The 55312-nt window shown below is 75.7% G+C and carries 51 protein-coding genes (2 of these 51 only partly in view); 23 read left to right on the forward strand and 28 right to left on the reverse strand.

All coding sequences use genetic code 11. The features are described 5' to 3' along the window. The 5 genes from hypB to hypE form a co-directional block, all read left to right on the forward strand. A protein-coding gene (gene hypB / locus BM242_RS16910; RefSeq protein WP_093839698.1) for a hydrogenase nickel incorporation protein HypB crosses the window boundary here: on the forward strand, window positions 1-643 show its 3' portion. Its footprint begins 191 nt before the window's first position; 643 of the gene's 834 nt are visible here — the last part of the coding sequence; the start codon falls outside the window, past its left edge; it ends in the stop codon at window positions 641-643. Continuing rightward, the gene (gene hypF, locus BM242_RS16915; RefSeq protein WP_093839699.1) at window positions 640-3084 is read left to right on the forward strand and encodes a carbamoyltransferase HypF; all 2445 of its coding nucleotides are present in this window, start codon (window positions 640-642) and stop codon (window positions 3082-3084) included. The genes hypB and hypF overlap by 4 nt, the downstream gene beginning before the upstream one ends. An 80-nt stretch (window positions 3085-3164) precedes the next feature. Next, on the forward strand, window positions 3165-3458 hold the full coding sequence (locus BM242_RS16920) for a HypC/HybG/HupF family hydrogenase formation chaperone (protein WP_093839700.1): 294 nt from the start codon (window positions 3165-3167) through the stop codon (window positions 3456-3458). After that, window positions 3455-4585, forward strand: a complete 1131-nt coding sequence (hypD, locus tag BM242_RS16925; RefSeq protein WP_093839701.1) for a hydrogenase formation protein HypD — start codon at window positions 3455-3457, stop codon at window positions 4583-4585. Before BM242_RS16920 ends, hypD begins: the two co-directional genes overlap by 4 nt. A gap of 85 nt (window positions 4586-4670) precedes the next feature. After that, window positions 4671-5723 carry a hydrogenase expression/formation protein HypE gene (hypE, locus tag BM242_RS16930; protein WP_093839827.1) on the forward strand — a complete coding sequence of 351 codons (1053 nt, stop codon included), beginning with the start codon at window positions 4671-4673 and terminating at the stop codon, window positions 5721-5723. A gap of 40 nt (window positions 5724-5763) precedes the next feature. Here the strand turns inward: hypE and BM242_RS16935 are convergent, their stop codons facing one another. Continuing rightward, a complete protein-coding gene (locus tag BM242_RS16935) occupies window positions 5764-6306 on the reverse strand; it encodes a retropepsin-like aspartic protease (protein WP_107365139.1) in 543 nt (180 codons plus the stop codon). A gap of 140 nt (window positions 6307-6446) precedes the next feature. Here BM242_RS16935 and BM242_RS16940 point away from each other — a divergent pair, with 140 nt between their 5' ends. Then, window positions 6447-7586, forward strand: coding sequence for a site-2 protease family protein (locus BM242_RS16940; RefSeq protein ID WP_093839829.1), 1140 nt, complete (start codon window positions 6447-6449; stop codon window positions 7584-7586). A gap of 118 nt (window positions 7587-7704) precedes the next feature. Continuing rightward, the gene (locus tag BM242_RS16945; RefSeq protein ID WP_093839702.1) at window positions 7705-8712 is read left to right on the forward strand and encodes an aldo/keto reductase; all 1008 of its coding nucleotides are present in this window, start codon (window positions 7705-7707) and stop codon (window positions 8710-8712) included. Between the two features lie 49 nt (window positions 8713-8761). On the opposite strand, the gene BM242_RS16950 is transcribed toward BM242_RS16945, so the two are convergent. The 7 genes from BM242_RS16950 to rhaI all read right to left on the reverse strand — a co-directional run bounded on the left by BM242_RS16950 (window position 8762) and on the right by rhaI (window position 17247). Then, a complete protein-coding gene (locus BM242_RS16950; RefSeq protein ID WP_093839703.1) occupies window positions 8762-9325 on the reverse strand; it encodes a TIGR03086 family metal-binding protein in 564 nt (187 codons plus the stop codon). A gap of 44 nt (window positions 9326-9369) precedes the next feature. After that, a complete protein-coding gene (locus tag BM242_RS16955) occupies window positions 9370-10047 on the reverse strand; it encodes a LutC/YkgG family protein (protein ID WP_093839704.1) in 678 nt (225 codons plus the stop codon). After that, on the reverse strand, window positions 10044-11591 hold the full coding sequence (locus tag BM242_RS16960) for a lactate utilization protein B (RefSeq protein ID WP_093839705.1): 1548 nt from the start codon (window positions 11589-11591) through the stop codon (window positions 10044-10046). The genes BM242_RS16955 and BM242_RS16960 overlap by 4 nt, the downstream gene beginning before the upstream one ends. After that, window positions 11588-12322, reverse strand: coding sequence for a (Fe-S)-binding protein (locus BM242_RS16965; protein WP_093839830.1), 735 nt, complete (start codon window positions 12320-12322; stop codon window positions 11588-11590). The genes BM242_RS16960 and BM242_RS16965 overlap by 4 nt, the downstream gene beginning before the upstream one ends. Before the next feature lie 40 nt (window positions 12323-12362). Then, complete coding sequence (locus tag BM242_RS16970; protein ID WP_093839706.1) at window positions 12363-13868, reverse strand: rhamnulokinase; 1506 nt, start codon at window positions 13866-13868, stop codon at window positions 12363-12365. After that, complete coding sequence (locus tag BM242_RS16975) at window positions 13865-15934, reverse strand: bifunctional aldolase/short-chain dehydrogenase (RefSeq protein ID WP_093839707.1); 2070 nt, start codon at window positions 15932-15934, stop codon at window positions 13865-13867. Before BM242_RS16975 ends, BM242_RS16970 begins: the two co-directional genes overlap by 4 nt. A 152-nt stretch (window positions 15935-16086) precedes the next feature. Further along, the gene (rhaI, locus tag BM242_RS16980; protein ID WP_093839708.1) at window positions 16087-17247 is read right to left on the reverse strand and encodes an L-rhamnose isomerase; all 1161 of its coding nucleotides are present in this window, start codon (window positions 17245-17247) and stop codon (window positions 16087-16089) included. Between the two features lie 234 nt (window positions 17248-17481). Here rhaI and BM242_RS16985 point away from each other — a divergent pair, with 234 nt between their 5' ends. From BM242_RS16985 to BM242_RS16995, 3 genes are all read left to right on the forward strand, one after another. Beyond that, complete coding sequence (locus tag BM242_RS16985) at window positions 17482-17802, forward strand: L-rhamnose mutarotase (protein WP_093839709.1); 321 nt, start codon at window positions 17482-17484, stop codon at window positions 17800-17802. A gap of 111 nt (window positions 17803-17913) precedes the next feature. After that, on the forward strand, window positions 17914-18936 hold the full coding sequence (locus BM242_RS16990; RefSeq protein ID WP_093839710.1) for a LacI family DNA-binding transcriptional regulator: 1023 nt from the start codon (window positions 17914-17916) through the stop codon (window positions 18934-18936). A 139-nt stretch (window positions 18937-19075) separates the two neighbouring features. Continuing rightward, complete coding sequence (locus BM242_RS16995) at window positions 19076-20326, forward strand: VanZ family protein (RefSeq protein ID WP_093839711.1); 1251 nt, start codon at window positions 19076-19078, stop codon at window positions 20324-20326. Between the two features lie 93 nt (window positions 20327-20419). On the opposite strand, the gene BM242_RS17000 is transcribed toward BM242_RS16995, so the two are convergent. From BM242_RS17000 to BM242_RS17010, 3 genes are read right to left on the reverse strand one after another with little or no spacing between them, the layout of a single operon-like run. Continuing rightward, the gene (locus tag BM242_RS17000) at window positions 20420-21154 is read right to left on the reverse strand and encodes a leucine-rich repeat domain-containing protein (protein WP_425443871.1); all 735 of its coding nucleotides are present in this window, start codon (window positions 21152-21154) and stop codon (window positions 20420-20422) included. Window positions 21155-21205: 51 nt separating this feature from the next. Then, complete coding sequence (locus BM242_RS17005) at window positions 21206-21592, reverse strand: putative quinol monooxygenase (RefSeq protein WP_093839712.1); 387 nt, start codon at window positions 21590-21592, stop codon at window positions 21206-21208. Next, window positions 21589-21927 carry a putative quinol monooxygenase gene (locus BM242_RS17010; RefSeq protein ID WP_217652516.1) on the reverse strand — a complete coding sequence of 113 codons (339 nt, stop codon included), beginning with the start codon at window positions 21925-21927 and terminating at the stop codon, window positions 21589-21591. The genes BM242_RS17005 and BM242_RS17010 overlap by 4 nt, the downstream gene beginning before the upstream one ends. A gap of 150 nt (window positions 21928-22077) precedes the next feature. On the opposite strand from BM242_RS17010, the gene BM242_RS17015 reads away from it, so the two are divergent. After that, window positions 22078-22935, forward strand: a complete 858-nt coding sequence (locus BM242_RS17015) for a helix-turn-helix transcriptional regulator (protein ID WP_093839714.1) — start codon at window positions 22078-22080, stop codon at window positions 22933-22935. A gap of 136 nt (window positions 22936-23071) precedes the next feature. Here BM242_RS17015 and BM242_RS17020 read toward each other — a convergent pair whose 3' ends face one another. After that, entirely contained in the window at window positions 23072-24130 is a 1059-nt protein-coding gene (locus BM242_RS17020) for an ADP-ribosylglycohydrolase family protein (RefSeq protein ID WP_093839715.1), read from the reverse strand. A gap of 184 nt (window positions 24131-24314) precedes the next feature. Here BM242_RS17020 and BM242_RS17025 point away from each other — a divergent pair, with 184 nt between their 5' ends. After that, the gene (locus BM242_RS17025; RefSeq protein ID WP_425443872.1) at window positions 24315-25511 is read left to right on the forward strand and encodes a PP2C family protein-serine/threonine phosphatase; all 1197 of its coding nucleotides are present in this window, start codon (window positions 24315-24317) and stop codon (window positions 25509-25511) included. Between the two features lie 294 nt (window positions 25512-25805). Here BM242_RS17025 and BM242_RS17030 read toward each other — a convergent pair whose 3' ends face one another. Next, window positions 25806-27149: an NsdA family TPR-like regulatory protein gene (locus BM242_RS17030; RefSeq protein ID WP_093839717.1), complete on the reverse strand. Its 1344-nt coding sequence runs from the start codon at window positions 27147-27149 to the stop codon at window positions 25806-25808. Between the two features lie 127 nt (window positions 27150-27276). Here BM242_RS17030 and BM242_RS17035 point away from each other — a divergent pair, with 127 nt between their 5' ends. Continuing rightward, window positions 27277-27504 (forward strand): hypothetical protein, encoded by a 228-nt coding sequence (locus BM242_RS17035; protein ID WP_139238349.1) that lies wholly within the window; start codon window positions 27277-27279, stop codon window positions 27502-27504. A gap of 18 nt (window positions 27505-27522) precedes the next feature. Here BM242_RS17035 and BM242_RS17040 read toward each other — a convergent pair whose 3' ends face one another. Beyond that, window positions 27523-28428: a sigma-70 family RNA polymerase sigma factor gene (locus BM242_RS17040; protein ID WP_093839832.1), complete on the reverse strand. Its 906-nt coding sequence runs from the start codon at window positions 28426-28428 to the stop codon at window positions 27523-27525. 174 nt (window positions 28429-28602) lie between these two features. Between BM242_RS17040 and BM242_RS17045 the strand changes: the two genes are divergently transcribed. The 3 genes from BM242_RS17045 to BM242_RS17055 all read left to right on the forward strand — a co-directional run bounded on the left by BM242_RS17045 (window position 28603) and on the right by BM242_RS17055 (window position 31259). Then, window positions 28603-29058, forward strand: coding sequence for a carboxymuconolactone decarboxylase family protein (locus BM242_RS17045; RefSeq protein ID WP_093839719.1), 456 nt, complete (start codon window positions 28603-28605; stop codon window positions 29056-29058). 79 nt (window positions 29059-29137) lie between these two features. Then, window positions 29138-29569, forward strand: a complete 432-nt coding sequence (locus tag BM242_RS17050; RefSeq protein ID WP_093839720.1) for a secondary thiamine-phosphate synthase enzyme YjbQ — start codon at window positions 29138-29140, stop codon at window positions 29567-29569. Between the two features lie 199 nt (window positions 29570-29768). Beyond that, entirely contained in the window at window positions 29769-31259 is a 1491-nt protein-coding gene (locus BM242_RS17055; RefSeq protein WP_093839833.1) for an FUSC family protein, read from the forward strand. Between the two features lie 169 nt (window positions 31260-31428). Here BM242_RS17055 and BM242_RS17060 read toward each other — a convergent pair whose 3' ends face one another. The 7 genes from BM242_RS17060 to wecB all read right to left on the reverse strand — a co-directional run bounded on the left by BM242_RS17060 (window position 31429) and on the right by wecB (window position 40338). Beyond that, entirely contained in the window at window positions 31429-32310 is an 882-nt protein-coding gene (locus tag BM242_RS17060) for a sirohydrochlorin chelatase (protein ID WP_175541458.1), read from the reverse strand. Between the two features lie 178 nt (window positions 32311-32488). Next, window positions 32489-33574 carry an N-acetylglucosamine kinase gene (locus tag BM242_RS17065; protein ID WP_093839721.1) on the reverse strand — a complete coding sequence of 362 codons (1086 nt, stop codon included), beginning with the start codon at window positions 33572-33574 and terminating at the stop codon, window positions 32489-32491. Between the two features lie 101 nt (window positions 33575-33675). Next, a complete protein-coding gene (locus BM242_RS17070) occupies window positions 33676-34353 on the reverse strand; it encodes a uracil-DNA glycosylase (protein ID WP_093839722.1) in 678 nt (225 codons plus the stop codon). A 112-nt stretch (window positions 34354-34465) separates the two neighbouring features. Beyond that, window positions 34466-36754, reverse strand: a complete 2289-nt coding sequence (locus tag BM242_RS17075; protein ID WP_245834205.1) for a glycosyltransferase family protein — start codon at window positions 36752-36754, stop codon at window positions 34466-34468. Then, the gene (locus tag BM242_RS17080) at window positions 36751-38646 is read right to left on the reverse strand and encodes a hypothetical protein (protein WP_093839723.1); all 1896 of its coding nucleotides are present in this window, start codon (window positions 38644-38646) and stop codon (window positions 36751-36753) included. The genes BM242_RS17075 and BM242_RS17080 overlap by 4 nt, the downstream gene beginning before the upstream one ends. Continuing rightward, window positions 38646-39221: a hypothetical protein gene (locus BM242_RS17085; protein WP_093839724.1), complete on the reverse strand. Its 576-nt coding sequence runs from the start codon at window positions 39219-39221 to the stop codon at window positions 38646-38648. The genes BM242_RS17080 and BM242_RS17085 overlap by 1 nt, the downstream gene beginning before the upstream one ends. After that, a complete protein-coding gene (gene wecB, locus BM242_RS17090) occupies window positions 39214-40338 on the reverse strand; it encodes a non-hydrolyzing UDP-N-acetylglucosamine 2-epimerase (protein ID WP_245834207.1) in 1125 nt (374 codons plus the stop codon). Before wecB ends, BM242_RS17085 begins: the two co-directional genes overlap by 8 nt. Before the next feature lie 166 nt (window positions 40339-40504). Between wecB and BM242_RS17095 the strand changes: the two genes are divergently transcribed. The 3 genes from BM242_RS17095 to BM242_RS17105 all read left to right on the forward strand — a co-directional run bounded on the left by BM242_RS17095 (window position 40505) and on the right by BM242_RS17105 (window position 44666). After that, window positions 40505-42187 carry a glycosyltransferase family 4 protein gene (locus BM242_RS17095; protein WP_245834208.1) on the forward strand — a complete coding sequence of 561 codons (1683 nt, stop codon included), beginning with the start codon at window positions 40505-40507 and terminating at the stop codon, window positions 42185-42187. An 86-nt stretch (window positions 42188-42273) separates the two neighbouring features. Further along, window positions 42274-43530: a nucleotide sugar dehydrogenase gene (locus BM242_RS17100; protein ID WP_093839725.1), complete on the forward strand. Its 1257-nt coding sequence runs from the start codon at window positions 42274-42276 to the stop codon at window positions 43528-43530. After that, a complete protein-coding gene (locus BM242_RS17105) occupies window positions 43530-44666 on the forward strand; it encodes a glycosyltransferase (RefSeq protein ID WP_093839726.1) in 1137 nt (378 codons plus the stop codon). The genes BM242_RS17100 and BM242_RS17105 overlap by 1 nt, the downstream gene beginning before the upstream one ends. Before the next feature lie 82 nt (window positions 44667-44748). On the opposite strand, the gene BM242_RS17110 is transcribed toward BM242_RS17105, so the two are convergent. Then, window positions 44749-45855, reverse strand: a complete 1107-nt coding sequence (locus tag BM242_RS17110; RefSeq protein ID WP_093839727.1) for a WD40/YVTN/BNR-like repeat-containing protein — start codon at window positions 45853-45855, stop codon at window positions 44749-44751. A gap of 185 nt (window positions 45856-46040) precedes the next feature. Beyond that, the gene (locus BM242_RS17115; RefSeq protein ID WP_093839728.1) at window positions 46041-47126 is read right to left on the reverse strand and encodes an NADH:flavin oxidoreductase/NADH oxidase; all 1086 of its coding nucleotides are present in this window, start codon (window positions 47124-47126) and stop codon (window positions 46041-46043) included. A gap of 123 nt (window positions 47127-47249) precedes the next feature. Here BM242_RS17115 and BM242_RS17120 point away from each other — a divergent pair, with 123 nt between their 5' ends. Continuing rightward, window positions 47250-47609, forward strand: a complete 360-nt coding sequence (locus BM242_RS17120; protein ID WP_093839729.1) for a helix-turn-helix domain-containing protein — start codon at window positions 47250-47252, stop codon at window positions 47607-47609. A 26-nt stretch (window positions 47610-47635) separates the two neighbouring features. On the opposite strand, the gene BM242_RS17125 is transcribed toward BM242_RS17120, so the two are convergent. From BM242_RS17125 to BM242_RS17140, 4 genes are all read right to left on the reverse strand, one after another. Then, a complete protein-coding gene (locus tag BM242_RS17125; protein ID WP_093839730.1) occupies window positions 47636-48292 on the reverse strand; it encodes a TetR/AcrR family transcriptional regulator in 657 nt (218 codons plus the stop codon). Between the two features lie 267 nt (window positions 48293-48559). After that, entirely contained in the window at window positions 48560-49519 is a 960-nt protein-coding gene (locus tag BM242_RS17130; RefSeq protein WP_093839731.1) for a M56 family metallopeptidase, read from the reverse strand. Window positions 49520-49585: 66 nt separating this feature from the next. Then, window positions 49586-50119 (reverse strand): DUF5134 domain-containing protein, encoded by a 534-nt coding sequence (locus BM242_RS17135; RefSeq protein ID WP_093839732.1) that lies wholly within the window; start codon window positions 50117-50119, stop codon window positions 49586-49588. A gap of 132 nt (window positions 50120-50251) precedes the next feature. Then, window positions 50252-50980, reverse strand: coding sequence for a glycerophosphodiester phosphodiesterase (locus BM242_RS17140; protein ID WP_093839838.1), 729 nt, complete (start codon window positions 50978-50980; stop codon window positions 50252-50254). 288 nt (window positions 50981-51268) lie between these two features. Between BM242_RS17140 and BM242_RS17145 the strand changes: the two genes are divergently transcribed. The 3 genes from BM242_RS17145 to BM242_RS17155 all read left to right on the forward strand — a co-directional run bounded on the left by BM242_RS17145 (window position 51269) and on the right by BM242_RS17155 (window position 54670). Continuing rightward, window positions 51269-52663, forward strand: coding sequence for a DUF6421 family protein (locus BM242_RS17145; protein WP_093839733.1), 1395 nt, complete (start codon window positions 51269-51271; stop codon window positions 52661-52663). Window positions 52664-52799: 136 nt separating this feature from the next. Continuing rightward, window positions 52800-53567 carry an SDR family NAD(P)-dependent oxidoreductase gene (locus BM242_RS17150; protein ID WP_093839734.1) on the forward strand — a complete coding sequence of 256 codons (768 nt, stop codon included), beginning with the start codon at window positions 52800-52802 and terminating at the stop codon, window positions 53565-53567. After that, window positions 53564-54670 (forward strand): threonine aldolase family protein, encoded by a 1107-nt coding sequence (locus tag BM242_RS17155; RefSeq protein ID WP_093839735.1) that lies wholly within the window; start codon window positions 53564-53566, stop codon window positions 54668-54670. Before BM242_RS17150 ends, BM242_RS17155 begins: the two co-directional genes overlap by 4 nt. A gap of 43 nt (window positions 54671-54713) precedes the next feature. On the opposite strand, the gene BM242_RS17160 is transcribed toward BM242_RS17155, so the two are convergent. Continuing rightward, window positions 54714-55312, reverse strand: the 3' portion of a protein-coding gene (locus BM242_RS17160) for a lysophospholipid acyltransferase family protein (protein WP_093839736.1). The gene runs 121 nt beyond the window's last position; only the last 599 of its 720 coding nucleotides appear in the window; the start codon falls outside the window, past its right edge — the gene reads right to left on this strand; the stop codon is at window positions 54714-54716.

Here is a 55312-nt window from a genome sequence, read left to right on the forward strand (position 1 = left end):
GCTCACCGCGGACCTGGCCACCGACCACGACGCGGAACGGCTGGCCCGCTCCGGGGCGCCGGTGCGGCAGGTGCACACCGGCGGCCTGTGCCATCTGGAGGCCGCCCAGCTGCGCGGGCTGCTGGCGGACTGGCTGCCCGCCGGGACCCGGCTGCTGTTCGTGGAGAACGTCGGCAACCTGGTCTGCCCGGCCGCCTACGACCTCGGCGAGACCTTCCGGATCGTGCTGATGTCGGTGACCGAGGGCGAGGACAAGCCGCTGAAGTACCCGACCGCGTTCGGCACCGCCCATCTTGTGGTGCTCACCAAGACCGATCTGGCCGGGCCCGCGGGGTTCGACGAGGCCGCGTTCACCGCCGGTGTGCAGCGGGTCAACCCGGGCGTGCGGATCCTGCGCACCTGTGCCCGGGACGGCACGGGGGTGGCCGGGCTGCTGGACCGGGCGCTGGCCGTGGCGGACGGCGCCGAGCCGCACCGGCCGCTGCTCGCCGCCGCCCACCGCGACCGCCACACCCACACCCACACCCACACCCACACCCACACCCACACCCACACCCACGGCCACGGCCACGGCCACGGCCACGGCCACGGCCACGGCCACGGCGGTGCCGCGGCGCTCCCGGCACCGTCCGGCGTCGCATGACCGGGCTGTCCGCCGGCCCGGCGCCCGCTCCCGCGCCGCCCGGCGGCCGGGCGGCGGCCGGGCAGCCGCTGCACCGCCGGGTCACCGTGCGCGGCACCGTGCAGGGCGTCGGCTTCCGGCCCTTTGTGCACCGGCTGGCCCATGCGCTGGGCCTGGCCGGATCGGTGCACAACGCGGGCGGCGCGGTGGTGGCCGAGGTGACCGGCCCGCCCGGCGCCGTGGCGGAGTTCTGCCGCCGGCTGCGCACCGGCGCGCCGCCGCCCGCCGCGGTCCGGTCCCTGACCGTCGAATCCCTGCCCGGGCCGCCGGCGGCCCGGGACGGCGGCTTTGTCATCCTGCCCTCCCGGGCGGGCGCCGACGGCGCAGCCGCCGAGGCCGCGGCCATCCCGCCGGACACCGCGCCGTGCGCCGACTGCCTGCGCGACCTCACCGATCCCCGCGACCGCCGCTACCGCCACCCCTTCGTCACCTGCACCCACTGCGGCCCCCGGCTCACCCTGGCCACCGGCCTGCCCTACGACCGGGCGGCCACCACCATGGCCGCCTTTCCGCTCTGCCCGGACTGCGCCCGCGAGTACGCCGACCCCGCCGACCGGCGGTTCCACGCCCAGCCGGTGGCCTGCCCGGCCTGCGGGCCCCGGCTGCGGTTCACCCCGGGGCCGGGCGGCGGCGAGTCCGCCGCCGAGGGGGAGGACGCCCTGGCCGCCGCCCGCCGGCTGCTGGCCCGGGGCGCGATCGTGGCCGTCAAGGGCATCGGCGGCTACCACCTGGCCTGCGACGCCGGTGACGCCCGCGCCGTGCGGGAGCTGCGCCGCCGCAAGCGGCGCGGGGCCCGGCCGTTCGCCGTGATGTGCGCCGACGCCGCCACCGCCGGCCGGCTCGGCCGGCTGACGGACGCCGGGCGGCGGGTGCTGACCGGCCCGCGCCGCCCCGTCGTGCTGCTCCGCCGCCGCGCCCCGGGCGCCCTGCCGGGCCTGGCCGGCGAGGTCTGCCCGGGCAGCCCGGACGTGGGCGTGCTGCTGCCCTACGCCCCGCTGCACCATCTGCTGTTCGGTCTGGACGGCGACCCGCCCGGCCCTCGCGTCCTCGTCATGACCAGCGGCAACCGCTCGGGCGAACCCCTGGTCACGGACGACGCCGAGGCGCGGGAGCGGCTGGCGGGACTGGCCGACGCCTGGCTGTGGCACGACCGGGAGATCGCGGTGCCCTGCGACGACTCCGTGGTACGGGTCCGCGACGACGGCACCGAGCTGGTGCTGCGCCGCTCCCGCGGCTATGCGCCGGAGCCGCTGGAGCTGCCCGTCGCGGTGCGGCCCGCGCTGGCCGTGGGCGGCGATCTGAAGAACGCCCTGTGCGCCGGGCGGGACCGCACGGCCTGGTTCTCCCCGCACATCGGCGATCTGGGCGGCCTGGCCGCGCTGCGCGCCCTGGCGGCCGGCGAGCGGCGGCTGCGCGCCCTGACCGGCACCGATCCGGAACTCCTCGCCGCCGACCGGCACCCCGGCTACCACTCCGCCCGGTTCGCCCGCGAGCGGGCCGCCGGACGGCCGCTGCACCGGGTGCAGCACCACCACGCCCATATCGCCTCCGCCATGGCCGAGCACGGCCTGGACGGCACCGCGCCGGTCATCGGGGTGGCCTTCGACGGCACCGGATACGGCGAGGACGGCGCCGTCTGGGGCGGCGAGGTGCTGCTCGCCGACTACGCGGGCCACCGCCGGCTGGCCCATCTGGCCTACGCCCCGCTGCCCGGCGGGGACGCCGCCGTCGCCAACCCCTGCCGCACCGCCCTGGCCCGGCTGCGCGCCGCCCGGCTGCCCTGGGACCCGGACCTGCCCTGCGTGGCGGCCTGCGAGCCGGCCGAACTGGCCGTGCTGGACCGCCAGCTCGGCCGCGGATTCGGCTGCGTGCCCGGCTCCGGCATGGGCCGGCTGTTCGACGCGGTGTCCTCGCTCACCGGGCTGTGCCACCGTGCCGGGTACGAGGCCCAGGCCGCCCTGGAACTGGAGGCCGCGGCCGTTGCCGCCTGGCCGGAGGGCGGCGACGGCTATGCCTTCGCGCTCCGCCCGGCCCCGGGCACGGACGCCGCCCCGCCGCTGCTGCTGGACCCGGCGCCGGTGCTCCGGGCGATCGTCGCCGACCTGCGCGGCGGGGTGCCCGCGGCGCTGATCGCGGCCCGCTTCCACCGCGGGCTGGCCGCCGCGGTGGTGGCCCTGTGCGGGCGGGCCCGCCGCCGCACCGGGGTGGGCACGGTCGTCCTCACCGGCGGGGTGTTCGCCAATGCCCTGCTCGACCAGGAGTGCGCCGTCCGGCTCACCGCGGCGGGCTTCACGGTGCTGCGGCACGGGCGGGTGCCGCCCGGGGACGGCGGCCTCGCCCTCGGGCAGCTGCTGGTCGCCGCCCGCGCCCCGGCCGGGGGCGGCCCGCCGCCCGGCCCCTGACCCGCGGCACCCGGTACCGACCGCACCGATTCATCTGCATGCCGATACATCCGCATACCGCTACGACGAGAGGAACGCCCATGTGCCTGGCCGTGCCCGGCAAGGTGGTGGAGACCGTGGAACGGGACGGCGACGCGCCCATGGCGCGCGTCGATTTCGGCGGCGTGGTCAAGGACGTCTGTCTGGCCTATGTGCCGGACGCCGTGCCCGGTGACTACGTCATCGTGCACGTGGGGTTCGCCATCCAGCAGCTGGACCAGGAGTCGGCCCGGGCCTCGCTCCGGCTGTTCGCCGAACTCGGGCTGCTCGAAGAGGAGTTCGGCGACGCCTGGGAGCGGGCCGCGGCCGAGTCCGGGGAGGCGGCGGTCCGGTGAAGTACATCGAGGAGTTCCACGACCCCGCGCTGGCCCGGAAGCTGCTGGACGACATCCGTGCCACCGTCACCCGCCCCTGGGCCCTGATGGAGGTGTGCGGGGGGCAGACCCACTCCATCATCCGGCACGGCATCGACCAGCTTCTCCCGGACGGGCTGGAACTGATCCACGGTCCGGGCTGCCCGGTCTGCGTCACCCCCCTGGAAATGATCGACAAGGCGCTGGAGATCGCCTCCCGGCCCGGGGTGATCTTCTGTTCCTTCGGCGACATGCTGCGCGTCCCCGGCACCGGCCGGGACCTGTTCCGGGTGCGCGGCCAGGGCGGGGACGTGCGGGTCGTCTACTCCCCGCTGGACGCGCTCGACCTGGCCCACCGCAATCCGGACCGGGAGGTGGTGTTCTTCGGCATCGGCTTCGAGACCACCGCCCCGGCCAACGCCATGGCGGTCCGCGAGGCCCGGCGCCGCGGCCTGGCCAACTTCTCCATGCTGGTCTCCCACGTCCGGGTGCCCCCGGCCATCGAGGCGATCATGGAATCCCCGAAGTGCCGGGTGCAGGGCTTCCTGGCCGCCGGGCACGTGTGCAGCGTGATGGGCACCGGCGAATACCCGGAACTGGCCGCGCGGTACCGGGTGCCGGTGGTGGTCACCGGCTTCGAGCCGCTGGACATCCTGGAGGGCGTGCGCCGCGCCGTGCGGCAGCTGGAGCGCGGCGAGCACCAGGTGGAGAACGCCTACCCGCGGGCCGTGCGGGACGACGGGAACCCGGCCGCGCTGCGGGTGATCGAGGAGGTCTTCGAGGTCACCGACCGGTCCTGGCGCGGCATCGGCACCATCCCCGGCAGCGGCTGGCGGCTCGCCCCCGGCTACCGGGACCTGGACGCCGAGCACCGGTTCGCCGTGACCGGCCTGCACACCCGCGAGCCCGCCCGCTGCCGCAGCGGCGAGGTGCTCCAGGGGCTGCTGAAACCGCACGAGTGCGAGGCGTTCGGCACCGACTGCACGCCCCGCAGCCCGCTGGGCGCCACCATGGTCTCCAGCGAGGGGGCGTGCGCGGCGTACTACCTGTACCGGCGACTGGGCGGGCCGGTCCGGGCCGCCCGTGAGGAGGCGACCCGCCGTGGCTGACACCTCTCCCGCACCCCTGCCCCCGTCCGCACCCCCGTCCGCGTCCCCGCCCGGCCCGGGGCCCGGTGCGGTCCCCCGCCCGGGACTGCCCGAGGCGGAGGGCTGGAGCTGCCCCGCGCCGCTGCGCGACCACCCGGTGGTGGTCACCGGGCACGGCGGCGGCGGTGCGCTCTCGGCCGAGCTGATGACCCACCTCTTCGCCCCCGCCTACGGCGAGGCGCTGCTCCCCGGGCTGGCCGACTCGGCGGTGCTGACCGTGCCCGGCGGGCCGCGGCTGGCGTTCTCCACCGACTCCTATGTGGTGCGCCCGCTGTTCTTCCCCGGCGGCTCCATCGGCGATCTGGCGGTCAACGGCACCGTCAACGACCTGGCCATGAGCGGTGCCCGGCCGCTCGCGCTGTCCTGCGGCTTCATCCTGGAGGAGGGCACCGCGCTGCGGACCGTGGACCGGGTGGCCCGGGCGGTGGGCGCCGCCGCCTCGGCGGCCGGCGTCACCATCGCCACCGGTGACACCAAGGTGGTGGAGGCCGGGCACGGCGACGGGGTCTATCTCAGCACCGCCGGCATCGGCCTGGTCCCCGAGGGGGTGGACATCCGCCCGGAGCGGGCCGCGCCCGGCGATGTGGTCCTGGTCTCCGGACCGGTCGGGGCGCACGGGGTGGCGATCCTCAGCGTCCGCGAGGGTCTGGAGTTCGGGGCCGAGGTGCGCAGCGACACCGCGCCGCTGGCCGGGCTGGTGCGGGCCATGCTGGACGTCACCCCGGAGCTGCACGCGCTGCGCGACCCCACCCGCGGCGGGCTGGCCGCCTCGCTCAACGAGATCGCCGCCGCCTCCGGCACCGGGGTGGTGCTGGCGGAGCGGGCCGTGCCGGTGCCGGACGCGGTCACGGCCGCCTGCGGCTTCCTGGGCCTCGACCCGCTCTATGTGGCCAACGAGGGCCGTCTGGTGGCCTTTGTGCCCCGGCGGCACGCCGAGGCCGTACTGGCCGCCATGCGAGCCCATCCGCAGGGCGCCGGGGCGGCGGTGATCGGCGAGTGCACCGAGGAGCATCCCGGCATGGTCGTCGCCCGCACCGGCCTCGGCGGCACCCGGGTGGTCGACCTGCCGATCGGCGAACAGCTTCCCCGCATCTGCTGAACCCGGCCGTGCGGCACGGACAGGGCACGGCGGGGCACGGTCAGGGGGCGGGCAGGGTGAGGACTCCCTCGTCGTAGTCGACGGTGATGGTGCCGAAGTCGCTGAGCACATCGGAACCGAGGAGACCCTGGATGCCGCCCCCGCCCCGGGGCGGCCCCAGATCCACCACGGTCACCTCCCCGGGATCGAGCGCCACCCCGCCCACCTCCCACCGCTCCACCTCGGCCACCGGCACCTCCCCGGTGCCGAGGATGCCGCTGACCGAGCGCTCCTCACCGGTGCGGGGCAGCCCCACCCCCTCGGCCACGTCCGTGTCCACCACGCTGGTCGAGGCACCGGTGTCCAGGGCGAACAGGAACGGCCCCTCGCCGGCGATGCTGACCGGCACAAAGGCCAGGATCCGGCCGTCCTGCTCCACGATCCGCATCGGCACCTCGCGCCCGTCGCCCGGCGCGTCCCCGGCGTCCCCCCGGCCGTCGCGGTCGGTCCACCCCGTGCACCCGGCCAGGGACCCGGCGAGCAGCAGCGCCGCCGCCGCCCGCGCGGCCCGCCCGGCGGCGGCCGTCCCGCTCCGGAGCTCCATGGCGCCCAGGTGCCCGCCCCCCGCCCGGGCAAACAGCGGCCGGCCGCCGATTGGCCGGGCCCGGGCGGGCAACCCGGCAGGGCGGAACAGAACCGACGGACGACGGACGACGGGCGGCGAGGGAGCGGAGGTGCGTGGCGGTGCGGCCGACACTGACCCTGGGACGGCTGGCGGGCATCCGGGTGGGAGTGCACTGGAGCGTGCTGGTCATCGTCGTGCTGCTGGCGGCCGGCCTGGCCGGGCGCTTCCCCGAGGCCTACCCCGACCGGCCGGCCTGGGAGTACTGGGCCGTCGGGGTGGCGGCGGCCCTCACCTTCATGCTCTCGCTGCTGGCGCACGAGATCAGCCATGCGCTGGTGGCCCGCCGCAACGGCGTCCAGGCGGACGAGATCACCCTGTGGCTGCTCGGCGGCGTGGCACGGCTGCGCAGCGAGGCCCCCACCCCGGGTGCGGAGCTGCGCATCGCCGGTGTAGGACCGCTGGTCAGCCTGGCCGCCGCGGTGGTCTTCGGGCTGGCGGCCGGCGCGGCCATGGCGGCGGACGCCGGCGGTCTGGTGGTGGAGGCGCTGGCCTGGCTGTCGGGCATCAATCTGCTGCTGGCCGTCTTCAACTCCCTGCCGGCCGCGCCGCTGGACGGCGGGCGGCTGCTGCGGGCCGTGGTCTGGCGGGTCACCGGCAGCCCGCTGCGGGCGACCGTGGTGGCCACCGGAGCGGGCCGGGCGCTGGGCTGGCTGCTGGTCGGCGCCGGCCTGTTCCTGGCCTTCGGCGGGGCGGTGGTGGGCGGCTTCTGGCTGGCCATCATCGGCTTGTTCCTGATCGCCGCGGCCACCGCGGAGGGCGGCCAGGCGAGGCTGCGCGAGCTGCTCGGCGGTGTCCCGGTGCGGCAGGCGATGACCCCCGAGCCCACCGTGGTCCCGGGCACCCTGACCGTCCGCGACCTCCTCGCCGACCCGCGCTACCGCTACCGGCACTCGGCGTTCCCGGTGGTGGACCCCGGGGGACGGGCGCTGGGCCTGGTGACCGTGCGGGACGCCGCCGCGGTGCCCGCGGAGGGGGCCGGGGACACCGCCGTGAGCTCCGTGATGATCCCGGTCGAACGGATTCCCACACCGGGGCCGGACGACGCACTGGCCGGGCTGCTCCCCGCGCTCCAGGAGAGCCCGGCGCACCGCGCGCTGGTGCTGCGCGAGGGACGGCCGGTGGGCATCGTCTCCACCTCCGACGTCAGCCGGGTCACCTCCTGGCTGGCGTCCCCCGGGTCCCGGCGCGACGGCCGCTGAGGAGGCCGGCGGACTCCGGCCGGACCGCATGAGACGATCAGTGGCTGCCGCGCGACCGCGGCACCGGCACAGCACCATCCGCTACGGCGCCGCGGCGCCAGTCGAGGAGAGCACACCCGTGAGCTACACCGCCGCGCAGGACCGATACGACTCCATGCAGTACCGGCGCTGCGGCAAGAGCGGCGTCCTGCTGCCCGCCGTCTCGCTCGGGCTCTGGCACAACTTCGGCGACGCCCAGCCGCTGGAGACCCAGCGCGCGGTGCTGCGCCGCGCCTTCGACCGCGGCATCACCCATTTCGACCTGGCCAACAACTACGGTCCGCCGCCCGGTGCGGCCGAGGCCAACTTCGGCACCCTGTTCGCCCAGGACCTGCGGCCGTACCGGGACGAGATGTTCATCGCCACCAAGGCGGGCTACGACATGTGGCCCGGCCCGTACGGCGAATGGGGCTCCCGCAAATACCTGACCGCCAGCCTGGACCAGTCGCTGCGCCGGATGGGCCTGGAGTATGTGGACGTCTTCTACTCGCACCGCCTCGACCCGGACACGCCGCTGGAGGAGACCATGGGCGCGCTGGACTCGGCGGTGCGGCAGGGCAAGGCGCTCTACGCCGGCATCTCCAACTACCCGGCCGAGGAGCACCGCCGGGCCGCCGAGATCCTGCACTCGATGGGCACCCCGCTGCTGATCCACCAGTCCGCGTACAGCATGCTCAACCGTTCCCTGGAGGACGAGGTGCTGGACGCCGTGGGGGAGACCGGCACCAGCCTGATCGCCTACTCCCCGCTGGCGCAGGGGCTGCTGACCGACCGCTATCTCTCGGGGGAGGTCCCGGCCGGTTCCCGGATGTCCGAGGGGCGTTTCCTGCGGCCGGAGGCGCTGCCGGAGCGGCGGCTGTCCGTGCTGCGCAGGCTGAACGAGTTCGCGGCCGGGCGCGGCCAGTCGCTCGCCCAGCTCGCCCTCTCCTGGGTGCTGCGCGATCCGCGGGTGGTCTCGGTGCTGATCGGCGCCAGCAGCGTGCGCCAGCTCGACCAGAACCTGGCCACCCTGGAGGCCGGCCCGCTCACCGAGGCCGAGCTCGCCGAGATCGACACCGTGCTGGCCGAGGACCCGGCCGCGGTCTGAGGCCGGGGCCCCGGACCGGGCCCGGCCGGCCGCGCCGCCGCGGAAGGGGTCAGACGGCGCGGCCGGTGGCGGCCAGCAGCCGGGTCTGCGCGTCGGCGCCCGGCTCCGCCGGTACCTCCGCGCCGAAGACCCCGGCGGACCGCCAGGAACCCACCCGCGGCGCGAGATAGCCGCCGACATGGCCGACCAGCTCCGGGTCCAGTCGCTCGTCGGCGCCGATGCCGCGGGCCAGGTCCCAGGAGTGGATCGCCAGATCGCTGATCATCTGCTGCGCGTACTCGGTGGCCGGGGTGGGCCCGCCCGAGGTCTCCACCTCGCCGTCGAGCGCGCCCGGCCGGTGGAAGGCCCGGCGCGACTCGGCACCGGCCCGCTCCCAGGCGGCCACCGGGTCGTCGCCCAGCACATCGCCGTCGAACCGGTCGCCGACCTCCGCCAGGGTCGCCCCCCGGAGCAGCAACGGCGCCCAGAGGTGCTCGCCCACCAGGTGATTGACCAGGTCCCGGACCGACCACTCGGTGCACGGGGTGCCGTCCTGCCACTGCCCGTCACCGATCCGGTGCACCCTGCGGTCGAACTCGTCATAGGCCGTGTCGAAGGCATCCACCAGTTCCATGCCTTCAGTCTCGCCGCCCGTCGCGGTTCCGCCACCGGGCCCGGTCAGCCGGGCGGCGCGGCGCCGCCCAGCAGGACCACCTCCAGGGTGCGCGGGCCGTGCACCCCCTCCACCCGGTCCAGTTCGATGTCGCTGGTGGCCGACGGGCCGGAGATCCAGGTCTGCGGGCGGGCCGGATCGAGCCGGGGAAGGGCCCGCGGCACCGAGGCCACCACCTGCTCCGGGAGGCGCACCACACAGATGTGGTGGTCCGGCACCAGGGTGAACCGGCGCAGGCCCTGATCGGGTGAGCCGTCCAGCACCAGGGTGCCGGTCTCGGCGATGGCCAGCGCGCAGCCGGTGAGCACGCTGTCCACGGCGTCCAGCTCCCGGGCGGTCAGGGCCCCGGGAGCGGGCACCCGGGTGATCCCGGCGGCCGTGGCCGCGGCGAGCCAGTCGCCGGGAACCCCGGGCGGGGCGAGCACCGTGCGCGCCCCGCGGGCCGTCAGCAGCCGGGCGACCAGACCGGGCAGCCCGTCGGCGGTGCAGCGGTGCACCAGCGCCCGGTAGTCCGCCAGATTCTCCGCCAGCAGATCCGCCAGCGCCGCCGGATCGTCCTCCGCGGTATGGGCCGGCAGATAGTCGCGGGCCGGGGCGGGGCCCTCCGGCGGGCCGCCGCCCTCGCCGTGCAGCGCCCGGCGGATCCGGGCCAGCACCACCGAACGGCTGTCGGCCCCCGTCATGGGCTCTCTCCTCGCTCGCGTTCCTCCTCCGGGCCTGCTCGGTCTGCTCGGTCTGCTCGGCCCTCCGGGGCTTGCCGGTCTCCCCGGGTGCGCTGCCACCAGTCGCGGAACGGCTCGGCGGGCAGCGGCGGCAGATCCCGGGTGGCGCTCCAGGCCCGCCCCGGGCCGGGCAGCGGCAGCCTGCGCGGCTGCAGCCGCCGCGCCCGCCCGGCCAGCCGCTGGCCGGCCCGCAGCAGCCGCGGATGGCCGAAGGCCCAGCCGGCGGCGCGCATCGCGGCCCGCTCCGCGGCATGGCCCCGGGCCGGGCGGATCCTGGTCCGGGTGCCGCGCACCGTGACCTCGCCGCCCTCCACCACCCGCTCGCGCAGATGCACCAGCACCTCGGGGATGTTGATCGCCACCGGGCAGACGTCGTAGCAGGCCCCGCACAGCGAGGAGGCATAGGGCAGGGAGGCGTCCAGCGGGCTGGTCACCCCCCGCAGCTGCGGGGTGAGAATGGCCCCGATCGGCCCCGGGTAGGCCGAGCCGTAGGCATGGCCGCCCGCCCGCTCGTAGACCGGGCAGACGTTGAGACAGGCGGAGCAGCGGATGCAGCGCAGCGCCTGCCGGCCCACGGCGTCGGCGAGCGCGTCGGTGCGGCCGTTGTCCAGCAGCACGAGATGGAAGTCGCGCGGGCCGTCGCCGTCCGTGGTGCCGGTCCACATCGAGGTGTACGGGTTCATCCGCTCCGCCGTGGAGGACCGCGGCAGCAACTGGAGGAAGATCTCCAGATCCTGCCAGGTGGGCACCACCTTCTCGATGCCCACCACGGAGATCAGGGTCTCCGGCAGGGTCAGGCACATCCGTCCGTTGCCCTCGGACTCCACCACCACCAGGGTGCCGGTCTCGGCGACCATGAAGTTGGCGCCGGAGATCGCGACCCTGGCGCGCAGGAACTTCTCCCGCAGATGCAGCCGGGCGGCCTCGGCCAGCTCGGCCGGGCGGTCGGTCAGACCGTCCGGCGCGGGCCGTCCCCACTGGCCCATCCGCTCGCGGAAGATGTCCCGGATCTCGCCCCGGTTGCGGTGGATGGCCGGGACCAGGATGTGCGAGGGCAGGTCGTCGCCCAACTGCACGATCAGCTCGGCCAGATCGGTCTCGTAGGCGCGGATCCCGGCCTTCTCCAGGGCGGCGTTGAGCCCGGTCTCCTGGGTGGCCATGGACTTGACCTTGACCGCCTCCCGCTCACCGGTGGCCAGCACCAGGCCGGTGACGATCCGGTTGGCCTCGGCGGCGTCCGCGGCCCAGTGCACCGTGCCGCCGGCCTCGGTCACCGCCCGCTCCAGCTGCTCCAGATAGTGGTCCAGATGGCGCAGGGTGCGGTCCTTCACGGCCGCGCCCGCGGCACGCAGCCGCTGCCAGTCGGGCAGCTCGGCCACCGCCCGGGCCCGCTTGTCGCGGATGGTGCGGGTGGCGTGCCGCAGATTGGCGCGCAGCCGCGCGTCGCCGGTGGACTCCGCGGCGGCCCGGGGGAAGGCGGGCATGCCCAGAAAGGTGCCGCTCATCCGCTGCTCCCTTCGGCGGCGGCGCCGGTGGCCGCGGTGGCGGCCAGGATCTCGGCGAGATGGACCGGGCGGACCGGCGAGCCCAGCCGGGACAGGGTGCCGCCGATGTGCATCAGACAGGAATTGTCCACGGTGCAGACCGCCTCGGCGCCGGTGCCCATGACGGCCGCCGCCTTGTCCGCGCCCATGGCCGCCGAGACGGCGGCGTTCTTCACCGCGAAGGTGCCCCCGAAGCCGCAGCACTCCTCGGCGCCGGGCAGCTCCACCAGCGTCAGCCCGCGGACCGCCGCCAGCAGCCGGCGCGGCCGGTCGCCCAGCCGCAGCGCGCGCAGGCCGTGGCAGGTCGGGTGGTAGGTCACCGTGTGCGGGTAGTACGCGCCGACGTCGGTGACGCCCAGCACGTCCACCAGGAACTCGGTCAGCTCATAGGTGCGTTCCGCGACCGGCGCGCTGTCCGGCACGATGCCCGGGTGGTTGTCCCGGATCATGGCGGCGCAGGAGCCGGAGGGGGTGACCACGTAGTCGTACTCGGCGAACGCCCGGGCGTGCCGGCGCACCAGCGGCTCGGCGGCCCGGCGGTAGCCGGTGTTGAACTGCGGCTGCCCGCAGCAGGACTGCTCCATGGGGAAGTCCACCGCCACGCCGAGCCGCTCCAGCAGCGTCACCACGGCCCGCCCGGTGCCCGGGTACAGCGTGTCGTTCACGCAGGTCACGAAAAGCCCCACCCGCAGCCCCGCACCGGGGCGGGCGGCCCGGCCCGCGGCCGGTCCGTCAGCCATGGAGACGCTCCTCTGCTTGCCGCCAGCGGTGTCCGTGGTCGCGCACCGGCTCATGGTGCCGCAGCGGCTGGGCGGTGCGCAGCAGCCCGCGCAGCCCGGCGAGTCCGCCGGAGACCGCGCCCGCCGCCCGGGCCTGCACCAGCACATTGCCGAACGCCGCCGCCTCCGCCGGGCCGGCCGTCACCGGCAGCCCGCAGGCGTCCGCGGTCAGCTGGCAGAGCAGCTCGTTGCGCACCCCGCCGCCCACGATGTGCACCGTGCGCGGACGCGGCCGGGCGGCCAGCCGCACCGCCTCGGCCAGCGTCCGCCGGTGGGCCAGCGCCAGCGAGTCCAGCACGCAGCGCACCGTCTCGGCGGCGTCCCGCGGCTCCGGCTGCCCGGTGCGGCGGCAGGCCGCCGCGATCCGCTCCGGCATCCGGCCCGGGGCCAGGAACTCCGCGCTGCCCGCGTCCACCACCGAGCGCAGCGGCTCCGCCCCCGCGGCAGCCGCCAGCAGCGGCTCCAGCTCCGCCGGCCGCCCGGCCGCCGCCCAGGCGCGGCGGCACTCCTCCAGCAGCCACAGGCCCATGATGTTGCGCAGATAGCGGACCGTGCCGTCCACGCCCAGCTCATTGGTGAAGTTGGCCCGCCGGCTCTCCTCGCCGAGCACCGGATGGTCCAGCTCCAGCCCGGCCAGTGACCAGGTGCCGGTGGCGATGTACGCCAGGGTGTCCGGCCCGCCGGCCCCCGCCCCGGCCGCGGCCGGGACGCCGGCCACGGCCGAGGCGGTGTCGTGCGAGCCGACCGCGGTCACCGGGACCGGGCCGGTCAGCCCGGTCTCCGCCAGCACCTCCGGCAGCAGTTCCCCGGCCGGGTCGCCGGGGCGGCGCAGCGGCGGGAACAGCGCCAGGTCGATGCCCAGCGCCCGGGCCACCGGCCGGGACCAGTCCCGGGTGCGCGGATCGATCAACTGGGTGGTGGAGGCGTTGGTCAGCTCGGTGCCGGCCCGCCCGGTCAGCCAGTAGGCGATCAGATCGGGGATCAGCAGCAGCCGCCGGGCCGCCGCGAACTGCGCCCCGCCGCAGGCGGCGAGCAGCTGGTAGACGGTGTTGAAGGGCAGATGCTGCACTCCCGTCTCGGCGTAGAGCTGTTCCGGCGGCAGCGCGGCGGCGGCCCGGTCCGCCATGCCCTCGGTGCGGCCGTCCCGGTAGTGCACCGGATTGCCGAGCAGCGCGCCGTCCGCGTCCAGCAGCCCGTAGTCCACCGCCCAGGAGTCGATGCCGATCCCGTCCAGCCGGCCGGCGGGCACGGCCCGCCGGCCGGCCTCCCGCAGACCGTCCAGCACCCCCCGGTACAGGGCCAGGATGTCCCAGTGCAGGGTGGCGCCGGTGCGCACCGGGCGGTTGGGGAAACGGTGCACCTCGGTCAGCGACAGCTCCCCGGGCCCGGCCCGGCCGAGCATCACCCGGCCGCTGGTCGCGCCCAGGTCCACCGCCGCGAAGAAGCGGGCGCCGCTCATCGCAGGAACGCCGCCGCCACCCCGGCGTCCACCGGGATGTGCAGGCCCGTGGTGTGGCTCAGCTCGCCGCCGGTCAGCGCGAACACCGCGTTCGCCACATGCTCCGGCAGCACCTCGCGCTTGAGCAGGGTGCGCTGGGCGTAGAACTCGCCCAGCTTCTCCTCCGGCACCCCGTACACCGCGGCCCGCTTGGCGCCCCAGCCGCCGGCGAAGATGCCGGAGCCGCGCACCACCCCGTCCGGGTTGACCCCGTTCACCCGGATGCCGTGCTCGCCCAGCTCGGCGGCGAGCAGCCGCACCTGGTGCGCCTGGTCGGCCTTGGCCGCCCCGTAGGCGATGTTGTTCGGGCCGGCGAACACCCCGTTCTTGGAGGCGATGTAGACGATGTCGCCGCCCATGGCCTGGGCGGTCATCATCCGGGCCGCCTCGCGGGAGACCAGGAACGAGCCGCGCGCCATGATGCCGTGCTGGAGGTCCCACTCGGCGGCGGTGGTGTCCAGCAGCGGCTTGGAGATGGAGATGCCCGCGTTGTTGACCACCAGGTCGACACCGCCGAAGGCCAGCGCGGCGGCCTCGAAGGCGGCCCGGATCTGGTCCTCGGAGGTGACGTCCACGGTGACCGCGACCGCCCGGTCCGGGCCGCCCAGCTCCTTGGCCGCCGCCTCGGCGCGCTGCCCGTCCCGGTCCGCGACCACCACGCAGGCGCCCTCGGCCGCCAGCCGCCGCGCCGTGGCCAGGCCGATGCCGGAGGCCGCGCCGGTGACCAGGGCGACCCGGGCGGCCAGCGGCCTGGGCGGGGGCATCCGCCGCAGCTTGGCCTCCTCCAGCTCCCAGTACTCGATGCGGAACTTCTCCGACTCCTCGATGGGGGAGTAGGCCGAGACCGCCTCGGCGCCGCGCATCACATTGATGGCGTTGACATAGAACTCGCCCGCCACCCGGGCGGTCTGCTTGTCCTTGCCGAAGGAGAACATGCCCACGCCCGGGACCAGCACGATCGCCGGGTCGGCGCCGCGTATCGGCGGGGAGCCGGGTTCGGCGTGCCGCTCGTAGTAGGCCCGGTACTCCTCGCGGTAGGCGGCGTGCAGCTCCTTCAGCCGCCCGGTGACCTCGGCCAGGGGCGCGTCCGCGGGGAGGTCCAGCACCAGCGGGCGGACCTTGGTGCGCAGGAAGTGGTCCGGGCAGGAGGTGCCGAGCGCGGCCAGCCGGGGGTGCTCGGCGCGGGAGAGGAAGTCGAGCACGGCGTCGGCGTCGGTGAAGTGCCCCACCTGCGGGCGGTCGGTGGAGGCCAGGCCGCGGATCAGCGGGGCCAGTTCGGCGGCCCGGGCGCGGCGGTCGGCGGCGGGCAGCGGCTCCCGGCCGGGCAGCACCGGGCCGAAGGGCTCGGGCCGGCCGCGCTCGGCCAGGAACTGTTCCGCGGTGCGGATGATGTGCAGCGAGTTGGCCTCGCACTCGTCGCTGGTATCGCCCCAGGCGGTGATGCCGTGGCCGCCCAGGATGCAGCCGATCGCCCGCGGGTTGTCCCGCTTGACGGCGGCGATGTCCAGGCCGAGCTGGAAGCCGGGGCGGCGCCAGGGCACCCAGACGACGGTGTCGCCGAAGCACTCGCGGGTCAGCGCCTCGCCGTCGGCGGCGCAGGCCAGCGCGATGCCGGAGTCGGGATGCAGGTGGTCGACATGGGGCGCCTCCACCAGGCCGTGCATGGCGGTGTCGATGGAGGGGGCGGCGCCGCCCTTGCCGTGCAGGCAGTAGTCGAAGGCCGCGACCATCTCGTCCTCGCGCTCCACGCCCGGGTAGACGCCGGTCAGGGCGCGCAGCCGGTCCAGGCGCAGCACGGCCAGGCCGGCGGCCTTGAGGGTGCCCAGGTCGCCGCCGGAGCCCTTGACCCACATCAGCTCGGTGTCCCGGCCGGTCACCGGGTCGGGGACGGTGCCCTTGGCGGAGGCGTTGCCGCCGGCGTAGTTGGTGTTCCTGGGGTCGGAGCCCAGCCGGTGGGAGCGGTCCAGCAGTTCCGTCACCGGGCCGGGCAGTTCGCCCCCCGGACGGTCTGCCGTGGCGTCGGTCATGATCTTCATCCTTCGCTGCGGTGTGATGCGGTGTGATGCGGTGCGGTGCGGTGCGTGGCCCGCGGCCGGCGGGCGGTCTCGCCCGGACCGGCCCGCCCCGGGGCGGGCCGGCCGCCTCGCGGCGGGGCCGTCGCTGCGGGCCGGCGGAGCCGCTACGCGCCCCAGCCGGCCTGCCGGCCGCCCCGGCGGGATTCGGCGATCCGCTCGCCCCAGCCGGAGCGGTGGTACGCGGCGACCGGATCGGCGTCCAGTCCCATCTCCTCGCGCACCTCGGCCAGCAGCGGCCGGACATCGGTGTTGAAGGCGTCCATCAGGACCGCGTTGGACCCCAGCACATCGCCGTCCGCCTGGGCCTTGGCCAGCGCCTCCCGGTCCACCAGCAGGGCCTTGGCGGTGGCCTCCTGCACGTTCATCACCGAGCGGATGATGGCCGGGATCTTCGGCTCGATGTTGTGGCACTGGTCGAGCATGAAGGCGACCTGCGGGCCGTAGCCGCCGCCCGCCACCACCTCGTACATGATGCGGAAGAGCTGGAACGGGTCGGCCGCGCCCACCATCAGGTCGTCGTCCGCGTAGAAGCGGGAGTTGAAGTCGAAGCCGCCGAGCTTTCCCTCGCGGAGCAGCAGCGCCACGATGAACTCGATGTTGGTGCCCGGGGCGTGGTGGCCGGTGTCCACCACCACCTGGGCCTGCGGGCCGAGCCGCAGGCAGTGCGCGTAGGCGGTGCCCCAGTCCGGCACGTCGGTGGTGTAGAAGGCGGGCTCGAAGAACTTGTACTCCAGCAGCATCCGCTGGTCCTCGCCGAGCCGCGCGCGGACCGCCTCCAGCGCCTCGGCCAGCCGGTCCTGACGGGCCCGGATGTCGTCCTGGCCGGGGTAGTTGGTGCCGTCGGCGAACCACAGCTTGAGGTCGCGGGAGCCGGTGGCGTCCATGATGTCGACGCACTCCAGCAGATGGTCCAGGGCCTTGCGGCGCACCGCCGGGTCCGGGTTGCAGACGCTGCCCAGTCTGTAGTCGTCCTCCTGGAAGACGTTGGCGTTGATGGCGCCGAGCCGCACCCCGTGGTCCTCGGCGAACCGCGCCAGGGCGGCGTAGTCGTCGGTGCGGTCCCACGGGATGTGCAGGGCGACCGTGGGCGCCACCCCGGTGTGGCGGTGGACCTGGGCGGCGTCCTCCAGCTTCTCCTGCGGGCTGCGCGGCACTCCGGGCTGCGCGAAGACCTTGAAGCGGGTGCCGGAGTTCCCGTAGGCCCACGAAGGCGTCTCGATGGCCTGTGCGGCCAGGGCCGCCTTCACGGCGGAGATGGCGGTCATGCTGATCAGCGCTCCCGAGTGCTGAAGGCCCGTATGAATCGTTTCACTAACCATGGACGCTATGGGGGACCGGGGAGCCCTGTCAAGACGCCGGACCTGCTCCGCCGTGCCCGCCGCGGACCCGCGCCGACCCGCCCGCCACCGGCGATGACCAGCCACCTCGTCTTGACTGGTGCCCCGCCCCGGCGCTAGCTTGCCGCTGCCAGTGAAACCTTTCATGAGGGGCGGCGCGCCGTGCAGCGGGTCTGTTTTCTGCTGAAGGTCCGGAAAGACCGGCTGGAGGAATACCGGGAACGGCACGCCGCGGTGTGGCCGGAAATGCTCCGGGCGCTCACCGAGGCCGGCTGGCACAACTACTCACTGTTTCTGCGGGAGGACGGCCTGCTGGTCGGCTATCTGGAGACCGAGGACTTCGCCGCGGCGCAGCGGGCCATGGCCGCGACCGAGGTGAACGCCCGCTGGCAGGCGGAGATGGCGGAGTTCTTCGAGGCACTGGACGGAGCCGCCCCGGACGAGGCCATGAAGCCGCTGACCGAGGTCTTCCATCTGCCCTGACCCGTGGCCCGCCGCGGAGCGGTGTTGCGCCGCCGCGGCGGCCATACCATGTCCCGGGCGGTGGACGGACAAACGGGCGGACTTGCGGTGAAGGCGAACGGGGCACAGGACATGGCGCGCACGGTGGGCATCAAGGAAGTGGCGAGACGGGCCGGGGTATCGGTGGGCACCGTCTCGAACGTGATCAACCGCCCCCACATGGTGGCCGAGGAGACCCGGCAGCGGGTGCGCGCCGTCATAAGCGAGCTGGGCTATGTGCGCAGCGAGTCCGCCCGCCAGCTCCGGGCCGGCCAGAGCCGGATCATCGCCCTGCTGGTGCTGGACATGGCCAACCCCTTCTTCGCCGACCTGGCCAAGGGCGCAGAACGGGTGGCCCGGGACTCGGGGCTCGGCGTCATGGTCTGCAACAGCGCCCAGAGCAGCTCGGAGGAGTCGGACTATCTCTCGCTCTTCGCCGAGCAGCGGGTGCGCGGGGTGCTGATCACCCCCGCCGACATGTCGGGCCGCAACCTCTCGGAATTCGGGCGCCACGGCATCCCCTTCGTCTTCGTGGACCGGGTGCTGCCCAGCGCCGAGGGCTGCTCGGTCTCGGTGGACGACATCAAGGGCGGCACCCTGGCGGCGCGGCATCTGCTCGCCCAGGGCCACCGCGACCTGGTGTACGTCAGCGGGCCGATGTCGCTCAAGCAGTGCCAGGACCGGCGGGACGGCGCCCTGGCCGCGCTGGCCGAGGCCGGTCTGGGACCCCAGGCGCTGCGCCATGTGGAGGCCCAGCGGCTGGACGTGCCGGCCGGGCGCGACGCCGGCGCCCGGCTGCTGGGCATGTCGCCCCGCCCGACCGCCGTGTTCTGCGCCAACGACCTGCTGGCCCTGGGCGTCCTCCAGGCGCTCTTCTCCGCCGGGGTCCGGGTCCCCGCCGACACCGCGCTGGTCGGCTACGACGACATCGAATTCGCCTCGGCCGCCGCCGTGCCCCTGACCTCGGTGCGGCAGCCGGCGGTGCGGATGGGCCGGGAAGCCGCGGAACTGCTGCTGGAGGAGACCGGCGAGGCCGCCGGCCGCCATGTCCACCAGCGCATCGTGCTCGAACCGGAACTGATCGTCCGCGACTCCAGCCTCTCCCCGCGCACCTGACCCGGGGCGGGCTGCCGGGGCGGCCCGCGCCTGCCCTACCGTGGGCGGCGGCGCGCGGTTCCGCACCCCGGGACGCGCCATCGCCCCCGTTCCCGTCACCTCCCGTGTCCCGCGCCGGTCCGCCCGAGGGGTCCCGCCCGTGCTCCGTCCCTATCTGCTGCCCGTCGAAACCGCCCTGTGGCTGTTCCCGGTCGTCGCCGCACTGGTCCTGGTGCCCGCGGCGGTGCGCGGCTACCGCAGCCGCGGGCGGGCCGGCGGCTGGTCGGCCCTGGTCGGCTACAGCTTCGTCTTCTACCTGCTGGCCGCCTTCCTCCAGACGGTCGTCCCGCTGCCGCGGGAGTCCGAAGGACTGTGCGGCGCCATGCGCTACGCGGCCGGCCCGCAGCTCGAACCGCTGGAGTTCGTCCGCGCGGTGTCCGAGGCGGGCGGCGGCTCCTGGGCACCGGGCGGCCTGGTCGGCCTGCTGCCGTTCTGGACCACCCTGCTGAACTTCGTCCTGCTGCTGCCGCTCGGCGTCTATCTGCGCTACTACCTGCGCCAGGGCCCGGCCGCCGCCACCGTGCTCGCCTTCGGCACCTCGCTGTTCTTCGAGACCACGCAGTACACCGGCCTGTGGTACACCTACCCCTGCCCCTACCGGCAGTTCAACGTGGACGACCTGCTGCTCAACACGCTGGGCGCGGTCCTCGGCTGGCTGCTCGCCGGACCGCTGGGCAGGCTGCTGCCCCGCCACGACCCGGACCGGGAACGCGCCCGGTACGGGCCCCGGGTCACCCTGCCGCGCCGGGCGCTCGCCCACGGCGCCGATCTGGCGGGCTGGCTGATCGCCTGGACCCTGGCCACCGGCCTGCTGTCGGTGGGCGCCGAATGGGCCACCGGGCGTCGGCACGCCATCCTGCTGGGCACCGCCCTGGCCGTGCTGTGGTTCTGGCTGCTCCCCCTGGCCTGGGGCGCCACCCCGGGCCAGCGCGCGGTGCTGCTGAAGGTGGCCCGGCCCGACGGCCGGCGCGCCGGGCCGGTCCGGCTGACCGCCCGCCAGGTGCTGACCCATGCGCCGCTCGGCCTGGGCTGGGCGCTGCTGGCCGTCCGCACCGGCGTGCTGCCGTCCCCCGGCGGCACCGCGGAAACGCTGCTGTGGTGGGCGACGGGGGCGGCGGCGCTGCTGGCCTGGGTCTGGTCCCCGCTCGCGGTGCTGTGGCGCCGCGACGGCCGGGCGCCCGCCGAACGGTGGACCGGCACGGCGGTCCTGGCCACCCCGAACCGCCGCGAGCGCCGCCGCCTGCGGGCCCGGAAACGGGACCGGGACGGCGCACCGGACCACGAACCGGGCCGGGGGCGGGACGCCGGGCCCGGCCGGACCGCTGTCGAAGCGGCTCGACGGCCCGCGTGACCGGCCCGTCGCCGTCACCGGCCCGGGCGGCGCCGGCCGGCCCAGGGGACGCCCGGGCGAGCGGACGGCCCCGCCGGCCCCTCGCCCCAATCCTCAGACCAGGACCACGCAGCCCCGCCGCTCCAGCCCGGCCAGCAGCGGCAGGGCGGGGTCGATGCCGTTCCACCGCAGATCCAGCTTCTCCAGCGCGGGCATCGCGGCCAGCCAGTCCGGCAGCCGGCCGCCGCCGAGCCGGTTGGACCGCAGATCGATCTGGCGCAGCAGCGGCAGACCGGCCAGCGCCTCGGGCACCGTGGCCAGCGCGTTCTCCCGCAGCTCCAGATGGCGCAGCTCGCGCAGCCCGGCCACCGACCCGGGCAGGCCCGTCAGGGCGTTGCCGCGCAGCCACAGTTCCCGCAGCCCGGTGAGCCGGCCGATCGAGCCGGGCAGCGTGGTGAGCCGGCTGTGCTGCGCGCGCAGTTCGACCAGGCCGGTCATCGCGCCGATGCTCCCGGGCAGGGCGGTGAGGGGATTCTCGCCGACGTTGAGATAGCGCAGCCGGGTCAGTCGTCCCAGCGACTCGGGCAGCCGTGCCAGCCGGTTGTCGTGCAGGTAGAGGCAGCCGCCCAGCCCGGTCAGCTCGCCCAGTTCGTCCGGCACCGCGGTGAGGGCGTTGTGCCCCAGGTCCAGGGTGTCCAGCTGCCGGAGCCGGGCGATCCGCGGCGACAGCGCGGTGAGCCCGTTGCCGGCGAGGATCAGCACGCGCAGCCCGGTCCGCTCCCAGACCGACTCGGGCACCGTGCCGAGCCCCCGGCGCCACAGGTTCAGCTCATCCGTCACGGCGGTCACCTCACGGCTGCTTCCCCGCAGCCGGTCACATGTCCGTCCCGGTGACGTTCCTCACCAGCCACGCCCGCGTCCTCTCGCTTTCCCCTCGTTTTCCTCTCGTTCCTCTCGCCCGCGCCCCCGAAGCGCGCGGACCTGGCCGGCCGGGGGCGTCCCCGCGTCGGTGAGGTGCCGCAGGCTGAAGGGCCGGCTCAGCAGCGTCTCCAGCTCCCGGGCGACATGCCGGAAGTGCGGCGTCCCGAAGTGGCGTTCCAGTGCGTCCCGGCCGGTCCACTCCTCGATGATCACCATGCTCCCCGGCCGGCTGGGGTCCACGTACGGCTGGTAGGCGAGGCAGCCGGGCTCCTCCAACGAGGGCTCGATCATGGCCTCCAGGGCCGTGCGCAACGCGTCCTCCTTCCCGCGGGCGGCGTCGAACACGGCGATGACGGTCAGGCTCATCGTACGGTCTCCTCGGGAGCCGGGGCGGTCGTCGCGGTCTGCTCGTCCTCGATGCGGGTGCCCCTGATCAGCCAGGCCGGTCCCTCGGCGTAGTCCTTGATCAGCTCGAAGAAGCGGGCGAAGTGCGGCCCCTCGCAGTGGAGACCGAAGGCGCGCTCGTCCTCGTACGCCTCGTTGAGGTAGAAGCGGCCGGGCCGCTCGGCGTCCGCGATGAGTTCGAAGCGGAGGGTGCCGGGCTCGTCGGCGGCCGAGTCGCGGCCGTCCTGCAGAGCAGCCGCGACGAACTCGGCGCGGCGCTCCTCCGGCACGTCGAAGCTGACGGCGATGTGGTACACGAGGCTCCTCGGGGTCGTCGTTCTCTCTGACGCCCCCGATGCTTCCGGCTGCGGAGCGCGCCCGGCAGGGCCGCCTCGCACCGGGGGACCGGCCGGCCTGGTTCCGGCAGAACCCCCCTGGGACCGCGACCGGTTCGTACAGTGGGCCGTATGGATCGCAGAGCCGAACTGGGCGCCTTCCTCCGCTCGCGCCGGGCCCGCCTGAAGCCGGAGGACGTCGGACTGAGCGGCTTCGGCAGCCGACGGCGGGTCCCCGGCCTGCGCCGGGAGGAACTCGCACAGACGGCCGGCGTCAGCGTGGACTACTACGTGCGCTTCGAGCAGGGGCGCGGGGAGAACGTCTCGGACTCCGTCATCGACGCCGTGGCCACCGCGCTCCGGCTGACCGCCGCCGAGCGTGCGCACCTGCACGACCTGGCCCGTGCCGTCGGGGGCCGCCCGGGGGCCGCACGGACGGCGCGCCCGGAGGTCCGGGCCGGGGTGCGGCGTCTGCTGGAGGCGCTCACGGACGTTCCGGCCTATGTCGTCGGACGGCGCACCGACATCCTGGCGTGGAACGGCCTGTACGCCGAACTCCTCACCGACCTCGCGGCGTTGCCGGCCGACCGGCGCAACACGGCCCTGCTGACCTTCCTCGACGCCGGGGTCCGCGCGCGCTACATCGACTGGGAGACCAAGGCGCGCAACGTCGTGGCCTATCTGCGCATGGACCACGGACGCCACCCCGACGACCCGGCCTTCGACCGCCTCATCGCGGAACTGTCCGACGGCAGCGCGGAGTTCCGCCGGATGTGGGCAGCGCGCGAAGTGGACGAGCGTACCCACGGCACGTACCGCATGCGCCACCCGGCGGTCGGGGAGCTCACCGTGCGGTACGAGGGCCTGCGGCCCGCCGGAGACCCGGAGACGACGCTGATCGCCTACACCGCCGAGCCGGGCTCCCCGTCCGAGGCGGCCCTGCGCCGGCTCGCCCGGCGGACCGCGCCAACCGGGAGCCCGGTCGGCTGAGCCGCCGGGCGGCCGGCCCCCCGGGGGCTGCCCTTCCGGAGCGGTGGGCACGGCACAGATGCCATGCCCCAGCAGCACCCCCGACCTGCGAGGGCGAGCCGGCGAGAAGCCGCTGCCGGACGTCCGGGGCGGTCCGCTACCGGCCGGTGTCCCAGGCCGTGCCGAGGCGCAGCAGGCCGGTGCGGTACTCGACCCGGTCGCACCAGGCCGTGGGCCAGGCCGCGATGCCCAGGCGGGCACCGGCCAGCGCGCCCGCGATGGCGGCGATGGAGTCGGAATCGCCACGGGTGGCGGCACCCCGCCGGATCGCGGTGACCGGCTCGTCCGGGAACCGGAGGAAGCACAGCAGCGCCGTGGCCAGGGCCTCCTCGGCGATCCAGCCGTCGCCCGTGGCCGCACAGGGATCGCTGTCCGGCCCGAAGCCGGGCAGGGCGGCCTCCAGCCGGTCCAGCGCGGCCAGGCACTCGTCCCAGCCGCTCGCGATGAACTCCTCCGGCGTGGCGCCCAGCGCGGGGCGCTGCCACAGACCGCCGAGCCAGCGCTCGTGGTAGACCGTGCGGTTGTCCCCGGCGTAGGCGCGCAGCGCGGCGGGGAGTCCGCCGGGCGGGCAGCCCTCGGCGAGCAGCCGGACGGCGTGCGCGGTGAGGTCCGAGGCGGCCAGCGCGGTCGGATGCCCGTGCGTCATGCCCGCCTGCAACTGCGCGGCCCCGGCCCGCTCCTCGTCCGTCAGGCCGGGCATCAGCCCCAGCGGCGCGACCCGCATATTGGCGCCGCAGCCCTTGGAACCCGCTCCGGTCGCCTGCTGCCAGGGCCGGTCGCCGTCCAGCAGCCGGCACGCGGCCAGACAGGTGTGCCCGGGCGCGCGGTTGTTCTCGGGCGAGTGGTACCAGGCCACGAACTCCTCGCGCAGCGCCCGTTCCAGGCCCTCGGGCGTCAGCGAGCCCGCGTCGCCCGCGTCGCCCGTGCCGCCCGAGTGGCCCGTGGCGGCCTGGAGCGCCCGGCCCACCGCCAGCGTCATCTGGGTGTCGTCCGTGACCACGGCCGGGTCCGGCAGGGGCAGTTCCCGCCAGGGGCCGAGCGCCGCGATGGCCTCGGTGTCCTTGAATTCCGTCGGCCAGCCCAGGGCGTCCCCCAGGGCCAGCCCGAACAGTGAGCCGGTCGCCGCCGTACGCTGTGCCGCGTTCGCCACCTTCATCCCCTCCCGCCGGTGCGACGAGCAGCCTAGCGGCCCGGGCGCCGGGACGGACCCCGCGCCGGGTCATTACGGAGAGTAGCTGTCCGTGACGGCCGGAGCGCAAGGTGAAAGTGCGGGGAGGTCGCGTGAGGATGGTTGTCCGTGGCCAGGCAGACGCGCAACAACACGCTGAGAGGCGATGATCATGAATGATCGGTTCGGGCCGGCCGAGCTTCTGGCCGCAGCCGAGGACGCGGCACCGGTGCACTTTCTGGACACGGTCGCGCGCAACCTGCGAGACCGGTTCGGCGCCCGGTACGTGACGTTCCTGCTGGTCGACCTCGTTGGCCGGCAGGTGGTGCGGATCAGCGAAGAGGCCGTCACGCAGCGGGGCCGGCGCGCCGACCAGATTCCCCTGACGGGAAGCATCTACGACAAGGTCCTGCGGTCCCAGAAGCCGGCGCAGGCCCCCGGCGGCGGACACGGGCAGCGGGTGGTCACCCCGGTCACCAACCGGGGCGACACCATCGGCGTGCTGGAGCTGTTCCTGCCCCGGGTCACGCCGGAAGTGCTGGAGCAGGTCCAGGCGGCCGCGCACGCGCTGGCGTACATCATCGTCACCGACCGCCGCTTCACCGACCTCTACCACTGGGGTCAGCGCACCGAGCCACTCACTCTGGCCGCCGAGATCCAGCGCCAGCTCCTGCCCTCGGCGCCCTCCTGCGAGGCCGCCCAGTTCACCCTCGCCTGCGCCCTGGTGCCGTCCGACTCCGTTGCCGGGGACAGCTACGACTACAGCCTGGACCATGACACCGTGCACCTGTCCATCACTGATGCCATGGGTCATGACGTCGACGCCTCCCTCATGGCCACTTTGCTGGTCAACGCCTCCCGCGGTGCCCGCCGCGCCGAGGAGGATCTGGCCGCACAAGCCCGCCGGACCAATCAGGCCCTGCTCGACCACGGCCGCGGTGCCCTCGCCACCGGCCAGCTCCTGCGCATTGCGCTCGACGGGTCCGGCGCTCAGCTCGTCAACGCCGGCCACCCGTGGCCGCTGCGCCTGCGCGAGGGCGCAGCCGACCAAGTACGCCTGGGCGTCGACCTGCCCTTCGGTATCCACGCATCCGGCCGCTACCGGGTCCAGGCCCTCGAACTGCTTCCGGGCGACCGTCTGGTGCTCTACACCGACGGTATGCAAGAGCGCCAAGCCGCATCCCTCGACCTGCCCGACGTGATCCGCAACACTGCCGGCGAACACCCCCGCGAGGTGGTCCGGACCCTGACCCAAGCGGTCACCGAAGCCTGCGGCGGACACCTTCGGGACGACGCCACCGTGGTGTGCCTGGACTGGCACGGGCCCCAGCCCGCAGGCCGCCACGCCCAGGCCGGAGCCGACAGCTGAGCGCACCGGCCCGGCCCAGCACGCTTGCGGAAGCCGTGAGACCGTCACCATACGAACTACTGGAACTGACGCGCCCGGGACGGGGAAGCGGCGCCCGACCCTCGACGCTCATCCCGCTCGCGCGGGCGTACCGGGTGTCGCTGGACCGGCTCATCGCCCGCACCGGCGACCGGTGACCCCCGGGTCCATCTGCGACACCGGTCCGGCCCGGCGGGCGGCGACGCCGTCGAACTGCTGCACCTCTTCGGCCCCCACGGCGACCAGGCCGTGGTCCGCACCTGACCGCCGGCGGCCTCAGGACCCGCGCCGCGCGGCGAGCGCGGCGGCCCGCTCGTGCACCTGCCGGGCGTGGCGGTTGCGCAGATGCGGCCGGAGCAGCGCGCGCATGGCCGTGAACCGTTCGTCGCAGCGGCCCGACCGGACCCGGGGGTAGCCGTCCAGCGCCTGGTTCCAGGTGGCACAGGCTTCCTCCAGCCGCCCGACGGCGAGTTGCCGTTCGGCCAGCAGGAAGTGGCGGCGGACGGTGGTGCGCCGGTAGCCGACGTGCCGCAGCCGCTCGGTGGCCTGCATGGCGTCGGCCGAGCCCTGGCGGTCGCCGAGGTGGTACCGCACCTGGCTGACGTGGTACATCAGCGCGGCCGGATCGTAGGAGGCGAACCCCTCGTCCTCGGTTCCCGCCCGGTCCAATGCTGCTTCCGCCTCGCCGAGATGGCGCAGCGCCGCCGCTCGGTCACCGGTATGGGCGGCGGCGTGCGCCTGCTGGCCGGCGAGAAAGGCCCGCCGCCGGGGCCCGGTGTCCGGTGCCGCCCCGGCCGCCGCGTCCGCCAGCCGCCGGGCCACCGGGCCGTGCCCCAGATCCACGGCCTGCACGCTCATCATGCGCAGCGTTCCGCAGTAGGCCGAGTGGTCGCGCGCCGCCCCGGCGAGTTCCAGCGCCTTGAGGTAGTAGCGCTGCCCCAGGCCGTGCAGCGTCTCGTCGACCGCCATGTAGCCGGTCAGCCTGCACAGTCCGGAAGCGGCCGACAGCAGCGCCGCCCGTACCTGTGCGGAGGCGTCCGCGCGCAGATACAGGGAGACGGTGTTGGCGAGGAAGCTCACCGCCATCGGCCTGGCGTGAAAAGTGCCGAACTCGTTGTCCAGCTCCGAAATCCGGCGGGTCATGGCGGTAACCGTGGCCACTTCGCCCTCCCCGATCCGTGACCCCTCTCCCCGGCGGAGCGCCGCTGTGCGGCTCACCGCCTCGGCCCACTCGGGGGCCGTCAGCGTCACCGAGAAGAACGCGGTACCGAGCACACCCCTGCGAGACGGATCCATGTCCTGCCTCCAAAACTCCGCCAGTTCCTCCACGGTACGGGCGGGCGTCGCCGGAGAGGAGTGGGCGGGGGGTGGCGGGAAACCGGCTTCGGTGTGGGTGACGGGATGATTCAGGCGGCGGCTGAGCAGCTCCAGGACGAGTCTGCGCACCGGCGGCCTCGGCAGCACGCCGTTGAGCCAGTGGCAGACGGAGGAGCCGTCGTAGCGCAGTGTGCGGCCGGTTTCCGTGCCCAGGCGGTTGAGGCGCCGGGCGAACTGTCCGTGGGTCCATCCGGTCTGCTCCAGCAGCAGCCGGAGCCGGTCGTTGGGCTGTCGTGAGGCCATGTGGAAACTCCCGCGTGGTGCAGCGGGCTTCAGCGATTTCAGCCCGCCCGTCGGGGCCGACAGTACCGCTGGTCACACACCTTCGGTTGTGCTGTGCGCACGGAAGGTAAGGACAAGCGGAGGCGGCATGAGCGGTACGGAGCCCAGACCGGGACGCTGGGTGCGGGACACCCTGACCGGCAAGGTCGGCATCTACCTGGGGAAAACCGATGCCGGACACATGCTCTGGCCGCCCTACCGGGGACCGGCCTGGGCGGTCGCCGATGAATTCCTGAAAGTGCTGAGCAGGGACGAGGAACTGCTGGAGAAGGTGCGGGCGCTGAACGAGCACAGCGCCCGGGGCCCGTTGCTCTGAGCCGCGTGGTGCCGCGGCCTACAGGGGTGTGACCTCCAGGGCCTTGAGGTCCGCCGGGTCGCCGATGAGGTCGATGGCCGCGATCCGGCCGTCGGTGATGGTGAACGACCAGGCCACCCTGGTCCGTCCGCCCGGCGCCCAGACCAGGCCGGAGGCGCCGCCCAGCAGGGCCGGCCGGGCACCGGCGGCCCGCCCCCGGAGGTACTCGGCGACCGCCGGGACGCCCCGGAGTTCCGGCGCCGCACCCAGCGCCACCGCCATGCTGTCGGCGCGCATCACCACATCCGGGTCGAGCAGCGTCAGCAGCCGCTCGAAGTCGCCGCCGCGGGAGGCCGCGAGGAACGCGTCGACGACCGCGCGGCGGCGGGCCGGAGGGGTGCCGTCCGGGGAGGCCGCCTCCGGGTCGGTGCCCTGCACCCGGCGCCGGGCGCGGCTGGCCAACTGGCGGGTGGCGGCGGGCGAGCGCTCCACGATCGGGGCGATCTCGTCGAACGGCACCGCGAACATGTCGTGCAGCACAAAGGCCAGCCGTTCGGCGGGGGAGAGGGTGTCCAGGACCACCAGCATGGCCATGCCCACGGAGTCGGCGAGCACGGCCGCCTGCTCCGGGTGGGCGGCGGGGCGGGAGACGGGCGGCTCCCCGGGGCCACCGGGGGCGGCGGGCCCGGAAGGGCCGGAGTCCAGCGGCAGTTCCCGGCGGGTGGAGCGGGAGCGCAGCATGTTCAGCGACACCCGGGCGACCACCGTGGTGAGCCAGCCGGCGAGGTTGTCCACGTCCCGGGTGCCGGTCCGGCTCAGCCGCAGCCACGCCTCCTGCACGGCGTCGTCGGCCTCGCTCACCGAGCCCAGCACCCGGTGGGCGACCGCCCGCAGACGCGGGCGGTGCTCCTCGAACCGCTCGGCCAGAAACCGCTGCTCGTCCATGATCGGCATTCTTCCTCTCCGTGGGCCTTCGACGCTGTTGACCCCGCCCGGACCGGAAATGTGACGTGGATCGCGGAAACGGCTGTCACATCCGGGCGGCGCGGCGGGTCAGAGGGGCAGCGGGCCGGGCAGGCCGGTCCGCGGACCGGAACCGACCCCAAGGAGAACCAGACGATGTCCGCACGCATGAAGAACCCGGCCACGGTGCTCCCGGAGGCCATGCAGGCGATCATGTCGCTGAACCAGGCGGTGGCCCAGGCAGGCGTGGAGCAGAGCACGCTGGAGCTGGTGCACCTGCGGGCCAGCCAGATCAACGGGTGCGCCTTCTGCGTGGACTACGGGGGCCGCAGCGCGCGCAAGGCGGGAGAGACCGAGGAGCGGCTGCTGCTGGTGTCGGCCTGGCGGGACGCCACCTGTTTCACCGAGGCCGAGCGCGCCGCCCTGGCGCTGGCCGAGTCCGTCACCCGGCTGAGCGACCGGTCCGACCCGGTGCCGGACCAGGTCTGGGACGAGGCCGCCAGGCACTACGGGGAGCGGCAGCTCGCCGCGCTGCTGCTGTGGATCTCCACCACCAATGTGTACAACCGGCTCAATGTGTCCACCCGCCAGGAGCCGGGCTCCTGGGGCTGAGCACGGGGTCCCGGGACAGGGAGCCGCCGGCCGGGCGGCGCGACCGCCCGGCACGCGGCGGCTGTGCTGGGATGGGGCCATGTCTGATGCCTTCACCACACGGGTGATCGAGGTCGCCACCGGCAGCCGGGAGACCGTCCACGACATCACCGGGGAGTGCGAGAGCTTTCTGCGGGAGGCGGCGGCCGGGCGGGACGGGCTGCTGAACGTCTTCGCCCCGCACGCCACCATGGGGGTGGCGCTGATCGAGACCGGTTCGGGCAGCGACCACGATCTGCTGGCCGCGCTGCGCGGACTGCTGCCGGCCGACGACCGCTGGCGGCACCGGCACGGCAGCCCGGGGCACGGCCGTGACCACGTGCTGCCGGCGATCGTCCCGCCGCACGCCACCCTGCCGGTGACCGGGGGCCGGCTGGCGCTCGGCACCTGGCAGTCCGTCTGCCTGGTCGACACCAACGGCGACAACCCCCGCCGCCAGGTCCGCCTCTCCTTCCTCGGCCCGGCCCGCTGACGCGGGTGGAGTGGTTGGCGGGTGCACGTATATCCTGGGGGGCATCCCATGTGTTGTCGGCGCCGCGCGGTGCCGGACGGCGAGGAGGCCGGTCCGGGGCGCGGTGCCTTCGTCATGTCCGCGCACGCGCCCACCACCCCCGGGCGCGGCCCGGCGCGACGAGCTGCGGACAAAGGAGCGGCCGACCGCCGTGAAGCGGATGTTCGTGGCCCCGGACCCGGGGCTGTTCCGGCTGCGGAACGCCACCCGAGCGGTGCTCGGCATCGGCCTGGCCGTCACGGTCACGGCCCTTGCCGGGCTTCCGCTGACCGCCTGCCTGACCGGCGGGCTGGCGGCCCTGCTGGCCCTGTTCACCGTCACCGATCCCACCGTGCGCGGCCAGGCGGTCACCACCGCGCTGCTGCCCGCCGCGGGCCTGCCGGTGCTGGCCCTGGCCACCGCGGTGCAGTCGCAGCCGCCGGCCCGCGACGCCGCCTTTCTGGCCGTGGCCTTCGCCGGGGCATGGGCGCGGCGCTGGGGCCCGCGCGGCAACGCGCTGGGCATCTACGCCTTCATGACCTACTTCGTGGTCCAGTTCCTGCGCGCCGGGCCGGACCGGCTTCCCGTCCTGGCCGCGGCGGTGCTGCTGGCGCTGGCGGCAGCGGCGCTGACGCGCTTCGTCCTGTGGCCGCTGGACCGCTCCTGCCCGCCGCCCGCGCCGCCCGCCGAGCGGGACGTGCCGGGGCTGCGCCGGGTCAGCCTGCGGCTCGCCTGGCAGACCACCGCCGCCTGCGCCTTCGCCCTCGGCACGGGCCAGGCGGTGTCGGCGGACCGCTGGTACTGGGCGGTCGGCGCCGCCTGGTGGATCTTCGTCGGCACCGCCTCCCGGGGCGAGACCCTGGTACGCGGCTTCCGCCGGGTGACCGGCACGGTACTGGGCATCGGCGCCGGGCTGCCGGTGGCGCTGCCGGTGGACGGCGCGCCGCTGCCCACCGCGCTGCTGGCGGCGGCCTGCGTCTTCGGCGTCTTCTACACCGCGCCGCTGTCCTACTCCTGGATGATGTTCTTCGTCACCGTGCTGGTGGGCCTGCTCTACGGGCTGGTGGGGCTGCTGGACCCGGGGCTGTTCGCGCTCCGGCTGGCGGAGACGGCGGCCGGCGCGCTGGGCGCCGCACTGGCCGTGGCCCTGGTGCTGCCGGTGACCACGCACGCCGCCACCGTGGACTGGATCCACCGCGTCCTGGAGGGCGTGCGGGAGTGCGCGGCGCAGGCCGGCCGCCGCGCGGCCGGGGACACCGCCGCCGACCCGGCCCGGGCCGCCGCCGGGCTGGAGCCGTTGCTGGCCCGGGCCCGGGCGGCGCTGGCCCCGCTGCTGCATCCGCTGAACCCGCTGCGGGCCCGGCGGGCCCGCGCCCGCCGGATCATGGCGCTGCTGGACGAGTGCGCGGTGCGGGTGCGCGCGCTGGCCGGCGAACTCGCCGCCGCCCCGGCCGGGCCGGCCGGGGACGCCCGGGTGGCGGCGGCCTGCGTCCGGGTGGAGGCCGCGGTGGAGGCGCTGCTCGCCTCGGCCGAGCCGCCGCCGCCCGCGGCGGCCGGACCCGCCCCGCATCCGGTGCTGGCCCAGCTCCATGCCCTGGAGGAGGCCCTGGCCCGGCTGGCCGGCCCCCTGCACGCCCCGCCCCGCGCCCCGCTCACCGCCGCCCACGGCTGATCCGGCTCCACGCCCGGCCGCGGGCGGGGGCCGGGCGGCGCCGCGCGGCACAGCGAAGGGACGGTGCGGCGGAGTGGCCGACCGGAGCCCCGCGGTCGCCCCTCCGCCGCACCGTCCCCGGGGACGCGGCGCTGTGGGTGCTGTGGTCGCCGGCTCGTCCGGCGAGTGGTCAGCGCACCTGTGCGGTGGACTGCTGCGGGCCGATGCCGAGCTTGGCGCTGTACGCCGCGACCAGCAGCTTGCCCACCGCCGGATAGGCGCCCAGCGGCTCCGCGGCCGGGCAGCCCGCCTCCTCGGCAGCCGCGGCCAGCAGGCCATCCGGGATCTCCGGGCCGATCAGGCACGGCGCCAGGGCGAGCTGCCGGGAACCGGCGGCCAGCAGCCGCTGCGCGGTGTCCGCCACGGAGCCCGCCCCGTCCAGCGCGGCGGCCAGCACCGGCACCGCCAGCCGGGCGGAGAGCAGCATGCCGGTGATCCCGGTGGCCTGCACGGCGTCCTCGCCGCCCAGGGTGGCCAGGATGATGCCGTCGGCCGCCGTGGTCACCGTGAACAGCCGGGCCCGGTCGGCGCGCGCCAGGCCCGCCTCGGACAGCCGGACGTGCACGGCCTCGGCCAGCAGCGGGTGCGGGCCGAGGACGTCGGTCAGCTCGGCGCCCGAGCCGCTGTTCAGCACCGCCTGGCGGATCAGCCGCAGCTGCGCGCTGTCCGGGCCGGTCAGCAGCGGCACCACCACGGCGGGCAGCTCGTCGGCCGCCTTGTCCCGGGGGGCGGCGAGCCGGGCCAGCACCTCCTGGAGCGGCGGGAACTCGTCGTCACCGCCCTCGGCGAAGCCGACCCGCGCGTTCAGTCCCGGCAGTTCGGCGCGCGCGATGCTGAGCACCTCCTCCGCCAGGCTGCGGCTCTCCGCCGAGGGCGGGCCCGGGACCGCGAGGACCAGGGCCGGCGCACCCTCGGGGGCGGTCACCGGCTCCGGACGGCGATGGCGTCCGGGCTGGCGGGGACGTGGCATGCGTACGGGCAGGCCCTGTTCGGGGCCGGTGGGGGAGCTCATGTCGCCGCATGTTAGTGCCTTGATGCGCTTGGCTGTTCGGCCGGGGTAGGGGAGTCCGGATCTGTCCTGATTTATCCTGCCGCCCTTCGGTGCTCCGGCGTGTCGGCGCCGGGAAAGTCCGGCATATTTCGGCCATTGCCGCAAAACCTGGCGCGGAAGCCGCCGCGGCGCGGCAGTTTCACCGGCGGCTGCCGTCCGGCCCGGGCCGGACGTCGTCCTTCCCGCCGCGCAGCAGCAGCAGACGGGGGTCGGCGGGCAGCCGCGGGGCGCCCCGGGCCAGGCCCGCGGCCAGCAGCAGGGCGCCGTCCAGCGGATCGCCGGCCGGCGCCGTGACGGCGGCCCGCGGCAGGGCCGCGGCGAGCGCCGCGCGCAGCGGGACCAGCAGCGGCTCGCCCAGCTTCAGCAGCCCGCCGGTCAGCGCCACCCGAACCCCGTCCGCCCCGTCCGCCCTGTCCGCCCCGTCCGCCCCGTCGGCACCGTCCGTCGTGTCCGCCCCGGCCGGGCAGACGGCCGCGGCGCTGTCCGCGGCATGGCGCGCCGCCCGCCGCAGAATGCCGGCCGACACCGGATCGCCGCCGCCCGCACAGTCCGCCACCTCCGGGGCGAACGACGCCAGCACGGCCGGACGGTCGGTGCGGGGATAGAGCCGCCCGGGCAGTTCCTCCGGCGGGCCGAGGCGTTCCCGCGCGCGGCCCAGCAGCGCGGCCGAGCCGCCCGGCCGGCCGTCGTGGGCGCGCAGCGCGGCCTCCAGACCGGCCCGGCCGATCCAGGCGCCGCCCCCGCAGTCGCCCAGCAGATGCCCCCAGCCGTCCGCCCGCCGCCAGCGGCGCAGATCGGTGCCCACGGCGATCAGCCCGGTGCCGGCCGCCACCACGGCGCCCGGCCGTTCGCCGAGCGCCCCGGCATAGGCGGTGACGGCGTCGGCGGCCAGCGCCAGCCGGTGCGTGCCCAGCCGGCCGGCCAGTGCGGCGGGGAGTTCGGCGCGGAGCCGGCCGCCCAGCGTGGCCATGCCCGCCGCGCCCACGCACACCGCGGCGACGGGCGGGTCCCCCGCCGCCGCGCGCAGCCGGCCGGCCGCGGACAGCAGCCGGTCCAGCAGCTCTCCGGCGTCGATGCCGGCCGGGCCGGTGGGGACCGGCGGCGCGGTCACCGGCTCGCCGGCCCGCTCCGGCCGGCCGGCCGCGCCGGCCCGGGCCAGCGCGACCCGCAGCCCGGAGCCGCCGGAATCCGCTCCCAGTACCCACCACGGCCCGGCACCGGCCACCGCACCAGCCTCCCTGACCCGACTTCCGTACCGCGCGACGCCCCGGTGACGCTACCCGCCGCCCGGTCCCGCCACGCGCGGCACGCCGCGGCGGGCCGGGCTCAGGGCAGGCGCCAGTCGACGGGCGCGGCGCCCTGCTCGGCGAGCAGGGCGTTGGCCCGGCTGAACGGGCGGGAGCCGAAGAAGCCGCGGTCCGCGGACATCGGCGAGGGGTGCGCCGACTCCACCGTGGGCACCGCCCCCAGCAGCGGGCGCAGACCGCGCGCGTCCCGTCCCCACAGAATCGCCACCAGCGGCTTGCCGCGCGCCGCCAGCGCCCGGATGGCCTGCTCGGTGACCTCTTCCCAGCCCTTGCCCCGGTGCGCGCCGGGGCGGCGCGGAGCGGTGGTGAGCGCCCTGTTGAGCAGCAGCACGCCCTGCTCGGTCCATGGCGTGAGGTCGCCGTTGGAGGGCCGGGGCAGACCCAGATCGGTGTGCAGCTCCCGGAAGATGTTCTCCAGGCTGCCCGGCAGCGGACGGACCTCGGGGGCGACGGAGAAGCTCAGGCCGACGGCGTGCCCGGGGGTCGGATAGGGATCCTGGCCCATGATGAGCACCCGGACACTGTCGAAGGGCTGCTGGAAGGCGCGCAGGATATTGGCCCCGGACGGCAGATAGGTGCGTCCGGCGGCGACCTCCTGGCGCAGGAAGCCGCCCATCGCCGTGATCCGCGCGGACACCGGCTCCAGCGCCTTGGCCCAGCCTTCCTCGACGATCTCGTGCAAGGGTCGTGATGCCACGGTCCGTCACCCTACTGGCCCAGCGGCGGTCCGGTTCAATCCGGCTGCCGGGGCCCGGCATCGCCCGGTCCCCGGCTCCGGCTGCTCCGGCCGCTGCGACTGCTCGGCCCGGTCAGACCGGGGCGGGGGCGCGGCCGGCCCCGGCCGTGAGCAGTCCGGTCCAGGCGGCGGCCACCGTCTCCAGGGAGTACGCCTCGCGCACCTGACGGCGTGCCAGGGCGCCGGCCCGTTCCCAGCCGTCCTCCGCCAGCGCCGCGATCGCCTCGGCCATCGCGGCCGGGGAGTCGTGGATCCAGCGCCGGTCGTAGATGGCGTCCGAGCCCGGCCAGGGCAGCAGCGCCGGGACCGCGCCCGAGGCCATGCCCTCGGCGGGGGACAGATGGAAGCTCTCGTCGTCGCTGACCGACAGCACAAAGCCGATCCGCCGCAGCCAGCTCGCCACATCGGGGCCGAACTCGTCGAACACCACCGCCCCGTCCAGCAGCGGATCGCCCTGGATCCGGCGCAGCACCGGGTCGTAGGCGTCCCGCTCCTCCGGCTTGTTCCAGATCCACCAGTAGTCCCACGGCATCTTGGACTTCACCGAGAGCTGCCAGCGCGGATCGCGGGCGCGCAGCGCGGCCAGCACCTCGATGCCCAGGTCGAGCCGCTTGCGCGCCGGGGCGATGCCGATCATGCCCAGCCGGAACCGGGCGTCGGCGGTCTTGGCCCGGTCGAGCTGCCCGGCGTCCACCCAGTTGGGCACGGTGACCAGCTTCTCCGGTGGCCAGCCGGTGCGTTCCAGGGCCAGCGCGGTGTAGTGCGGGCTGACGCAGATCACCCGGTCCACCGCGTCGATGTCCACCTGGCGCGGCCAGTCGGCGTACAGCTCGAAGCGGTGCAGCCGGACCAGCAGCCGGCTGCCCGGACGCTTGTGCCTGCTGTACCAGACGGCCGCCGGGCCGCACCACTCCACCAGCACCACATCGGCCCATCCGGCCAGTTCCCGGCTGCGCCGCGGATCGTGCCGGGACAGGGCCGGCCAGTCGTCCACCCGGATCTCGGTGCCGGGCAGCGCCCGGACCGCGTCCAGCAGCTTGTCCAGGAACTTCAGATCGTGCCCGGCCACCCCGATGCGCAGCGGGCGCGGCCGGCCGCGCAGCGCGGCGGGCGGGGGCGGGAAGGCGCGGTCCAGCAGGGCGCGCAGCCGCTGCGCGGCCCTCTCCAGGGTGAAGCCGGCGGCGGCCCGGCGGCACCGGGCGGCGGCCGTGCGGTAGACCTCCGGGGAGCGGACGGCGTGCGCCAGGGCCCCGGCGGCGTCGGCGGTCAGGCCCCGGCCGGGCACGAACAGCGGATAGTCCGCGCCCAGCAGCGTCTCGTGCGCCGGGGTGCGGTTGAGCAGCACCGGCAGCCCGAGGCTGCCGAACTCCAGCACCTTGGTGGAGAGTTCCAGGCTGGCGTCCAGCTCGGGGCGGCGCCAGCCGAGGCCGATGTGGCAGCCCGCAGCGGTGCGCATGGCGTCCTCGCGGCCCATGCCGCCGTGGTGCACCACCCCGGGGGCGGTGTGCAGCGCGCGGGCCATCCGGTCGTGGTAGTCCGGGTCGTCCGGCACCCGGTGGATCTTGTCGCCCACGGTGTGCAGTTCGGCGCGCACGCCGCGGGCGGCGAGCTCGGCGGGCAGCCCGGTCATCTCCAGGGTGTTCCACTGCGGTGCGAACTTGCCGGTGTAGACCAGGCGCACGGGGTCCCCGGCGGCCTCCCGGGGGCCGGTGCCGGTGCCGGTGTCGCTGCCGGTATCGGTGCCGGTGCCCGGGCCGGGCGCGGGGACGCTGGGCGGGTACAGGACGCACTTGCCGCAGGCGTCCGGCACCCAGGTCTCCAGGAAGCAGCGCATCTCCTCGGTCTGGCAGAGCAGATGGCGGGCGGCGCGGGCGATCCGGCCCAGCGCTTCGGCGTCCCCGGGCGTCATCTCGGCCGCCGACTGCGGGATGTCGGTGAGATAGGCCCAGATCCGCCCGTCGAACCGGCCGTCCGCCACCACCTGCTCCACCAGCCGCCGGCCGCGCAGCACCAGCAGGTCGCAGGGGTCCTCCTCGTCCAGCCGCACCAGCCGGCCGGAGGCCCGGCGCGGCGAGAGCGGATTCTCGTGCGGGGACGGGCCGGGCAGCACGGTGATGCCCGGCAGGGCGGCGATCGGGTCGGTGAGCCGTCCGGTCCGCACCGGGGCCTTGAGCAGCAGCCGGCCGCGGCAGCCGGCCAGCGACAGGGCCTGCATCATGGCCTGCGCCCAGATGGCGGAGCCGTCCAGCAGATTGAGGTCCACGTCCCCGTAGACCAGGGCGTCGGGGGCGCCGTTCCCGGTCCGGTACGGGTACGGGGAATCCGGCCGGCTTGCGGGGCCGGCGGGGCTGGTGGAGGTCATCGTGGTTCCCCTCGCGGGACGGCGTACAGGCGGAAGCCGCGCCGGAACCAGTCCTCGGGGGTGCCGCCGGTACGCAGCAGGGCGCTGCGCACCAGGGCGGGTTCCAGCGTGGCGACGAAGCGGTGGGCCTCCGGCCCCGGGTCCCCGGGGCCCGCGCCGGGACCGGCGGCTACGGGAAAGCCGATGGCGTCCGCGCCGGAGCACTCCTGGGCGCACATCAGGTCGGCCAGATGGGCGGCGCCGCGGTCCGCGGTCAGATCGTGCCAGCAGGCCGCCCAGGGCGCGGTGGGACCGCCGGCCCCGTCACGCACCGCGACCCCGGCGGCGGCCAGTTCGGCCAGCTCCCGGCCGGCGCCGGGCACCACCACCTCCACCGGCCGGTGCGACTGCGCCAGCACCTGTTTGACCAGGACCGTGACCTCGGCCGGGTCGCGCGGCGCGGCCAGCACGGCGATCCGGCGGGCGGCCGGCGGGCCGGGTGCGCCGGTGACGCCCCCGGCCCGGGCGAGCTCGGCCAGCCGCACCCGGACGGCGTGCGAGGCGAAGATCTCCCGCAGCTCCTCGCGGTCCATGGCGGCCGGGTCCAGCCGGTCCGGGCGCACCGCCTCCGGCGCGTCCAGCACGCCGTCGAAGTCCAGGCGGGACAGCCCCGGGGCGGTGGACGGGGCCGCGTCGCGCCACAGCACGGTCCGGCAGCCCAGCGCGCGGGCGACGGTCAGCGCCTCCGCCAGCCGGCGGTCCAGCCCGGGGGCGGCACCGGTGCCGCAGCCGGACCAGGGGCCGGAGCGGGCGGCGCCGGTCTGCACCACCAGCAGATCGGGCGCGGACTGCTCCACCACCAGCCGGGCGTCGTGCGGCAGCAGCCGGTTGACCACGGCGTCGCCGGCCAGCGCGGCGGCGGTGTCATCGGTCAGCAGCCCGGCGATCACCAGCCGGTCCCGGGGGCCGATGGCCACCGCCCGGTGGGCGAGATGGAGGCGTTCGCCGGAGCCCTCCGGCAGCTCCGCGGCCGGGGCCGGCGGCCGGCCGGCCCCGTTGCCGAGGGGGTGCGGCGGCCGGGCGGGGGACGGGCGGCGCCGGGCGCGCCACAGCCCGTACAGCTCCCGCGGCAGCCGGGGGACCCCGCGCACCGGATCGCGGGCGGCCGAGACCATGGACTGCCCGACCCGCAGCGAGGTGGAGTGCTTCAGCACGGCCACCCGGGCCTCCAGCACCTCGACCCGGTCATGGGCCCGGCGCAGCGCGGCGGCCAGCCGGTCCCTCTCCCGGCGCACCGAGGCGGCATGGCCGTCCTGGCCGGGGGCCGCGGCGCCGGAGGCGGTGAGTGCCGCCGTCTCGCGGGCGGCCTCCAGATCGAGCAGCCGGGCCCGCTGGGCCCGGCAGACCAGCCCCGCCAGGGCGTGCTCGCCGGCCAGCCGGAGCACCGTCCGCAGCGGGTCCTGCTCCGGTGGCCCGGCGTTTCCCGCCGCCGGCGGGCCGGCCGGGCCGTGCGGCGGCAGCGGCCGGTCGGTGCGGGCGAAGACCGCCGCCGCGCCCAGGCCGGCGTAGTCCAGCGGCTCGGCGCGGAGCACCTGGCAGCGGGCGTCCACCAGGCCGTCGAGCAGGTCCTGGTAGGGCAGTGCGCCGGGCGGGTGACGGAAGACGGCCAGCCCGCGGGCGCCGGGCCGCAGCCGCTCCAGCAGCGGCGGCAGGGCGTCCGGCGGGCCGTCCGGCGGCGGGTGGGGCAGCAGGACCAGCAGATCCCCGCCCAGTTCCCCGGTGCCGTCGTCGGGCCGGACCGGCATGCCCGCGGGCAGATGCAGGAACGGTCCGAGATCGGGATCGCCGCCGGTGGCGTCCACCAGCGCGGCGACGCCGTCCAGATACGGGTGCAGCAGATCGGCCAGGCGCATCAGCCGCTCCTTGTCAGCACATGGAAGCCGGTCCCGGTCCCCGGAAAACCGTAGGGCGCGAATTCCCGGTACCGCATGCCGAGCGGCTCCAGAAGGGCCCGGCAGGCGGAGGCGGCGGGGCCGCCCGGTCCGGTGCCGGGCAGCAGCAGGGCGCCGGTGAGGCGGACCAGGCGGGCCAGCCGCACGGCCGGCTCCGGCCGTACCGGCCCGTCCGCGGCCCGGCAGGCGTTCTCCCCGCACAGCACCAGGTCGTACAGCCAGGGGCTGCGGCAGGCCGCCGGGCCGCCGGGCAGCCGGCGCACCCCGGCGCCGTCCGCGGTGTCCGCGGTGTCCGAGGCGTCCACGGTGTCCACCCGCAGGCCGCAGCGGGCCAGCGCGGCGGCCAGCGGCCGGTCGCCGTCCGCCGCCGCCTCCAGGACGAACAGCGGGGCGGCCGGCCCGCCGCTGCCGCCGGTGAGCCGCAGCACCGCGGCCAGCCGCAGCGCGTCCAGCGCCTCGGTCCCGGCACCGGTGTCCGGTCCGGGCGGCGGCGGACCGGCCGCCGGGACGGGAGCGGGGGCGGCCGGCTCAGCCATGGCCGCGGTCCTCCAGCCACCCGGCGATCACCCGGGCGATCCGGGCCCCGGCCCGGCCGTCCCACAGCGGCGGCGGTTCCGGTGCCGCCCGGCCGCCCTTCAGCGCCTTGCGCAGCGCCGGGGCCAGCGTGCCGGGGGTCACCAGCCGGTTGGTGCCGTGGGTGAGGGTGACCGGCCGCTCGGTGTTGGGCCGCAGCGTCAGGCACTCCACGCCCAGCACGGTGGTCTCCTCCTGCACCCCGCCCGAGTCGGTGACGACCGCGGCGGCACCCCGCAGCAGGCCCATGAACTCCACATAGCCCAGCGGCTCCAGCAGCGTCACGCCCGGCACCCGGTCCAGCCCGGCCGCCGCCAGCGCCGCCCGCCCGCGCGGATGCAGCGGGATCACCAGCTCCACCACGGCCGCGGCCTCGCGCAGCGCCCGCACCGCCTCGGCCGCCGCCCGGGCGGAGTCCACATTGGCCGGGCGGTGCAGGGTGACCACGGCATAGCGGTCGGGCAGCCGGTACGCGGCCCGCACGGCCGCCGGATCGAAGCGCGGCAGATGCTCCGTCAGGGTGTCGATCATGGGGTTGCCCACCAGATGGATGCGGTCGGCCGGCACCCCCTCGGCGGCGAGATGGGCGACCGCGTCCGGGCTGGTGGCGAACAGCAGATCGGACAGCCGGTCGGTGAGCAGCCGGTTGATCTCCTCCGGCATCGACCGGTCGAAACTGCGCAGCCCGGCCTCCACATGGGCGACCGGGACACCCAGCCGGGCGGCGGTCAGCGCGGCGGCCAGGGTGGAGTTGACATCGCCGTAGACGATCACCAGCGCGGGGGAGCGCGCCGGGAGCTCGTCCTCCAGGGCGGTGAGCAGCGCCGCGGTCTGCCGGCCGTGGCTGCCGGAGCCGACGCCGAGGTCCACATCCGGCTCGGGCAGGCCGAGCTCCCGGAAGAAGACCTGCGACATCCGCTCGTCGTAGTGCTGGCCGGTGTGCACCACATGCTGCGGCAGCCCGGCCGCGCGCAGCGCCGCGACCACCGGGGCGGCCTTGACGAAGTTCGGCCGGGCGCCCACCACATGGACCAGCGGGCCGGGGCCCGCGGCGGCGGGGGCCTGGGGGGTCTGGGGCACGGTGCCTCCCGTTCGCCGCCCCTGCCCGGCGGGCCGGGGCGGGCGGTTGTCGGTGCTGTGCGTCCCGCCCGGCGGTGGTGCCGGGCGGCGGGTCCTCCCCTCCCGGTTCCCCCGGGCGGGCGTGCCGCCCGGGAGGGCCGCGCCGCCGCCGGGTTAGCGTGAGCCGGTGCGACGCACCCCCCGCGCCCTGATCCTCGCCGGGTCCGTGGCCCGGCGCCATATGAGCAACGATCCCGTGCGGGCCGGGCTGCTCGCACTTCGGCTGACACCCGAACGGGTGAAACAGTCCGCCTTCGGGCTGACGCTGAGGGTCTTTCCGGGGGCCGTGCTGCCCCGGGTGCTCCGGCTGTGGGAGACCGGCCGCCGGGAGCGTGCCCTGGGCCTGGCCGCCCGGGCCCCGGCCCGGCCCCGCACGCTGCGCCGGCTGGCCCGCTGGGCCGCCGCCGTGGAGCGCCCGGACACGGCCCGGCTGCTGGCCGGGAGGCTGCCGCCGGGCGGGCGGCACCGCGCCCGGCTGGAGGCGGTGCTGGCCCGGCGCGCGGCGGGCCCGGCCGGTGCGGCCGTCGGCCGGGGGCCGGGCGAGGGGCCGGGGGAGGTGCCCGCCCCGGCCGCCCGGCGGCCGGCGGGGCCGCCGGTGCCGGGCCGGGTGCTGCATCTGGTCACCAACTCCCCGCCGTACCGGAACGCCGGATACACCGTCCGCACCCTGGGCATCGTCCGGGGGCAGCGCGCCGCGGGCCTGGACCCGCATGTGGTGACCAGGCTCGGTTTCCCGGTCGCCCAGGGCGTGTGGGACGGCCGCCCGGTGCAGTACCTGGAGGGGGTGCCGCACCACCGGCTGCTGCCGCTGCTGATGCCGGCCGCCCCGCACCGGGTGCTGGAGCGCAATGCCGAACTGGCCGCCCGGCTGGTGGAACGGCTCCGCCCCGCGGTGCTGCACGCGGCCACCGATCACCCGAACGGACGTATCGCGCTGGCCCTTCGCGAGACCTACGGACTGCCGGTGGTCTACGAGGTGCGCGGATTCCTGGAGGAGACCTGGCTGACCCAGGCGCCCGGCCGCACCCCCGCCGACCCGGCCTACCGGAGGGCCAGGGAACTGGAGACGCACTGCATGCGGGCGGCCGACGCGGTGATCACCCTCGGCGAGCAGATGCGGCGGGAGATCGTCTCCCGCGGGGTGCCGCCGGAGCGGGTGCATGTCGTGCCCAACGCCGTTGACGAGGAGTTTCTCCGCCCGCCGCCCGATGCAGGGCCGCTGCGCGCCGCGCTGGGCATCGCCCCGGACGAGCCGGTGGCCGGCACCGTGGCCACCCTCACCCCGCACGAGGGCGTCTCCACCCTGGTGCGGGCCGCCGCCGAACTGCGCCGCCGGGGCGGGGCGCTGCGGGTGCTGGTGGTCGGCGACGGACCGCAGCTCGCGGTGGTGCGGCGGCAGGCGGAGGCCCTGACGCCGCCGGGCACGGTGCTGTTCACCGGCCGGGTGCCGCATGCCGAGGTGCGCCGCCATCTCGCCGTGCTGGATGTGTTCGCCGTCCCCCGGACGGCGGACCGGGTGTGCCGTCTGGTCACCCCGCTGAAGCCGGTGGAGGCCATGGCCTGCGGTCTTCCGGTGCTGGCCAGCGATCTGCCGGCGCTGGCCGAGCTGGTGACGGACGGGGTGCACGGCAGGCTGCTGCCGCCGGACGACCCGGGGGCCTGGGCCGAGGCGCTGGGCGGGCTGCTGGAGCGCCCGGCGGAGCGCCGCAGGATGGGCGAGGCGGCCCGCCGTCGGGTGGCCCGGGACCGCACCTGGTCCCGGGCCGGTGTGCGCACCCGGGACATCTACCGCATGCTGGGAGCCGCCTGAGATCGACAAATCCATATGACGTCATAAGGCGCCCTATGGAGCCATGTGTCGGCTCATCGGCCGTATGACACGTGAGGTGATGCGGCATGACAGTGGATCTTGCGATCATCGGACTCGGATATGTCGGGCTTCCGCTCGCCCGTGAGGCGGCGGCCCTCGGACTCAGGGTCACCGGACACGACCGGAACGAGCGCATCGTCGCGGGACTGACCTCGGGACGCTCGCATGTCGACGACGTCTCGGACGAGGACGTCCGCCGGATGCTGGACGCCGGCTTCACCGCGACCACCTCGGAGGAATGCCTGGGCCGGGCCCAGACCGTGGTGATCTGCGTGCCGACGCCGCTGTCCGAGGAGGGCGGCCCCGACCTGTCGGCGGTGATCGCGGCGGCCGAGGCCGTCGGCCGCCGGCTGCGGCCCGGCACCCTGGTCGTCCTGGAGTCCACCACCTACCCCGGCACCACCGACGAGGTGGTGCGGCCCATTCTGGAGCGCGGCGGTCTGCGCGCCGGACACGACTTCGCGCTGGCCTTCTCGCCGGAGCGGATCGACCCGGGCAACACCGCGCACACCCTGCACGACACGCCCAAGATCGTGGGCGGGCACACCCCCGAGTGCGCCGCCCGGGCCGTCACCTTCTACGGCAAGTTCATCAAGAGCGTGGTCACCGCGGCGGGCACCCGCGAGGCCGAGATGGCCAAGCTGCTGGAGAACACCTACCGCCACGTCAACATCGCGCTCATCAACGAGCTCGCCATCTTCTGCCGCGAACTGGGCGTCGACGTGTGGAACGTCATCGACTGCGCGGCCACCAAGCCCTTCGGCTTCCAGCCCTTCCGCCCCAGCGCGGGCGTGGGCGGGCACTGCATCCCCATCGACCCCAACTACCTCTCCTACAAGATCCGGAAGCTCGGCCACGAATTCCGCTTCGTGGAACTGGCCCGGGAGATCAACCACCGGATGCCGGACTATGTGGTGCGCCGCGCGCAGGATCTGCTCAACCGCGAGGGCAAGCCGCTCTCCGGATCCCGGGTGCTGCTGCTCGGCATCACCTACAAACCCAACATCGCCGACCGGCGGGAATCCCCGGCCGAGCCGGTGGCCAGGCTGCTGCGCGCCCGCGACGCCCGGGTCGCCTACCACGACCCGCATGTGCCGGACTGGTGCCTGGACGGCATCCCGGTGCCGGCGGTGACCGACCTGCCGGCCGCGCTGCGCGAGCACGACCTGACGATCCTGCTCCAGGACCACCGCGAGTACGACCTGTGGACCGTCGCCGACCAGGCGCGGCTGCTGTTCGACACGCGCGGCCGGATATCCCGCCCGGATGTCGAGGTGCTCTGATGCATGTACTGGTGATCACGGTCGTCCATCACCCCGAGGACGCCCGGATCCTGCACCGGCAGATCGCGGCCCTGCGCGAGAGCGGCCATGCCGTCACCTACGCCGCGCCGTTCGCCGCCTTCGGCGCGGTGCCCCGGCCCGGCATGCGGGCCGTGGACCTGCCCCGGGCGGCCGGCCGCACCCGCCGCCCGGCCCTGCGGGCCGCCCGCCGGGCGCTCGCCGGACACGGGGCCGCCGCCGACGTGGTCCTGCTGCACGACCCGGAACTGCTGCTGGCCCTGCCGGGCGCGCTGCGCGACTGGGCGCGCACCGCACCGGGCCGCCGTCCGGCCGTGGTCTGGGACGTCCACGAGGACACGGCCGCGGCGCTCACCGACAAGCCCTGGGTGCCCGGGCCGCTGCGCCGCCCGCTGGGCCTGGCGGTGCGCGTCGCCGAGCGCGCGGCCGAGAGCCGTATCCATCTGCTGCTCGCCGAGGACGGCTACCGCGGCCGGTTCCGCCGGGAGCATCCGGTGGTCCCCAACCTCGTCCGGGTGCCCGGCGCCCCGCCGCAGCCGCCGGGCGAGGAGCGGGTGGTCTATCTCGGCCATCTCTCCCGGGCCCGCGGCACGGACGAACTCCTGGCCACCGCCCGGCTGCTGGGGCCGGAGTTCCGGGTGGAGGCGGTGGGCGCGGCCGACCCCGCCGTCCGCCCGGAACTGGCCGCCGCCGACCGGGCCGGACTGCTGCGCTGGCACGGCTACCTGCCCAACGACGCGGCCCTGGGCCGGCTCGGCGGCGCGCTGGCCGGGCTGTCGCTGCTGCACGACCGGCCCAACTACCGCCACTCCCGGCCCACCAAGGTGCTGGAGTACATGGCCCACGGCATCCCGGTGGTCACCACCCCCAGTCCGCTGGCCGCGGACCTGGTGCGGGCCCACGGCTGCGGGCTGGTGGTGCCGTACGGGGAACCGGCGGCGGCAGCCGCGGCGCTGCGCCGGCTGCGCGGCGACCCGGAACTGCGGCGGGCCATGGGCGCACGCGGGCACGCCGCCGCGCGTGCCTTCCACTGGCCCGACGCGGCCGGGGACTTCGTGGCCCGGCTGGAGTCCTGGGCCGCCCGGCGCCCGGCGAGCCCCGTCCCCGCCGATCCGTGATCCCGCCGGTGATCCCGCCCGCGCCCGTCCCCGCGCCGCCCGGCCGGCCCCCGTGTGCCGGCCGGGCGGCGCGTCCGCGCGGTCAGCCGATCACCGCGGCCCGCACGCACAGCACGTCCGGCAGATGGCCGGCCAGCCGGCGCCAGGTGTCGCCGTCGTCCGCGCTGGCGAAGACCTCGCCGTTGCGGTTGCCGAAGTAGACGCCCGCCGGGTCGGCGTCGTCCGTGCACAGCGCGTCCCGCAGCACGGTGCCGTGGTGCGGGGTCGCGGGCAGCCCCGCGGACAGCTCCGTCCAGCTCCCGCCGGCGTCCTCCGTGCGGTAGACCCGGCAGCGGCGCCCGGCCGGCACACGGTCGGTGTCCGCGTTCAGCGGGAAGACATAGGCCGTCCCGCCCCGGTGCGGGTGGGCGGCCACCGGGAAGCCGAAGTCCGAGGGCAGGCCCTCGCCGATGGACCGCCAGCTTCCGCCGCCGTCGTCGCTGCGGTAGACGCCCCAGTGGTTCTGCAGATAGAGCCGGTCCGGATCGGCGGCGTCCCGCGCCACCTTGTGCACGCACTGGCCGAAGTCCGGATAGGGCTCCGGCTGGAACACCACCTTCACCCCGGTGTTGGACGGCGCCCAGCTCTCCCCGCCGTCCGCGCTGCGGTACACCCCGCCGGTGGACACCGCGACCAGCAGCGCGCGCTCGTCCCGCGGATCGGTCAGCACGGTGTGCAGGCCGAGGCCGCCGCCGCCCGGCTCCCACTTCTCCCGGGTCGGGTGCTCCCAGAGGGGGCGCACCAGCTCGAAGGACTCGCCGCCGTCCGAGGAGCGGAACAGCCCGCCGGGCTCGGTGCCGGCGTACACCACACCGGGCGCGCCGGGACCGGCCGGGCAGAGCTGCCAGACCCGCTCCACCGAGGCCCCGGTGTCCGGGGGGAACTTCACCGCCGGCCTGGCCGGCTCCACCCAGGTGGCGCCGAGGTCGTCGGAATGGAAGACGGACGGGCCGTAGTGCGTGCTGTCCGCGCCGACCAGCAGCCGCGGGCCGCCGGAGGGCCGCCGGTCCACGGCCACCGCGTACACCTCCTGGGCCGGGAAATGCGGCCCGTCGATCTCCCAGCCGCCGGCACCGCGCCCGTTGACCGGGCTCCGGGCGAGAAACAGACCTTTGCGAGTGCCCACCGCGAGCAGAACTTCCGTTGCCATGCCGCACCTCCGGGTGACGCAGTCGTTGTGGCACCGGCCGGGGGCCGTCGGGCAGCGGCCGGCCGACGGCGGCCAGTCTGCACCCCGCCACTGACACTCGCCCGTCACCCGGCCGCCGACGCGCCCCCGGTGCCCGCTCCCGGCGGCCCCGGGCGGGGGGAGGGGAGGGGCCGCGCCGCGGCGGATCAGCGGGCGAGGGCGTACTGCGGGGGGACCGGGCCGGGGTCGCCGTCGCGGAGCTCGCGGGAGGCGCGCCGCGCCCAGTGCGGATCGCGCAGCAGCTCCCGGCCGAGCAGCACCGCGTCCGCCTCGCCGTCCGCGACGATCTTCTCCGCCTGCCGGGGATCGGTGATCAGCCCGACGGCCGCGGTCGCCAGCCCGGTCTCCCGCCGCACCCGGGCGGCGAACGGCACCTGGTAGCCCGGCCCGGCGGGAATCCGCACCCCGGCCGCGTTGCCGCCGCTGGAGACGTCCAGCAGATCGACCCCGCGGCTGCGCAGCTCGGCCGCCAGCGCCACCGTGTCGTCCGGCGTCCAGCCGCCCTCGGGCAGCCAGTCGGTGGCCGAGACGCGGAAGAACAGCGGAAGCTCCGCCGGCCAGACCTCCCGCACCGCCTCGGTCACCTCCAGGGCGAACCTGGTCCGGCCGGCGAAGCCGCCGCCGTAGCCGTCGGTGCGCCGGTTGGTGTGCGGGGAGAGGAACTGGCCGATCAGGTAGCCGTGCGCCCCGTGGATCTCCGCGACCCTGAATCCCGCGTCCAGCGCCCGCCGGGCGGCTGCGGCGAAGTCGGCCGTGATCCGCCGGATGCCGGCCGGGGTGAGCTGCTCGGGCGTCCGGTGGCGTTCGTCGAAGGCCACCGGGCTGGGCGCCAGCGTCCGCCAGCCGCCCTCCGCCGGTGCCAGCGGCGCCCCGCCCCGCCACGGGCGGTCGGTGGCCGCCTTGCGCCCGGCGTGCGCGAGCTGGATGCCCGGCACCGTGCCCTGCCCGGCCAGGAATCCGGTGATCCGGCGCAGCGCCGCGGCCTGCCGGCTGTTCCACAGCCCCAGGTCGGCCGGGCTGATCCGGCCCTCCGGGGAGACGGCGGTGGCCTCCAGCAGGACCAGGCCGGTGCCGCCGGCCGCCCGCGCCGCGTAGTGGGCGAAGTGCCAGTCGGTCGCCACCCCGGCCTCCGGGCCCTCGGGCTCGGCGCTGTACTGGCACATCGGGGCCATCCAGGCACGGTTGGGCACGGTCAGGGACCGCAGGGGCATCGGATCGAAGAGGGCGCTCACGGGCGGACTCCTCCCTCGGGCCGGCGGCGCTGGACCGCACGGACGTTCACCATGGGCGCTAGTACGATAGGCGCCGTAGTACGTTGTCTGTCAAACTACGATGCATCTCGTAGGATCGGGGGCATGGTGACGCGACTCGGCGACGAGGCGGCGGCCGGCCGTGAACTCGCCCATCCGGCACGGTCGGAGATCCGCCTGGAGCAGGTGCTGCACGCGCTGGCCGACCCCATGCGCCTGGCGGTGGTGCGGGCCCTGGCCGCCGCCTCGGAGCAACTGGCCTGCTCCGCCATCGAACTGCCGGTGAGCAAGTCCACCAGCACCCACCACTTCCGGGTGCTGCGGGAGAGCGGGGTGATCCGCCAGGACTACCGGGGCACCGCCAAGATGACCTGTCTGCGCCGGGAGGATCTGGACGCCCGCTTCCCCGGGCTGCTGGACAGCGTGCTGGCCGCCGCGGCCGGGCAGGAGAACGCCGGGCGCTGAGCCCGCCGGGCGCCCGCACCGGCGCGTCAGCGCGGGGCGCGCACCCGCTCGCGCGCCCGGGGAATGCCCCCGGCCGGTTCCGCGCCCGGCGGCACCCCGAGGCTCCAGTCCAGGCCGTAGCGGTCGAACAGCTCCTTGCGCAGCGGCGCCTCGGGCAGCGGCACCCCGGGAATCAGCATGGCCACCACGGCCCCCATCAGCAGCGCCCGCAGCATCGGGTAGTCGGTGTCCGGATCGGCCGAACCGTAGGCGACGACCGCGCCGCGCAGCAGGGCGGCGAGCTGCTGCTGCTCCGCGCAGGGCACGAACCCGTCCTGCTGGAGCAGCCCCGCCATATGGGCGCGCATCAGCACCGGCCGTTCCCGGGCCAGGCCCAGCACCGCGTCGATGGCCCGGGCCAGCAGTTCGGGGCCGGCCTCCGGTCCGCGCGGACGCGGTTCGCGCTCCAGCGCGGCGGCCACGGTGAGCCGCATCAGCCGGTGCACCGCGGACTGCAGCAACTGCCGCTTGCCGGGGAAGTAGTAGGAGATCAGGCCGCGTGCCGTGCCCGCCCGGGCGGCGATGTCCCCGAGCGTGGTGGCCTCACAGCCGCGCTCGGCCACCAGCTCCACCGCCGCTTCCAGCAGCCGCTCCCGGGAACGTCGGCGAAGTTCTTCATTGACGTCGGGGCGACGAGGGGACATCCTTGATGCTCCTGGGTTGACTGGCTGTCAGCCAATATACTCAGCGCCGGAGCGGCGGCGCGGGTCTCGGGCGGAGCGGGGGACCGCCCGATACCGGCATCATGCCGCCGCGTTGCCCGGCTTCTCCACCACCCGAGCCGTTTTCGGTCACCCGTGCGGCTCGGGTGGCGGGGCCGGTGCGGGTATCCGTGCGGGCGGCGGTGCGGTGCGCACGGCCCGGGACGGCCGGCGCGGTGCGGCCGGCGCGGTGCGGCCGGCGCGGTGCGGTCAGCGCAGTGCGGAGAGTCCGGGGACGAACGCCACCACCAGCGGCACCGCCGGCACCAGGGTGGCCGCCGTCGTCACCCGCAGCCGGCGGGCCAGGGGCAGCCGGGGCTCCGGGGCGAGCAGCCGGCCGACGCGCTGCGGCAGTTGCCCGTGCCCCGCCCGGTGCCCCGCCGGATCCGGGCCGAAGACCCCGCGGTCCTCGTTCAGCCCGACCAGCGCCAGCGCGGTGGTGAGCCGCCCCACCCGGCGCGAGGCCACATCGTCGGCGGCCAGTTCCACCAGCCGGTGCACCTGCTGCTGGAACGCGGTGAAGACCGGAATCCGCGGAAAGCCCCGGGCCAGCGCCCCGGCGCAGTGCTGCAGCCAGTGGTGGCGGGCACGGGCGTGCCCGCGCTCATGGGCCAGCACGGCGTCGAGCCGGCGGCCGCCCAGGCGGCGCAGCGCGCCGGTGGTGATCAGCAGCCGCTCGGAGCCGGGCACCAGCCAGGCGTCCGGGCGTTCGTCCTCCACCACCACCAGCCGGGGGCCGCCGTCCCGCCCGGCGGGCTCCTCGCCGGGCAGCAGCGGCACGCGGGAGAGCAGTCCGGCCCGCCGGCGACGGCGCCGGGCGCGGGCCTCGCGCACCTCGCGCAGCAGCATCAGGCCGGTCCACGCGCCGCCGGCCGCCAGCAGCACGGCCGGCGCGGCGGCCCAGGGCTGGCCCCCGGGGTACAGGGCGTAGGCGTCGGGCACGCCGCCGGGTGCCGGGGCGAACAGCCGCCCGCGCACCGCGGGCCAGGCCGCGGCGCCGGACAGCGTCATGGCCAGGAAGAAGCACAGCAGCACGGCGACCACCACGCACTGCCACACCCACAGGGCGAGCACCGGTTCCCGGTCGGCCCAGGAACCGCGGGCCAGCCACCGTGGCGCCAGTGCCGCGGTGAACCCGCCCAGCGCGAGCAGCGTGAACGCGACGAGCATGAGTGCAGCCTATGGCCTCGCCGCCGCGCGGCGCAGGGCCGCCCGGGCCCGCGGGGCGGCGGCGGGTCACAGGGTCAGCAGCATGGTGAACATCACCAGTGCCAGCGCGAGCCGGCAGGCGGCGCCGACCTCGGGGGAGTCGCGCGCCGGGGGCGGCCCGCCGGCGGCCGGCGCGGGCAGCAGGTGCCGGGCGCCGGCCAGCGCGTATCCGGCGAAGTAGGCCAGCAGCAGGACGGTCAGCAGCGGGACGCCGCCCGCCCCGGTGCCGTGCTGGTGCCCGCCGGCGGCGGGCATGGCCAGTGACATGTAGACCATGGCCGCGGCCTCCAGTCCGTGATGCGCCCGGTGCCGCGCGCCCGCCCGGCGCAGCGCCGCCGCCCACAGTGCCGCCGCGGTGAACAGCACCGCGAAGACCGCCGGCGGTGGCGCGGCATCCCCGGCCGGCACCGCCATCGCCGCCATCCCCAGCCCCATCAGCGCCTGGAGCCCGGCCACCGGCCGCCGCCGGGGCGCGCCCCGGCCCATGGCGAACAGGCAGTATCCGCCCACCAGCGCGCACAACCCGGCCATCAGCCACCCCAGCGGCTCCGGACCGTGCATCGGCCCACCTCCCGGCTCCCGGGGCTCCCGTAGCGGGGATGCCCGGGCGGAGGTCCGCATACGGGAGCGCACGGGGGCATGGCGCGCCCGGGGTTCCGCGCCGCTTCGCGCCCGGGTGCGCGGCGGCGCGGATCAGCCGGCCGCGGAGGCGGGCACGGACGCCGGCCCGGTCCCGGCGCCCGCGCCGGTCCGGGCCGCCCGCACGATCTCCGGCCGGTCGGTGACCACTCCGTCCAGGCCCAGCTCCCGCACCCGGGCCAGTTCCGCCGGGGTGTTGACCGTCCAGGCGATCACCTCGATCCCCGCCTCCCTGGCCCGCCGGACGGTGTCCTCGTCGAGCCGGGCCAGCTCGCAGGAGATCATCCCGGCGCCCAGCGCCGCCGCCCGCTCCGGCGCGGAGCTGGTGGAACCGCCCGTGACCAGAGCCAGCGATACCCCGGGCAGCAGTTTCCCGGTCTCCCGCAGCGCCTCGTCGTGGAAGGAGATCACCCGCACCCGACGGGCCAGGGCCGGCTCGCCGAGGGCCGCGGCCAGCACCCGGGCCGCGGCGCGGTCCTTGATCTCCGCCTGCACCGGCAGCGCCACCGCACCGGCCGCCTCCCCGAAGACCGGGACCCGCTCGCCCAGTCCGGCGTCCAGCATGCGCAGCTCGGCCAGGGTCAGCTCCCCGACCCGGCCGGTGCCGTCCGTGGTGCGGTCCACCGTGGCGTCGTGCATCACCACCAGATGGCCGTCCCGGCTCAGATGCAGGTCCAGTTCGACGGCATCCACGCCTTCGCGCTCGGCCCGGCGGAAGGAGCGCAGGGTGTTCTCCGGCTCGACACCCATCAGTCCGCGGTGTCCGACGGTCAGCAGTGGCATGGCGGGCATGGCGGGCATGGCGTCACCCTAGGGCAGGCCACGGCCCTTCCCGGTGACCGCCCAAGGACCTGCCGGTGAACGCGCCGGGCCGCGGGCAGAGGGGCGGGGGCCCGGAGGCATATGGCCTTCCGCAGAATCCGCGAGACTTCCCCGGTTCACCGGATCAAAACAGGAAAATAGGCGGCGAGAAGCCTCGATCACCGCAAGATTTACCAAGATCCGCCTTGCTCCCTCGCCGGGCTCCGGATACTGTGCAGATGCGAAAGATTTTCCTGTGGAGGATTGGTCATGACGGAAACCCTGGCGTCTGACGCGGTGAAAGCCGCCAAACCATCCGCCGCCCGCGTGGTCGATCACCCCGCCTGGCGCGTGCTCAAGGAGGCTGTCGAGGCGATCCGCCCGGCCCAGGCGAAGGACGGTTCGATCGACTTCACCGCCGAGGGCGCGCCGGAGAAGGCCGAGATCCGGAACCATCTGGACCGGGTGGTGGACTCCGTGCGCCGGCTGGCCCCGCTGCTGCCGCACAACGCCGCCTACCACCGGGCGCTCGCCGGTGACCTGATCCGCTGGGCCGACCAGGGCTTCGGCGTCCCCGACTTCCTGGACTCCCTGCTGGCCTTCCGGCCCGCCGAGCACCGCGCCGACGGCATCCAGCACCTGGTCGTCTTCCCCATGTACACCCAGAACGGCAATCCGGACCGCAATCTGGAGGCCGTGGTGGTGCGCGTGGTCTGGCCCGACTGGCTGGCCGAGCTGGAGCGCACCCGCTACGACAACCCGATGTTCCTCGGCATCACCTTCGAGGACTTCACGGCCGGCTACGACACCAACTCCGCCGTGCTCTTCCCGGAGACCGTGGCCGTCCGCAAGGCGCCCGACCGCTTCTCCTGGGGGGCCATCTTCTGCGACCGCGAGGCCGCCCGCTTCCGCCGGGTGGTGAGCGCCGCCTGCGACATCACCCGGCTCGGCCTGCCCGAGGACATCCGCCGGCTGGCCGCGGACCAGCAGCGCGCCCAGCAGACCTTTGTGCTGTGGGACATGATCCACGACCGCACCCACAGCCATGGCGACCTGCCCTTCGACCCCTTCATGATCAAGCAGCGCCAGCCGTTCTGGATGTACGGCCTGGAGGAGCTGCGCTGCGATCTGACCGCCTTCCACGAGGCCGTCCGGCTGGAGGCGGACGGTTTCCCGCAGGGCCGCGACGTGCAGTACGCCATCCTGCTGGAGCGCCTCTTCCGCTTCCCGGTCACCGGCGAGCGGGTGCGCAACTACGACGGCCTCGGCGGCCAGCTCCTGTTCGCCTATCTGCACAAGCACGACGCCCTGCGCTGGACGGACAACCGGCTCAGCCTGGACTGGCGGCGCGCCCGCGAGGTCACCGACCGGCTCCGCCGGGAGATCGGGCAGCTCTACCGGGACGGCATCGACCGCCCCAAGCTGGTGCACTGGTTCAAGGCCTACGAACTGGTCGCCGCCTATCTGGCCCCGCACCCCGGCTCGGTCTGGGCCAAGGGCCCGGACGCCCTGGACCTCAGCCTGCCGCCGCGCAAGCTGGTCGACGAGGTGCTGCCCGACGAGTTCCCGCTCAGCCTGTTCTACGAGGCGCTCCAGCGGAAGCTGCGCAAGGTGATCGCCTCCACCCGGGGCATCACCGCCGGGGCCCCCGCGCTGGCGGCCTGAGCCCGCCCGGCGCGCCCCATATCACCCGCGGCCGGTTCCCCGGGAGCCCCCGGGCCCGGGGGACCGGCGTTGAACACGCCCTGCCCGTCCGCCCCCGGCGCGGCATCATGGGGGGCGAGACGAGGAGGCGACAACGATGAGCACCCAGACCCCGGCCGCGGGCGGCGGCCCACTGGAGGGCGCGGTGGTGGCGGTGGCCGGCGCCGGCGGGCCGGCCGGCCAGGCCGCCCTGCTCCGGCTGGCCGAGGCCGGCGCCACGGTGGTGGCGGCGGACGCCGATCCGGCCCGGCTGGCGGCGGGCGTGGACGCGGCCCGGTTCGCGCACGGCGGCGCCACGGTCACCGGCGACACCGTGGACCTGCTCGACCTCGCGGCCACCCGGGAGTGGGCCGCCCAGACCGAGAAGGAGTTCGGCCGGATCGACGGCCTGGTCCACCTGGTCGGCGGCTGGCGCGGGGCCCCGTCCTTCGCCGACACCGATCCGCACGACTGGGAACTGCTGGAGAAGCTGCTGATCCGCACCGTCCAGCACACCTCGCTGGCCTTCGAGCCCGCTCTGTCCCGCAGCCGCAACGGCCGCTATGTGCTGATCAGCGCGGCCGGCGCGGCCCGCCCCACGGCGGGCAACGCCGCCTACGCGGCGGCCAAGGCGGCGGCCGAGGCCTGGACCCTGGCCCTGGCGGACGGCTTCCGCAAGGCCGGGGGGCCGCAGGGGCCGTCCGCCGCCGCGGTGATCCTGGTGGTCAAGGCCCTGGTGCACGAGGCCATGCGGGCCGAGCGGCCCGAGGCCCGGTTCACCGGATACACCGACGTCAGGGAGCTGGCCGAGCAGATCCAGGCCCTGTGGAACAAGCCCGCCGCGGAACTGAACGGACAGCGCCTGTGGCTCACCCCCCAGCCGTGAACCCCGCGGCGGCTCCCGCCGCCCGGACCGACGCCCGGACCGACGCCCGGCGGCGCCACGACCCCGCCGTGCGCGGCTTCGCCAGCGACAACTACGCCGGAATCCATCCCGAGATCCTGGCCGCGCTCGCCCTGGCCAACGGCGGCCACCAGCCCGCCTACGGCAACGACGACTACACCGCCCACCTCCAGCGCCTGATACGCAGCCACTTCGGCCCGCATGCCGAGGCGTACCCGGTCTTCAACGGCACCGGCGCCAATGTGGTGGCGCTCCAGGCCCTGGCCGACCGCTGGGGCGCGGTGATCTGCGCCGAGAGCGCCCATATCCATGTGGACGAGGGCGGCGCCCCGGAGCGGATGGCCGGTCTCAAGCTGCTCACCGTCCCCGCCGAGGACGGCAAGCTCACCCCCGCCCTGATCGACCGCCAGGCCTGGGGCCAGGAGGACGAGCACCGCGCCATGCCGCAGGTGGTCTCCCTCACCCAGGCCACCGAACTGGGCACCGTCTACACCCCTCAGGAGATCCGGACCCTCTGCGAGCACGCCCACGAGCGGGGCATGACCGTGCACATGGACGGCTCCCGGATCGCCAACGCCGCCGCCTCCCTCGATGTGCCGATGCGGGCCTTCGCCAACGCCGCCGGGGTGGACGTCCTCTCCTTCGGGGGCACCAAGAACGGCATGCTGTACGGCGAGGCCGTGGTGGTGCTCAACCCGGACGCGGTGCGCCGGATGAAGCACATCCGCAAGATGTCCATGCAGCTCGCCTCCAAGATGCGCTTTGTCTCGGCGCAGCTCGAAGCGCTGCTCGCGGGCGATCTGTGGCTGCGCAACGCCCGGCACGCCAACACCATGGCCCGGCGGCTGGCCGAGGGCGTGCGCCGGGTGCCGGGCGTGGAGATCCGCCGGCCGGTGCAGGCCAACGCCGTCTTCGCCCGGCTGCCGCACGACGTCTCGCTGCGGCTGCAGAAGCGCTACCGCTTCTACTTCTGGGACGAACCGGCCGGCGAGGTCCGCTGGATGTGCTCCTGGGACACCACCGAGGAGGACGTGGACGGCTTTGTGTCGGCGCTGGCGGAGGAGATGCGGCGCGGCGGCGGGTAGCCCCGCGGCCGGAGGGACCCCGGGCCGCCCCGGCCCCCGCCGCTCACCCGGCGGCCGGGCCGGGCGGCGGCGCCGGGGCGGTGCCGCCGAGGTGGGCGGGCAGCCACCAGGTGTCGCCGGCGTGCCGCGGCTGCCCCGGATAGGCCTGCTGGGCCGCCTCCAGCAGTTCCTGCACCCGCTCCCGCAGCCGCTCGGTCACCGAGCCGGCCGGCTCCCCGGGATCGGCCCGCAGCGGGCGGCCCACCCGGATGGTGACCGGGAAGTGGCGGCGGCCGAGGTCGCGGCGGCCCTTGGTCCACAGCCGCTGGGTGCCCCACAGCGCCACCGGCACCAGCGGCACCCGGGCCTGCTGGGCCAGCCGCGCCGCCCCGGTCTTGAAGGTCTTCAGGGTGAACGACTCGGAGATGGTGGCCTCCGGGAAGACGCCCACCACTTCCCCCGAGCGCAGCGCGGCCAGCGCCTGGCGGAACGCCTCCTCGCCCTGGGCGCGGTCCACGGGTATGTGCTTCATGGCCCGCATCAGCGGTCCGGAGAGGCGGTTGCGGAAGACGGACTCCTTGGCCATGAAGCGGGTCAGCCGCTTCGCCGGGCGGGCGGCCAGCCCGGCGAAGACGAAGTCCAGATAGCCGATGTGGTTGCCGG

Origin of the sequence: Streptomyces aidingensis, from assembly GCF_900112355.1 — a bacterium.
Classification (GTDB): Bacteria; Actinomycetota; Actinomycetes; order Streptomycetales; family Streptomycetaceae; genus Streptomyces; species Streptomyces aidingensis.

What these genes read in the sequence shown, in the direction of transcription:
- BM242_RS17120 (WP_093839729.1), top strand. Translation starts at nt 47,250, where the DNA reads ATGGTGACGCGACTCGGCGACGAGGCGGCGGCCGGCCGTGAACTCGCC.
- BM242_RS16950 (WP_093839703.1), bottom strand. Translation starts at nt 9,325, where the DNA reads ATGGAACTGGTGGATGCCTTCGACACGGCCTATGACGAGTTCGACCGC.
- BM242_RS17005 (WP_093839712.1), bottom strand. Translation starts at nt 21,592, where the DNA reads ATGAGCCTGACCGTCATCGCCGTGTTCGACGCCGCCCGCGGGAAGGAG.
- BM242_RS17045 (WP_093839719.1), top strand. Translation starts at nt 28,603, where the DNA reads ATGTCCGCACGCATGAAGAACCCGGCCACGGTGCTCCCGGAGGCCATG.
- BM242_RS17060 (WP_175541458.1), bottom strand. Translation starts at nt 32,310, where the DNA reads ATGAGCTCCCCCACCGGCCCCGAACAGGGCCTGCCCGTACGCATGCCA.
- BM242_RS17140 (WP_093839838.1), bottom strand. Translation starts at nt 50,980, where the DNA reads ATGCCACTGCTGACCGTCGGACACCGCGGACTGATGGGTGTCGAGCCG.
- BM242_RS17085 (WP_093839724.1), bottom strand. Translation starts at nt 39,221, where the DNA reads ATGGCTGAGCCGGCCGCCCCCGCTCCCGTCCCGGCGGCCGGTCCGCCG.
- BM242_RS17030 (WP_093839717.1), bottom strand. Translation starts at nt 27,149, where the DNA reads ATGGCCTCACGACAGCCCAACGACCGGCTCCGGCTGCTGCTGGAGCAG.
- rhaI (WP_093839708.1), bottom strand. Translation starts at nt 17,247, where the DNA reads ATGACCGCCATCTCCGCCGTGAAGGCGGCCCTGGCCGCACAGGCCATC.
- BM242_RS17040 (WP_093839832.1), bottom strand. Translation starts at nt 28,428, where the DNA reads ATGGACGAGCAGCGGTTTCTGGCCGAGCGGTTCGAGGAGCACCGCCCG.
- BM242_RS16990 (WP_093839710.1), top strand. Translation starts at nt 17,914, where the DNA reads ATGGCGCGCACGGTGGGCATCAAGGAAGTGGCGAGACGGGCCGGGGTA.
- BM242_RS17145 (WP_093839733.1), top strand. Translation starts at nt 51,269, where the DNA reads ATGACGGAAACCCTGGCGTCTGACGCGGTGAAAGCCGCCAAACCATCC.
- BM242_RS17130 (WP_093839731.1), bottom strand. Translation starts at nt 49,519, where the DNA reads ATGCTCGTCGCGTTCACGCTGCTCGCGCTGGGCGGGTTCACCGCGGCA.
- BM242_RS17125 (WP_093839730.1), bottom strand. Translation starts at nt 48,292, where the DNA reads ATGTCCCCTCGTCGCCCCGACGTCAATGAAGAACTTCGCCGACGTTCC.
- hypF (WP_093839699.1), top strand. Translation starts at nt 640, where the DNA reads ATGACCGGGCTGTCCGCCGGCCCGGCGCCCGCTCCCGCGCCGCCCGGC.
- BM242_RS17025 (WP_425443872.1), top strand. Translation starts at nt 24,315, where the DNA reads ATGAATGATCGGTTCGGGCCGGCCGAGCTTCTGGCCGCAGCCGAGGAC.
- BM242_RS17080 (WP_093839723.1), bottom strand. Translation starts at nt 38,646, where the DNA reads ATGCGCCTGGCCGATCTGCTGCACCCGTATCTGGACGGCGTCGCCGCG.
- BM242_RS17100 (WP_093839725.1), top strand. Translation starts at nt 42,274, where the DNA reads ATGACAGTGGATCTTGCGATCATCGGACTCGGATATGTCGGGCTTCCG.
- BM242_RS17050 (WP_093839720.1), top strand. Translation starts at nt 29,138, where the DNA reads ATGTCTGATGCCTTCACCACACGGGTGATCGAGGTCGCCACCGGCAGC.
- BM242_RS17075 (WP_245834205.1), bottom strand. Translation starts at nt 36,754, where the DNA reads ATGACCTCCACCAGCCCCGCCGGCCCCGCAAGCCGGCCGGATTCCCCG.
- BM242_RS16970 (WP_093839706.1), bottom strand. Translation starts at nt 13,868, where the DNA reads ATGAGCGGCGCCCGCTTCTTCGCGGCGGTGGACCTGGGCGCGACCAGC.
- BM242_RS17150 (WP_093839734.1), top strand. Translation starts at nt 52,800, where the DNA reads ATGAGCACCCAGACCCCGGCCGCGGGCGGCGGCCCACTGGAGGGCGCG.
- BM242_RS16955 (WP_093839704.1), bottom strand. Translation starts at nt 10,047, where the DNA reads ATGACGGGGGCCGACAGCCGTTCGGTGGTGCTGGCCCGGATCCGCCGG.
- BM242_RS17055 (WP_093839833.1), top strand. Translation starts at nt 29,769, where the DNA reads ATGTTCGTGGCCCCGGACCCGGGGCTGTTCCGGCTGCGGAACGCCACC.
- BM242_RS16920 (WP_093839700.1), top strand. Translation starts at nt 3,165, where the DNA reads ATGTGCCTGGCCGTGCCCGGCAAGGTGGTGGAGACCGTGGAACGGGAC.
- BM242_RS16975 (WP_093839707.1), bottom strand. Translation starts at nt 15,934, where the DNA reads ATGACCGACGCCACGGCAGACCGTCCGGGGGGCGAACTGCCCGGCCCG.
- BM242_RS17015 (WP_093839714.1), top strand. Translation starts at nt 22,078, where the DNA reads ATGGATCGCAGAGCCGAACTGGGCGCCTTCCTCCGCTCGCGCCGGGCC.
- BM242_RS17105 (WP_093839726.1), top strand. Translation starts at nt 43,530, where the DNA reads ATGCATGTACTGGTGATCACGGTCGTCCATCACCCCGAGGACGCCCGG.
- BM242_RS16960 (WP_093839705.1), bottom strand. Translation starts at nt 11,591, where the DNA reads ATGAGCGGCACCTTTCTGGGCATGCCCGCCTTCCCCCGGGCCGCCGCG.
- BM242_RS17035 (WP_139238349.1), top strand. Translation starts at nt 27,277, where the DNA reads ATGAGCGGTACGGAGCCCAGACCGGGACGCTGGGTGCGGGACACCCTG.
- BM242_RS17110 (WP_093839727.1), bottom strand. Translation starts at nt 45,855, where the DNA reads ATGGCAACGGAAGTTCTGCTCGCGGTGGGCACTCGCAAAGGTCTGTTT.
- BM242_RS17020 (WP_093839715.1), bottom strand. Translation starts at nt 24,130, where the DNA reads ATGAAGGTGGCGAACGCGGCACAGCGTACGGCGGCGACCGGCTCACTG.
- BM242_RS17135 (WP_093839732.1), bottom strand. Translation starts at nt 50,119, where the DNA reads ATGCACGGTCCGGAGCCGCTGGGGTGGCTGATGGCCGGGTTGTGCGCG.
- BM242_RS16935 (WP_107365139.1), bottom strand. Translation starts at nt 6,306, where the DNA reads ATGGAGCTCCGGAGCGGGACGGCCGCCGCCGGGCGGGCCGCGCGGGCG.